The 57,671-nt window shown below is 53.6% G+C and carries 52 protein-coding genes, 1 tRNA gene and 2 pseudogenes (2 of these 55 only partly in view); 21 read left to right on the forward strand and 34 right to left on the reverse strand.

What is annotated here, in order from left to right; all coding sequences use genetic code 11:
- The 3 genes from uxaC to OGY04_RS03010 form a co-directional block, all read left to right on the forward strand.
- On the forward strand, nt 1-654 hold the final stretch of the coding sequence (uxaC, locus tag OGY04_RS03000; RefSeq protein ID WP_003024811.1) for a glucuronate isomerase. Its footprint begins 759 nt before the window's first position; the window shows 654 of its 1,413 coding nt (coding positions 760-1,413); its start codon lies off the left edge, out of view; it ends in the stop codon at nt 652-654.
- 15 nt (nt 655-669) lie between these two features.
- Nucleotides 670-2,157, forward strand: coding sequence for a UxaA family hydrolase (locus tag OGY04_RS03005; RefSeq protein WP_032945078.1), 1,488 nt, complete (start codon nt 670-672; stop codon nt 2,155-2,157).
- A gap of 138 nt (nt 2,158-2,295) precedes the next feature.
- The gene (locus OGY04_RS03010; protein ID WP_057067553.1) at nt 2,296-2,850 is read left to right on the forward strand and encodes a YgjV family protein; all 555 of its coding nucleotides are present in this window, start codon (nt 2,296-2,298) and stop codon (nt 2,848-2,850) included.
- Nucleotides 2,851-2,866: 16 nt separating this feature from the next.
- On the opposite strand, the gene sstT is transcribed toward OGY04_RS03010, so the two are convergent.
- The 4 genes from sstT to OGY04_RS03030 all read right to left on the reverse strand — a co-directional run bounded on the left by sstT (nt 2,867) and on the right by OGY04_RS03030 (nt 7,164).
- A complete protein-coding gene (gene sstT / locus OGY04_RS03015; RefSeq protein WP_048215489.1) occupies nt 2,867-4,111 on the reverse strand; it encodes a serine/threonine transporter SstT in 1,245 nt (414 codons plus the stop codon).
- Between the two features lie 242 nt (nt 4,112-4,353).
- Nucleotides 4,354-5,322 carry a TerC family protein gene (locus tag OGY04_RS03020; RefSeq protein ID WP_048216385.1) on the reverse strand — a complete coding sequence of 323 codons (969 nt, stop codon included), beginning with the start codon at nt 5,320-5,322 and terminating at the stop codon, nt 4,354-4,356.
- Between the two features lie 270 nt (nt 5,323-5,592).
- Nucleotides 5,593-6,591: a Gfo/Idh/MocA family protein gene (locus OGY04_RS03025; RefSeq protein WP_286584713.1), complete on the reverse strand. Its 999-nt coding sequence runs from the start codon at nt 6,589-6,591 to the stop codon at nt 5,593-5,595.
- A gap of 72 nt (nt 6,592-6,663) precedes the next feature.
- A complete protein-coding gene (locus tag OGY04_RS03030) occupies nt 6,664-7,164 on the reverse strand; it encodes a M48 metallopeptidase family protein (protein ID WP_286584716.1) in 501 nt (166 codons plus the stop codon).
- A gap of 82 nt (nt 7,165-7,246) precedes the next feature.
- On the opposite strand from OGY04_RS03030, the gene rlmG reads away from it, so the two are divergent.
- Nucleotides 7,247-8,383: a 23S rRNA (guanine(1835)-N(2))-methyltransferase RlmG gene (rlmG, locus tag OGY04_RS03035; RefSeq protein WP_008785866.1), complete on the forward strand. Its 1,137-nt coding sequence runs from the start codon at nt 7,247-7,249 to the stop codon at nt 8,381-8,383.
- Nucleotides 8,384-8,543: 160 nt separating this feature from the next.
- Here the strand turns inward: rlmG and OGY04_RS03040 are convergent, their stop codons facing one another.
- From OGY04_RS03040 to ebgR, 7 genes are all read right to left on the reverse strand, one after another.
- A complete protein-coding gene (locus OGY04_RS03040; protein ID WP_286584717.1) occupies nt 8,544-10,562 on the reverse strand; it encodes an NADPH-dependent 2,4-dienoyl-CoA reductase in 2,019 nt (672 codons plus the stop codon).
- A gap of 229 nt (nt 10,563-10,791) precedes the next feature.
- Complete coding sequence (ygjK, locus tag OGY04_RS03045) at nt 10,792-13,143, reverse strand: alpha-glucosidase (RefSeq protein ID WP_234692406.1); 2,352 nt, start codon at nt 13,141-13,143, stop codon at nt 10,792-10,794.
- A 16-nt stretch (nt 13,144-13,159) separates the two neighbouring features.
- Complete coding sequence (gene ygjJ / locus OGY04_RS03050; protein WP_032945071.1) at nt 13,160-14,221, reverse strand: protein YgjJ; 1,062 nt, start codon at nt 14,219-14,221, stop codon at nt 13,160-13,162.
- 207 nt (nt 14,222-14,428) lie between these two features.
- Complete coding sequence (locus OGY04_RS03055) at nt 14,429-15,862, reverse strand: amino acid permease (protein WP_057067542.1); 1,434 nt, start codon at nt 15,860-15,862, stop codon at nt 14,429-14,431.
- Between the two features lie 65 nt (nt 15,863-15,927).
- Complete coding sequence (locus tag OGY04_RS03060; RefSeq protein ID WP_153686680.1) at nt 15,928-16,377, reverse strand: beta-galactosidase subunit beta; 450 nt, start codon at nt 16,375-16,377, stop codon at nt 15,928-15,930.
- Nucleotides 16,374-19,466 (reverse strand): beta-galactosidase subunit alpha, encoded by a 3,093-nt coding sequence (ebgA, locus tag OGY04_RS03065; RefSeq protein ID WP_234692403.1) that lies wholly within the window; start codon nt 19,464-19,466, stop codon nt 16,374-16,376. The genes OGY04_RS03060 and ebgA overlap by 4 nt, the downstream gene beginning before the upstream one ends.
- Before the next feature lie 207 nt (nt 19,467-19,673).
- Nucleotides 19,674-20,657, reverse strand: coding sequence for a transcriptional regulator EbgR (gene ebgR / locus OGY04_RS03070; RefSeq protein ID WP_286584719.1), 984 nt, complete (start codon nt 20,655-20,657; stop codon nt 19,674-19,676).
- 209 nt (nt 20,658-20,866) lie between these two features.
- On the opposite strand from ebgR, the gene OGY04_RS03075 reads away from it, so the two are divergent.
- Nucleotides 20,867-21,199, forward strand: coding sequence for a tRNA-binding protein (locus OGY04_RS03075; protein WP_016157522.1), 333 nt, complete (start codon nt 20,867-20,869; stop codon nt 21,197-21,199).
- A gap of 77 nt (nt 21,200-21,276) precedes the next feature.
- Here OGY04_RS03075 and ygjG read toward each other — a convergent pair whose 3' ends face one another.
- Nucleotides 21,277-22,656 (reverse strand): putrescine aminotransferase, encoded by a 1,380-nt coding sequence (gene ygjG / locus OGY04_RS03080; RefSeq protein ID WP_167371260.1) that lies wholly within the window; start codon nt 22,654-22,656, stop codon nt 21,277-21,279.
- Nucleotides 22,657-23,086: 430 nt separating this feature from the next.
- Between ygjG and OGY04_RS03085 the strand changes: the two genes are divergently transcribed.
- On the forward strand, nt 23,087-24,607 hold the full coding sequence (locus tag OGY04_RS03085; RefSeq protein ID WP_100271883.1) for a methyl-accepting chemotaxis protein: 1,521 nt from the start codon (nt 23,087-23,089) through the stop codon (nt 24,605-24,607).
- Nucleotides 24,608-24,660: 53 nt separating this feature from the next.
- Here OGY04_RS03085 and OGY04_RS03090 read toward each other — a convergent pair whose 3' ends face one another.
- On the reverse strand, nt 24,661-25,344 hold the full coding sequence (locus tag OGY04_RS03090; protein WP_286584722.1) for a PadR family transcriptional regulator: 684 nt from the start codon (nt 25,342-25,344) through the stop codon (nt 24,661-24,663).
- A gap of 235 nt (nt 25,345-25,579) precedes the next feature.
- On the opposite strand from OGY04_RS03090, the gene OGY04_RS03095 reads away from it, so the two are divergent.
- Nucleotides 25,580-26,353 (forward strand): siderophore-interacting protein, encoded by a 774-nt coding sequence (locus OGY04_RS03095; RefSeq protein ID WP_267454749.1) that lies wholly within the window; start codon nt 25,580-25,582, stop codon nt 26,351-26,353.
- On the opposite strand, the gene OGY04_RS03100 is transcribed toward OGY04_RS03095, so the two are convergent.
- Nucleotides 26,354-27,202, reverse strand: a complete 849-nt coding sequence (locus OGY04_RS03100; protein ID WP_020996343.1) for a helix-turn-helix domain-containing protein — start codon at nt 27,200-27,202, stop codon at nt 26,354-26,356. It lies immediately after the preceding gene.
- Nucleotides 27,203-27,269: 67 nt separating this feature from the next.
- On the opposite strand from OGY04_RS03100, the gene cfa reads away from it, so the two are divergent.
- Nucleotides 27,270-28,424 carry a cyclopropane fatty acyl phospholipid synthase gene (gene cfa / locus OGY04_RS03105; protein WP_008785859.1) on the forward strand — a complete coding sequence of 385 codons (1,155 nt, stop codon included), beginning with the start codon at nt 27,270-27,272 and terminating at the stop codon, nt 28,422-28,424.
- Nucleotides 28,425-28,728: 304 nt separating this feature from the next.
- Here cfa and OGY04_RS03110 read toward each other — a convergent pair whose 3' ends face one another.
- A complete protein-coding gene (locus OGY04_RS03110; protein ID WP_286584724.1) occupies nt 28,729-30,387 on the reverse strand; it encodes a glycerone kinase in 1,659 nt (552 codons plus the stop codon).
- 563 nt (nt 30,388-30,950) lie between these two features.
- Between OGY04_RS03110 and OGY04_RS03115 the strand changes: the two genes are divergently transcribed.
- Both OGY04_RS03115 and dhaR read left to right on the forward strand, forming a co-directional pair.
- Nucleotides 30,951-32,048, forward strand: coding sequence for a glycerol dehydrogenase (locus tag OGY04_RS03115; RefSeq protein WP_079935257.1), 1,098 nt, complete (start codon nt 30,951-30,953; stop codon nt 32,046-32,048).
- A 91-nt stretch (nt 32,049-32,139) separates the two neighbouring features.
- Entirely contained in the window at nt 32,140-34,065 is a 1,926-nt protein-coding gene (gene dhaR, locus OGY04_RS03120; protein ID WP_003828512.1) for a dihydroxyacetone kinase operon transcriptional regulator DhaR, read from the forward strand.
- Here dhaR and OGY04_RS03125 read toward each other — a convergent pair.
- The 4 genes from OGY04_RS03125 to OGY04_RS03140 are packed head-to-tail and all read right to left on the reverse strand — an operon-like array spanning nt 34,043 to nt 36,558.
- A complete protein-coding gene (locus OGY04_RS03125) occupies nt 34,043-34,573 on the reverse strand; it encodes a cob(I)yrinic acid a,c-diamide adenosyltransferase (protein WP_100271886.1) in 531 nt (176 codons plus the stop codon). The two genes, dhaR and OGY04_RS03125, sit on opposite strands and share 23 nt — an antisense overlap.
- Nucleotides 34,574-34,927 (reverse strand): glycerol dehydratase reactivase beta/small subunit family protein, encoded by a 354-nt coding sequence (locus OGY04_RS03130; protein ID WP_079935255.1) that lies wholly within the window; start codon nt 34,925-34,927, stop codon nt 34,574-34,576.
- 16 nt (nt 34,928-34,943) lie between these two features.
- Complete coding sequence (dhaT, locus tag OGY04_RS03135) at nt 34,944-36,107, reverse strand: 1,3-propanediol dehydrogenase (protein ID WP_003024734.1); 1,164 nt, start codon at nt 36,105-36,107, stop codon at nt 34,944-34,946.
- 22 nt (nt 36,108-36,129) lie between these two features.
- Nucleotides 36,130-36,558: a GlcG/HbpS family heme-binding protein gene (locus OGY04_RS03140; protein ID WP_003828504.1), complete on the reverse strand. Its 429-nt coding sequence runs from the start codon at nt 36,556-36,558 to the stop codon at nt 36,130-36,132.
- 392 nt (nt 36,559-36,950) lie between these two features.
- On the opposite strand from OGY04_RS03140, the gene OGY04_RS03145 reads away from it, so the two are divergent.
- The 7 genes and pseudogenes from OGY04_RS03145 to OGY04_RS23120 all read left to right on the forward strand — a co-directional run.
- Nucleotides 36,951-38,618, forward strand: coding sequence for a propanediol/glycerol family dehydratase large subunit (locus OGY04_RS03145; RefSeq protein WP_048215504.1), 1,668 nt, complete (start codon nt 36,951-36,953; stop codon nt 38,616-38,618).
- An 11-nt stretch (nt 38,619-38,629) separates the two neighbouring features.
- Nucleotides 38,630-39,214 carry a propanediol/glycerol family dehydratase medium subunit gene (locus OGY04_RS03150; RefSeq protein ID WP_008785852.1) on the forward strand — a complete coding sequence of 195 codons (585 nt, stop codon included), beginning with the start codon at nt 38,630-38,632 and terminating at the stop codon, nt 39,212-39,214.
- Between the two features lie 2 nt (nt 39,215-39,216).
- On the forward strand, nt 39,217-39,645 hold the full coding sequence (locus OGY04_RS03155) for a diol dehydratase small subunit (RefSeq protein ID WP_048236800.1): 429 nt from the start codon (nt 39,217-39,219) through the stop codon (nt 39,643-39,645).
- Nucleotides 39,646-39,655: 10 nt separating this feature from the next.
- On the forward strand, nt 39,656-41,470 hold the full coding sequence (locus OGY04_RS03160) for a diol dehydratase reactivase subunit alpha (protein WP_048236799.1): 1,815 nt from the start codon (nt 39,656-39,658) through the stop codon (nt 41,468-41,470).
- A gap of 109 nt (nt 41,471-41,579) precedes the next feature.
- Nucleotides 41,580-41,903 (forward strand): DUF1889 family protein, encoded by a 324-nt coding sequence (locus OGY04_RS03165; RefSeq protein ID WP_001573898.1) that lies wholly within the window; start codon nt 41,580-41,582, stop codon nt 41,901-41,903.
- A 461-nt stretch (nt 41,904-42,364) separates the two neighbouring features.
- Nucleotides 42,365-42,739 carry an Arm DNA-binding domain-containing protein gene (locus OGY04_RS23115; RefSeq protein WP_353655327.1) on the forward strand — a complete coding sequence of 125 codons (375 nt, stop codon included), beginning with the start codon at nt 42,365-42,367 and terminating at the stop codon, nt 42,737-42,739.
- A pseudogene (locus tag OGY04_RS23120) lies at nt 42,633-43,043 on the forward strand (integrase); the annotation flags it as partial. The gene OGY04_RS23115 and the pseudogene OGY04_RS23120, both read left to right, overlap by 107 nt.
- A 65-nt stretch (nt 43,044-43,108) precedes the next feature.
- Here the strand turns inward: OGY04_RS23120 and OGY04_RS03175 are convergent.
- Together OGY04_RS03175 and OGY04_RS03180 are read right to left on the reverse strand one after the other, a co-directional pair.
- Entirely contained in the window at nt 43,109-43,612 is a 504-nt protein-coding gene (locus OGY04_RS03175; RefSeq protein ID WP_286584727.1) for a YqhG/Tai3 family protein, read from the reverse strand.
- A complete protein-coding gene (locus OGY04_RS03180) occupies nt 43,612-43,980 on the reverse strand; it encodes an NlpC/P60 family protein (protein ID WP_286584728.1) in 369 nt (122 codons plus the stop codon). The genes OGY04_RS03175 and OGY04_RS03180 overlap by 1 nt, the downstream gene beginning before the upstream one ends.
- 248 nt (nt 43,981-44,228) lie before the next feature.
- Here OGY04_RS03180 and yecR point away from each other — a divergent pair, with 248 nt between their 5' ends.
- Complete coding sequence (gene yecR, locus OGY04_RS03185; RefSeq protein WP_286584745.1) at nt 44,229-44,363, forward strand: YecR family lipoprotein; 135 nt, start codon at nt 44,229-44,231, stop codon at nt 44,361-44,363.
- Nucleotides 44,364-44,398: 35 nt separating this feature from the next.
- Here the strand turns inward: yecR and OGY04_RS23180 are convergent, their stop codons facing one another.
- Complete coding sequence (locus OGY04_RS23180; RefSeq protein ID WP_502872393.1) at nt 44,399-44,599, reverse strand: HVO_A0114 family putative DNA-binding protein; 201 nt, start codon at nt 44,597-44,599, stop codon at nt 44,399-44,401.
- Nucleotides 44,600-44,682: 83 nt separating this feature from the next.
- On the opposite strand from OGY04_RS23180, the pseudogene OGY04_RS03190 reads away from it, so the two are divergent.
- Nucleotides 44,683-45,249 (forward strand): annotated as a pseudogene (locus tag OGY04_RS03190) (phage tail protein); the annotation flags it as partial.
- Between the two features lie 183 nt (nt 45,250-45,432).
- On the opposite strand, the gene OGY04_RS03195 reads toward OGY04_RS03190, so the two are convergent.
- Nucleotides 45,433-45,508: transfer RNA gene (locus tag OGY04_RS03195), tRNA-Ile, on the reverse strand.
- 125 nt (nt 45,509-45,633) lie between these two features.
- Between OGY04_RS03195 and mug the strand changes: the two genes are divergently transcribed.
- Nucleotides 45,634-46,140, forward strand: a complete 507-nt coding sequence (gene mug, locus OGY04_RS03200; RefSeq protein ID WP_008785849.1) for a G/U mismatch-specific DNA glycosylase — start codon at nt 45,634-45,636, stop codon at nt 46,138-46,140.
- A gap of 45 nt (nt 46,141-46,185) precedes the next feature.
- Here mug and rpoD read toward each other — a convergent pair whose 3' ends face one another.
- The 3 genes from rpoD to rpsU all read right to left on the reverse strand — a co-directional run bounded on the left by rpoD (nt 46,186) and on the right by rpsU (nt 50,396).
- Nucleotides 46,186-48,033 (reverse strand): RNA polymerase sigma factor RpoD, encoded by a 1,848-nt coding sequence (gene rpoD / locus OGY04_RS03205; protein WP_003024699.1) that lies wholly within the window; start codon nt 48,031-48,033, stop codon nt 46,186-46,188.
- Nucleotides 48,034-48,197: 164 nt separating this feature from the next.
- Complete coding sequence (gene dnaG, locus OGY04_RS03210) at nt 48,198-49,943, reverse strand: DNA primase (RefSeq protein WP_003828467.1); 1,746 nt, start codon at nt 49,941-49,943, stop codon at nt 48,198-48,200.
- Nucleotides 49,944-50,180: 237 nt separating this feature from the next.
- Nucleotides 50,181-50,396, reverse strand: a complete 216-nt coding sequence (gene rpsU / locus OGY04_RS03215) for a 30S ribosomal protein S21 (RefSeq protein ID WP_001144069.1) — start codon at nt 50,394-50,396, stop codon at nt 50,181-50,183.
- A 236-nt stretch (nt 50,397-50,632) separates the two neighbouring features.
- Between rpsU and tsaD the strand changes: the two genes are divergently transcribed.
- Complete coding sequence (tsaD, locus tag OGY04_RS03220) at nt 50,633-51,646, forward strand: tRNA (adenosine(37)-N6)-threonylcarbamoyltransferase complex transferase subunit TsaD (RefSeq protein ID WP_003024694.1); 1,014 nt, start codon at nt 50,633-50,635, stop codon at nt 51,644-51,646.
- 87 nt (nt 51,647-51,733) lie between these two features.
- Here the strand turns inward: tsaD and ureG are convergent, their stop codons facing one another.
- The 8 genes from ureG to OGY04_RS03260 form a co-directional block, all read right to left on the reverse strand.
- Nucleotides 51,734-52,351 carry an urease accessory protein UreG gene (gene ureG, locus OGY04_RS03225; protein WP_286584730.1) on the reverse strand — a complete coding sequence of 206 codons (618 nt, stop codon included), beginning with the start codon at nt 52,349-52,351 and terminating at the stop codon, nt 51,734-51,736.
- A 9-nt stretch (nt 52,352-52,360) separates the two neighbouring features.
- Complete coding sequence (locus tag OGY04_RS03230; protein ID WP_195995256.1) at nt 52,361-53,032, reverse strand: urease accessory protein UreF; 672 nt, start codon at nt 53,030-53,032, stop codon at nt 52,361-52,363.
- Nucleotides 53,032-53,490, reverse strand: a complete 459-nt coding sequence (gene ureE / locus OGY04_RS03235) for an urease accessory protein UreE (RefSeq protein WP_286584732.1) — start codon at nt 53,488-53,490, stop codon at nt 53,032-53,034. Before ureE ends, OGY04_RS03230 begins: the two co-directional genes overlap by 1 nt.
- A gap of 9 nt (nt 53,491-53,499) precedes the next feature.
- The gene (gene ureC / locus OGY04_RS03240) at nt 53,500-55,203 is read right to left on the reverse strand and encodes an urease subunit alpha (protein WP_286584734.1); all 1,704 of its coding nucleotides are present in this window, start codon (nt 55,201-55,203) and stop codon (nt 53,500-53,502) included.
- Complete coding sequence (locus OGY04_RS03245; protein WP_071446135.1) at nt 55,196-55,516, reverse strand: urease subunit beta; 321 nt, start codon at nt 55,514-55,516, stop codon at nt 55,196-55,198. Before OGY04_RS03245 ends, ureC begins: the two co-directional genes overlap by 8 nt.
- A gap of 9 nt (nt 55,517-55,525) precedes the next feature.
- Complete coding sequence (locus tag OGY04_RS03250) at nt 55,526-55,828, reverse strand: urease subunit gamma (protein WP_003024678.1); 303 nt, start codon at nt 55,826-55,828, stop codon at nt 55,526-55,528.
- A gap of 10 nt (nt 55,829-55,838) precedes the next feature.
- Entirely contained in the window at nt 55,839-56,663 is an 825-nt protein-coding gene (locus tag OGY04_RS03255) for an urease accessory protein UreD (RefSeq protein ID WP_216650216.1), read from the reverse strand.
- 123 nt (nt 56,664-56,786) lie between these two features.
- A protein-coding gene (locus OGY04_RS03260) for an anion permease (protein ID WP_286584735.1) crosses the window boundary here: on the reverse strand, nt 56,787-57,671 show its 3' portion. The gene runs 579 nt beyond the window's last position; 885 of the gene's 1,464 nt are visible here — the last part of the coding sequence; its start codon lies off the right edge, out of view; its stop codon occupies nt 56,787-56,789.

The following is a 57,671-nucleotide window of genomic DNA, read 5'->3' on the forward strand; positions in this document are numbered from 1 at the left end:
CTGGATAGCATTCTGGCGCGTCGCCTGGCGGGTGAAACCCTGAGTGAGCATGAAGTTGCCCAGTTTAAAACTGCCGTGCTGGTGTTCCTTGGTGCGGAATATGCTCGTCGCGAATGGGTACAGCAGTACCACATCGGCGCGCTGCGTAATAACAACCTGCGCCAGTTCAAACTGTTGGGCGCGGATGTTGGCTTCGACTCCATCAATGACCGTCCGATGGCTGAAGAACTGTCCAAACTGCTGAGCAAGCAGAACGAACAGAACCTGCTGCCGAAAACCATTCTCTACTGCCTGAACCCGCGTGATAACGAAGTGCTGGGCACCATGATCGGCAACTTCCAGGGCGAAGGTATGCCGGGCAAGATGCAGTTCGGTTCCGGTTGGTGGTTCAACGATCAGAAAGACGGGATGGAACGTCAGATGACGCAGCTGGCCCAGCTCGGCCTGCTGAGCCGTTTCGTCGGCATGCTGACCGATAGCCGTAGCTTCCTGTCATACACGCGCCATGAATACTTCCGTCGCATTCTGTGCCAGATGATTGGCCGTTGGGTTGCTGCAGGTGAAGCACCGGCAGATATCCAGTTGCTGGGTGAAATGGTCAGAAATATTTGCTTTAACAATGCGCGTGATTACTTCGCCATTGAACTGAACTAAGGCCCGGGTGAAGGTATGCAATACATCAAGATCCATGCGCTGGATAACGTCGCGGTAGCGCTCGCTGATTTGGCTGAAGGAACCGAAGTCACCGTTGATGGGCAGGCGGTAACCCTGCGTCAGGCGGTCTCTCGTGGCCACAAATTCGCTTTACGTGATATTGCGAAAGGCGAAAACGTCATTAAATACGGTTTGCCAATTGGTCATACGCTGGTGGACGTTGCGGCGGGTGAGCATATTCATGCTCACAACACGCGCACTAATCTGAGCGACCTGGACACGTATAGCTACCACCCTGATTTTCAGGCGGAAGTTGCACAACCGGCGGATCGCGATGTGCAGATCTACCGTCGTGCCAACGGCGATGTTGGCGTGCGCAACGAACTGTGGATCCTACCGACGGTAGGCTGTGTTAACGCCATGGCGCGCCAGATGCAGAACCGTTTTCTGAAAGAGACTAACGACGCCGAAGGAATCGACGGCGTGCATCTCTTCAGCCACACCTACGGCTGTTCACAGCTCGGCGACGACCACATTAACACCCGCACTATGCTGCAAAACATGGTGCGTCACCCGAATGCGGGTGCGGTGCTGGTGGTTGGCCTTGGTTGTGAAAACAACCAGGTTGATGCCTTCCGCGAAACCTTAGGCGAGTACGATCCTGAGCGCGTTCACTTCATGGTCTGCCAACATCAGGAAGACGAAGTGGAAGCGGGGATTGAACATCTTCACCAGTTGTACAACGTGATGCGTAACGATAAGCGTGAGCCGGGTAAACTGGGTGAGCTGAAGTTTGGTCTGGAATGCGGCGGCTCTGACGGCCTGTCCGGTATTACCGCCAACCCGATGCTGGGGCGTTTTTCTGACTACGTGATTGCCAACGGCGGCACCACCGTACTGACCGAAGTACCGGAAATGTTCGGCGCCGAGCAACTGCTGATGGACCACTGCCGCGATGAAGAAACGTTCGGCAAGCTGGTCACCATGGTCAATGACTTCAAGCAGTACTTCATTGCTCACGACCAGCCGATCTACGAGAACCCATCGCCGGGCAACAAAGCGGGCGGTATCACCACGCTGGAAGATAAATCTCTCGGCTGCACGCAAAAAGCAGGCTCCAGCCAGGTGGTGGACGTATTGCGCTACGGCGAACGTCTGAAGACGCATGGTCTGAATCTACTGAGCGCACCGGGTAACGATGCGGTGGCGACCAGTGCCCTGGCGGGCGCGGGCTGTCATATGGTGCTGTTCAGTACCGGTCGCGGTACGCCGTACGGTGGTTTTGTGCCGACGGTGAAAATTGCTACCAACAGCGAGCTGGCGGCGAAGAAAAAGCACTGGATCGACTTTGACGCTGGACAGTTGATCCACGGCAAAGCGATGCCGCAGTTACTGGAAGAATTTGTCGATACCATCGTCGAGTTCGCCAACGGCAAGCAAACCTGCAACGAGCGGAATGATTTTAGAGAGTTAGCGATATTTAAAAGCGGCGTAACGTTGTAGTAAATACCTGATGGTACCTGCATGCAGGTCTGCGCAAACCGTAGGCCTGATAAGCGCAGCGCCATCAGGCACAAACCGTTGCCGGATGGCGGCGAACTCGCCTTATCCGGCCTACGAGATAGAATTGGGGTTGCTTGCATGACCGCGTATTGGCTGGCCCAGGGCGTAGGTGTCATCGCCTTTCTGATCGGTATTACCACCTTTTTCAATCGCGATGAGCGCCGGTTCCGGCTGCAACTCGCCGTCTATAGCGCCACCATCGGCGTGCATTTTTTCCTGATGGGTGCCTGGCCTGCGGGAATGAGCGCAGAACTCAACACCATCCGCACACTTGTCTCAATGCATACCCGCAAACTGTGGGTAATGACCGTTTTTATTGTCCTCACCCTGGTTCTCGGGCTGGCGAAATTACAGCATGCGATGGAGCTGTTGCCGATAATTGGCACGCTGGCCAGCACCTGGGCGCTGTTTCGCTGCAAAGGGTTAACCGTGCGCTGCGTCATGTGGTGCGCAACTGCCTGTTGGGTTATCCATAATTTCTGGCTGGGATCGATTGGTGGGACGATGATCGAAGGGAGTTTTCTGGTGATGAACGGCCTGAACATTATTCGCTTCCGGCGAATGCAAAAACGCGGAATTGATCCGTTCAAACTTGAAAAAAGCGTACAAGAAGAGAACCCCTCCGCCCGATGACGGAGGGGCGTAGGGATTAGCCGCGCAGGGCGTTATTTGCCAGACGCTCGTCTTCTGCCTGGCAGGCTGCAGCGGTAAACAGGACGTCTGTAGAAGAGTTCAGCGCCGTTTCACAGGAATCCTGCAATACGCCGATGATAAAGCCAACGGCAACAACCTGCATGGCGATGTCATTCGGGATACCGAACATGTTGCACGCCAGCGGGATCAGCAGCAGAGAACCGCCCGCCACGCCCGATGCACCACAGGCACACAGCGAAGCCACCACGCTCAGTAACAGCGCAGTCGGTAAATCAACCGGAACACCCAGCGTATTCACCGCCGCCAGCGTCAGTACGGTAATGGTGATCGCCGCGCCAGCCATATTGATGGTGGCGCCCAGCGGAATAGACACCGAATAGGTATCACGATCCAGATTCAGTTTCTCACACAGTGCCATGTTCACCGGAATATTTGCCGCCGAACTGCGGGTAAAGAAGGCATACACGCCGCTTTCACGCAGACAGGCCAGCACCAGAGGGTACGGGTTACGGCGAATTTTCCAGAAGACCAGCAGTGGGTTAACCACAAATGCCACCAGCAGCATACAGCCTACCAGTACGGTCAGCAGTTGGGCGTAGCCCCAAAGCGTGGCGAAACCGGTGGTTGCCAGCGTGGAGGAGACCAGACCAAAGATACCGATTGGCGCGAAACGAATCACCAGCTTCACCATAAAGGTGACGGCGTTGGACATATCATTGACCAGATTTTTGGTCGTTTCATTGCCGTGGCGCAGTGCAAAGCCCAGGCCGACAGCCCATACCAGAATACCAATATAGTTGGCGTTCAGCAGAGCATCAATTGGGTTAGAAACCATGCTCATCAGCAGGCTACGCATCACTTCCACAATCCCGGATGGCGGTACGATATCCCCCGCGCTGCTGGAAAGATGCAGTGTTGATGGGAAAGCAAAGCTGAAGACAACGGCGGTTAATGCCGCTGAAAATGTTCCGAGCAGGTAGAGGAACAGAATGGGGCGGATATTGGTTTTTTGCCCGTGCTGGTGGTTGGCGATAGAAGCCATCACCAGCATCAGAACCAGAATTGGCGCGACGGCTTTTAATGCGCCGACGAACAGCGTACCCAGCAAACCAACGGCTTCAGCCGCAGGTTTTGACACCAGTGCCAGTAAAATCCCCAGTACCAAACCGATCAAAATTTGTTTAACCAAGCTCCCTTGCGCCAAACGCGAGAGTAGCCCCGATGAACGTTGCGTAGTCATGTAGTAATCCTTTCATTGTGTTGTTGCCTTACCTTTGTGCGTTCTGTTGACGCATCTTTCAGGATCGGGCAAATGTTTGCATGGCTGAGTATAAGGAAAGAACGCGGTTCGGGAAGCGAAATATCCTGGATTCCGCGTTGAGATCATATTTTATAACTTTAACTTAACATTATTTTGACATGATAAACAAAAAGCCCGACGCACGCAGTGTGCTGTCGGGCTTTTCAGCTAGCAGATGAAACTTACTGTATTTGCTGCTTTTTATCGTGCTGGTGGTTGACCCACGCGTTAACAACCAGCGTCACAAACAGAATGCCAAATACCACGCCTAACGAGATAGCGATCGGGATATGGTAAAAATCGACGATCAGCATCTTAATACCGATAAACACCAGAATGACCGACAAGCCGTACTTCAGCATGGAGAAACGCTCCGCCACGCCCGCCAGCAGGAAGTACATCGCACGCAGACCCAAAATAGCAAACAGGTTCGAGGTCAGCACGATGAACGGGTCGGTGGTCACGGCAAAGATAGCCGGAATACTGTCGACGGCAAAAATCACATCGCTCAGCTCAACCAGAATCAACACCAGCATCAGCGGCGTAACAAACAGCAGGCCGTTTTTACGCACGAAGAATTTTTCATCTTCGATAGTATCGGTCATGCGCAAATGACCGCGCAGCCAGCGTACTAACGGTCTGTCGCCAATACCGGAGGCATCTTCTTTCGCCAGCGCCATCTTCACGCCGGTAAACAACAGGAACGCGCCGAACACGTATAACAGCCACTCAAACTGGGTGATAAGCCAGCTGCCCGCGAAGATCATGATCGTACGCAGCACAATCGCACCCAGCACGCCATACACCAGTACCCGACGCTGCAACGCAGGCGGCACGGAGAAGTAGCTGAAGAGCATCAACCAGACAAAGACGTTATCTACTGCCAGTGATTTTTCGATCAAATAGCCGGTAAGGAACGCCAGCGCCTGTGGGTCGGCAACGGCGCGCCCCTGGGTTTCCGCCAGGTACCACCAGAAGGCGGCGTTAAACAGTAACGACAGCGTTACCCAGACGATAGACCAGGCTGCAGCCTGCTTCATTGACATCGTATGCGCGCCACGACGCCCCTGCAACAGCAGGTCGATGGCCAGCATAATTACCACTACGACAGCGAAGCCACCCCATAACAACGGTGTGCCGACAGTATTCATTGTATTTCCCCATGCATAAAAAAACGGCCAACGCCGAATGACGTTAGCCGCTGCTTTTTATGCATAGACCTTGCCATTCGGCAAGGTCTCACTTACAACAACAAAGGAATACGGTGGCGTATTCCTTTGTTATCGCCCGGTGACCGGATGTGGTTTTTCACACATCGTAATGACGATCAACCGACAACGAAGTTACTCCCCTTTGCGGGTTACAAAATATTACAGGCCATGCTTTCAGTCAATGGCCTGCAACATTCGTTTTACACACCTTTACGCAGTCAGCGATGTTTCCGCTTCGTCTGCCGGGAAAACCACGCCGGTCTGGCGGCGAATCTCCGTTTGCAGTTTGGCGGTAATACGGCTGATGGCCAGTGCCGGGTGATCCACTTCGCCGGATTCAACCAAATGGGCAAAAGCCTCTGCCTCATACAGCATAGTATTGATGTGCTGAGGCGTCGTCAGATCCTGCGTTTTCCCCCCGCGTGGCACGAAGCACACCTTTTGGCATTCGGAGATATGCTCGATGACCAGCGATCCCGACTCGCCCTGAATTTCACTGGCTAATACCGAGTCGCTTACTTTTGAGTGCTGGAGCGTAACGCTGAAATCACCGTAATTCAGCACCACCACGCCGTGGGCATCCACGCCACTTTCCAGCAGGCTGGCGCTGGCCTGAACGCTCTGCGGTTCGCCCCACAGCGCAACCGCCGAGGCCAGACAGTAAAAACCGATATCCATAATCGAGCCATTGGAGAACGCCGGATTAAACGTGTTCGGATTTTCACCGTCCAGATAGCGCTGGTAACGCGAGGAGTACTGGCAGTAATTGATAAACGCTTTCCTGATTTTTCCTACTCTGGGTAGTGATTGCTGTAACAGCAGGAAATTAGGCAGGTAGGCGGTTTTAAACGCTTCAAACAGCACGACCTGATTCTCACGCGCGCAGGCGATAGCGGCTTCGGCTTGCGCCAGATTGGAGGCTAGCGGCTTTTCGCAAATAACATGCTTTTTGTGCCGCAAAAACAGCTCGGTCTGCGGGAAATGCAAAGAGTTTGGACTGGCGATGTAGACGGCGTCGATCGCCTCGCTTTGCGCCATCGCTTCCAGCGAGGTAAACAGATGTTCGACAGGGTAATCGTTGGCGAAGGTCTGCGCCTGCTCAAGGCTACGAGAATAGACTGCGGTTAACTTATATTTGCCGGTTTCATGGGCGGCATCGACAAACTGGCGGGTGATCCAGTTTGTGCCAATTACTGCGAAACGTATCATAAAGGCCTTCAGGCTGCGAAAAGGGATTCTTTCGTCAATTTAGCATGCCCTGAAGACAAAGCCAGTGCGCGACTACGCAGTTTGCTTTAACGATTGTTGCGTTAACCACAGGCGGGTATCGAACTCCAGTTGATGATACTGAGGCTCCATATGACAGCAAAGCTGGTAAAACGCTTTGTCGTGCTCTTTTTCCTTCAGATGCGCCAGTTCATGAACGACGATCATGCGTAAAAAGGGTTCTGGGGCGCTGCGAAACACGGTGGCGACGCGGATCTCCGCTTTGGCTTTGAGCTTACCGCCCTGCACGCGAGAGACGGCGGTATGCAGCCCCAACGCATTCTTCAGAACGTGGATCTTGCTGTCATACATGACTTTATTCAGCGGCGGGGCGTTACGCAGAAACTGATTTTTCAGATCCTGGGTATATTGCCAGAGCGCTTTGTCGGTCGCGAAGTCATGCTTACCCGGATAGCGCTTCTCCAGCACTGCGCCCAGGCGCTGCTCAGCAATCAGCGTTCTCACTTGAGAAAGCAAATGTTCCGGGTAGCCCTGGAGGTAAGTTAGTTGGTTCATTCATGTCCACGCAAATCATAAAAGTGTATACTCACGCACCCTTTTCAGGGATACGCCGAAATTTTACCATTCAGGAGGGCCGATGAGCCACATAGACAACGGTTTCCGTTCGCTGTCACTTAAACGTTTCCCGGAAACGGATGACGTTAACCCGCTGCTGGCGTGGGAAGCTGCAGATGAATATCTGCTGCAACAGCTGGACGATACCGAGATTAGCGGCCCGGTGCTGATCCTGAATGATACCTTCGGCGCGCTGGGCTGTGCGCTGGCGGAACATACGCCGTACAGCATCGGCGATTCCTATCTCAGCGAGCTTGCCACGCGCGAGAACCTGCGTCACAACGATATTGCCGAGTCGAGCGTCAAGTTCCTCGACAGTACCGCTGACTATCCGCAGGCGCCGGGCGTGGTGCTGATTAAGCTGCCAAAAACCATGGCGCTGCTGGAGCAGCAACTGCGTGCGCTGCGCGAAGTGGTAACGCCAGAAACGCGCATCATCGCCGGGGCAAAAGCGCGTGATGTACATACCTCGACGCTGGAACTGTTTGAAAAAGTGTTGGGTCCAACCACCACTACGCTGGCGTGGAAAAAAGCCCGATTGATCAACTGTACGTTCAGCAAACCGGAGCTGGCCGCTGCCTCGCAAACGCTAAGCTGGAAGCTGGAAGGCACCGACTGGACTATCCATAACCACGCCAACGTCTTCTCCCGTACCGGGCTGGATATCGGCGCGCGCTTTTTTATCGAGCATCTGCCGGAAAACCTCGAAGGGGAGATTGTTGACCTTGGCTGCGGTAACGGTGTTATCGGTATGACGCTGCTGGCGAAAAACCCAGAAGCCAGTGTGGTATTTGTTGATGAATCGCCAATGGCGGTGGCTTCAAGCCGCCTGAACGTGGAAAGTAACATGCCTGAAGCGCTGGATCGCTGCGAGTTTATGATTAACAACGCGCTGTCTGGCGTCGAACCGTTCCGCTTTAACGCCGTGCTGTGCAACCCACCGTTCCATCAGAAGCATGCGCTGACGGATAACATTGCCTGGGAGATGTTCCACCACGCCCGTCGCTGCCTGAAAATCAACGGTGAGCTGTATATTGTGGCTAACCGTCACCTCGACTACTTCCACAAGCTGAAGAAGATTTTCGGCAACTGCGTAACCATCGCCACCAATAATAAATTCGTGGTGCTGAAAGCGGTCAAAACCGGTCGCCGTCGGTAATAGCGGGTGCCGGATGCGGCTAACGCCTTATCCGGCCTACAACAAATATTCTGCCTGATTCTGTAGGCCTGAAAGCTGCGCGCCATCAGGCAAATAGATACATGCACATATTGCCGGATGGCGGCGTGAACGCCTTATCCGGCCTACGAAATACATCCTGTTAAATTTCCAGTGCCAGCCTGGTGCCTTGCGCAATAGCGCGTCGGGCATCCAGTTCCATCGCCACATCGCAGCCGCCGATCAGATGCACCGTTTTACCTGCCGCGTGCAGCGGATCGACCAGTTCACGGCGCGGCTCTTGTCCGGCGCAAATCACCACGTTATCCACGTTAAAGATCACCGGTTCACCGTTCAACACAACGTGTAACCCATCATCATCAATCTTCTGATAGCTGACTGCCGGGATCATTTTCACGCCGCGTGAGAGTAGGGTGGCGCGATGGATCCAGCCCGTCGTTTTACCTAAACCTTGCCCCGGTTTGCTGGCTTTTCGCTGTAACATCACTATCTGGCGAGGGCTGCGGGATAGGTGCGGACCTTCCGGGCGTAAGCCGCCAGGCTGTTGCAGGCTGGTGTCGATCCCCCATTCCACGCAGAACTCCGCAATGTTCTGGCTGGTGGGTTCACCGGGCTGACTCAGATACATTGCAGTATCAAAACCGATCCCGCCGCAGCCCACGATCGCCACGCGTTTACCCACTGGCGTCTTATCGCGCAGAACGTCGAGATAGCTCAGCACTTTAGGATGATCGATCCCCTCGATCGGCGGCATGCGTGGCTCGATCCCACTGGCAAGGATCACTTCGTCGAAGGTGTGCAGATCGTGTGCGCTGACAAAGTGATTCAGCTTCAGCGTCACGCCAGTCACGTCGATCATCCGACGGTAGTAGCGCAGGGTTTCATAGAATTCTTCTTTGCCGGGGATCTGTTTGGCGATATTAAACTGCCCGCCAATCTCGCTATGTGCGTCAAACAGCGTCACGTGATGCCCGCGCGCTGCGGCATTAATGGCGAAGGCGAGGCCCGCAGGCCCCGCACCGACAACCGCCAGATTTTTCGGCACAGCTGCCGCAACGATCGGCATTTTGGTTTCATGGCAGGCGCGCGGATTGACCAGGCAAGAGGTGACTTTGCCGACGAAGATCTGATCCAGACAGGCCTGGTTACAGCCGATACAGGTGTTGATCTCATCTGCGCGTCCGGTTTGCGCTTTTGACAGCAGCTCGGCATCGGCGAGGAACGGACGGGCCATCGACACCATATCGGCATCGCCTTGGGCCAGAATGTCATCGGCGACCTGGGGATCGTTAATGCGGTTGGTGGTGACCAGTGGGATTGTCACATGCCCTTTTAGCTTACGCGTCACCCAACTAAACGCGCCGCGCGGTACCGGGGTAGCGATAGTGGGAATACGCGCCTCATGCCAGCCAATACCGGTGTTAATAATGGTGGCCCCCGCGGCTTCTATAGCCTGCGCCAGCTGAACGGTTTCGTCGAAGGTTCCGCCGTTTTCCACCAGATCGAGCATCGACAGGCGGAAGATAATAATAAAGTCATTCCCGGCACGCTGACGTACCGCTCGCACTACCTCAACGGCAAACCGCATGCGGTTGGCATACTCACCGCCCCATTGGTCATCGCGCTGGTTGGTACGCAGTGTCAGGAATTCGTTGATTAGATACCCTTCCGACCCCATAACTTCCACGCCATCGTAGCCCGCTTCCCGCGCCAGCTGTGCGCAGTGGGCAAAATCTTCAATCAACTGCAGCACTTCATCGTGCGTTAATTCATGTGGCGTAAAGCGGTTAATGGGTGCCTGAATAGCAGAAGGCGCCACCAGATGCGGCTGGTAGCTGTAACGTCCGGTATGCAGGATTTGCAGGGCGATTTTGCCGCCTTCATCATGCACAGCATCGGTAATGACGCGATGGTGAGCAAGCTGGCTGGTGTCGTTCAGCATCGCACCGCCTTCCATCCCCACGCCGGAAAGCGCAGGCGCAATACCTCCGCTCACAATTAACGCTACGCCGTGACGGGCGCGCTCGGCGTAGAACGCGGCCAGCCGTTCTGCACCATCGGGATACTCTTCCAGCCCGGTATGCATTGAACCCATCAGCACGCGGTTTTTAAGCGTGGTGAAGCCTAAATCGAGCGGGGCGAACAGCGACGGATAGCTCATAAAGGTGTCCAGTATGTAAAATTATTGTTATGTGGTCGGATGAGTTAATAATTTAGCCGTCGCCGCGTAAAAGGGAAAAGGGGAATGCCGTGATTGTGATGGGATTCAAAAAAGGAGTGGAGCCAGAGGACGAATATGCCGGATATCGGTGCAAGCACCTAATCCGGCCTGTGAAAATGTGTCTTTGTAGGCCGGATAAGCGAAGCGCCATCCGGCGTTATGTCACAGATTACTGTTTTTTAAGAAAATCGTTATACAGCATATAGAGATGCGCCGCGCTCCAGGAGAAGTTCGGTGCGCCCTGCTGTGCGCCGGTCAGCGGGTTATAGTTTTCCTGAATCGGACCGTCAGCGGTGAGGCCTTTGGCGTGGCTGAAGAAGGTATCCGCCAGTTTTAACGCGTCATCGCGATAGCCGTAACGCTCCATCCCTTTTAGCCCGAACCAGAACTGATCCACCCAGACGCGCCCGCGCCAGTAGATATCCGCACCAAAAGCCGGGTTGGTCAGCGCCGCTGTGCCAAGTGGGACAAAGGTGTTGAACTCTTTGGGGTCGAGCATCACCTTAACCACCGCGTCCGCATGGGGCTGCGTTGCTGCGCCGTTAAACAGCGGTGACCAGCCTTCCGGCCCTTTGCCACGTTCGACGATCGGTTTACCCGCGCAGCCGTTTGCCAGCGGTTGCTCCTCAATACGAACGTCGTAAAAGAATTTTGTTGCCGGATCGAACATGCAGGTGTTGATGTAATCTGCGAGGTTTTGCGCCAGTTGGCGATAGCGCTGCGCCTCTTGGTGTTTGCCGAGCAGGGTCGCCATCTGCGCCAGATAATGGTTGTCGCTGTACATGTAGCTGGCCTGATCGACTGACTCCTGCAACAGCGAGTAACCCAGCAAATTACCGTCTTTACTGCGATTTTCGGCAAATTTCACCACCCAGTCGCTGCGTTTTCCACCACCCGCGACGTATTTATCCAGTTGATCTTTATCGATAAAACCGAATACAGCCGCATCGTCACGACCGGACTCCCACGAGGCGGCAACCTGCGCTGGGATCTCCAGGCTGTCATACTGACCCATATCGATCACGGTGGCGTAGTTGTTAAGCCCGGAGAGCGTTTCTTCCTTGTCGCCTTTTTTCACCGTAAACAACATTTCGCCGCGGTCAGTATTGTGGGCTTTATCGCGGGTAGCGCCGTATTCCGGCACGCCGTTGCCGTTATGATCGCGGTTACGCAGCCACCAGTCGTGATACGCAACCAGCTTTGGATACATCTCTTCGAGCCAGGCCTTGTCTTTGGTGACGTTGTAGACCTCCATCACCGACCAGGCCGCCAGGCTGGGCTTGGTGTTGCGCTCGTTCCAGTTACCGCCGTCGCCGCCGCGTTCCGGGCTGAGATTCCAGGCAATCAGGTCGGGAATGAATCCGGCATCCTGCGGGCGAACCGGATCACCGGGTTTAATCTGCCATGAAAAGACGGCGCGAATATTCTCTTTGGCGATCTCCGGGTTAAAGTGCGCCATAGCGAAGGCCTGCTTCCAGGTGTCCCACGGCCAGGTTTGGTTGCCGGAGAACCAGCGGCCGGTGACCGATGGCGTCACGGTATTGTGTTTTACCGCACCGCCTGGCGAGCGCCAGTTGCCGTTTAGCGTTTCAATAGCTTTTACCGCGACCCGGGTTTGTTCCGTTGTGGCATCCGGGTTGGTTAAGCCTTTTTGCAGATAATCTGCCCAGCGCTTTTGTGATGCAGCAAGATACCAGGCCGGGCGCGCCAGAATATCGCGGATCTGCGGCTGCTCTTTCGCTACATCCTCGGCGGTAAGCAGATGAGACCAGGTGGTGTAAATAGTTGTCGAACCGCTGATATGGGCCTTCCCCGTAAAGCGATGACCGTTAACCGTGGTTTTCATAGCGACAGATTTGTGCACCTGATACTCCGACTCACCGGAGGTGAGCAGATCCCAGGTTGAGCGCACTTTGCCGAAGGTGACTTTCAGACCGTCGTGCGTGGCGGTGATTTTGCGCTGATAGCCAGGGAATTCGCTATCAATGGTTTTATCCGACAGCGCTTTTCCCTCTTTGGCTTCCAGTTTCTCCAGCAGCTCGCCGTCCCACACCAGATCCAGCGGCGTGTTGCTGGTGATTTTGGTTTCCAGCAGCGAGGTGCGCGGGCTGGCAAAACGCAGTGTCATCTCTATTTGCACATGCTTAGATGACAGCTTTTGCACCAGCGCGCCGGGAATGCTGTAGGCCTCAAGCGCAAAATCGACCTTTTTACCGTGCTGGTACACCGTCAGACGGTCAAAATTATTGGCCATAAAATTGATGTATTCTTCGGTCAGCAACGCCACGCCTGGAAAGCCGCCCATCGTTGCAGGGCCGTCCGGGAGCAAATGACCGTGCCAGGCGCCAAGATCGAAAAATGGATTAAAGCGCTGGTGGTCGTCGTGATCGTAGTCATGCATGTAGCCCGGCGCACCGGTGCGATTAATGATGTTTTTAAAGTCGTTAGCACTGGTGGCATGTGCGGAGAAGTTCATCAGCAGGATACAGGCCAGCGGCGTAAGAATAGGTTTCATGTTCATGGTATTCCGGTCCTTGTTACCAATAGAAATATTGCATCAGGAAGATTTGGTCGCTCGGGTCGCCGGATGCATTCTGCATATAGAACCGACTGTCGAAGGCGGTAGCGAAACGGCCGCCGCCGTATTCATACCAGATACCGAACTGCATAAAGGAAGTGGTTTCGTCCTCGGCGCGATCCGGTCGGTGTTTGGCGTAGCTATAAGCAGTGGAGAGGTAAACGCCTTTTAGCGCTTCATACATCGCGCTGACCATGTAGCCGGTTTCGGTGCCGGACACATCCAGCCCGTCGGCGCGGCCCGTGTGGTGCCAGGCGCGGGCGGCGAAGTTGGGCGAAAGGATGCCGGTCAGGAACAGCTGTCCGGTACCATCTGTTATCTCCAGGCCGTTCATCCAGGTTACGCCTTCAGTCAGGTCGTACTGGATGTAGCCGTTCATCATGGCCGGATAGGTATATTTATCGTCGTAGCGATCGTATTTACCAAAGTGCAGCCAGGCTTTGCTCTCGTCGTGGTGTCCGGCGGGTGTTGCTGTCACGCTGTAGCGCAAAGGACCGGTCAGGTTTTGCACCTTAATGGCAGTCATGATGTCACGGGTGTTGGGAATAACGTAGCCCAGGTCTGGAGTGAAATCCCCCCACCATTGCAGGTCATCCAGCGAAGAGTCCTGGCGCAGGCTGAGCATCAGCTCCGTTCCGTCATTGGTACGATAACCGCCGTAAAAGCGGTTGATCCCGCCCTCGAATCCGCCCCAGCTATGGTCAGGAACCCAGGCATTGCCCTGATGGTCGGCCTGCACGGTCCAGCCCTCGCCGTAGATCAGACCAAACCAAGAGCCGTGTTTTATCTCCAGGCCACCTTCTATATAGGTACCATCACTGTATTTATGTTTGTCTTGTCCTTCTAAATCCATATATCCTCCCATGCCCAATTCGCCATAAAAGCGAAATGAGGGGGAAGATATTTCTGGCGTTTTCGTGTCGTCGTGTTCTGCAGGGCGAACTTCTTCTGCACCCAGAGAGGAGACGCAGAAAAAGGGCAGGGCAATAATTGCCCTGCAACAATGGCTAATGTTTTTCATGCTTCGATCCTAAGCAAATAAAATTTAATTTTTATTGTTATATACCCGTCATACTTCAAGCTGCATGTGCGTTAGCTACGTTCGTTCACCTCAGTCACATAGTTATCTATGCTCCTGGGAATTCACTCACTTGCCGCCTTCATGCAACTCGAATTATTTTGGTTATAGCCTTGGCGAGTATTATTTATTGTTATTATGTTTTAGTCATTAATTGATATCTGAAGCAGGGGCCGCCTCAACAGCTTTTTCTTCTTTGGTTAGCCCTTTGATATATTTACTGTATTTCCACCAGGCAAAACCGAGGAAAATAACAATCCCACCGACGTTATAGAAAATAATGGTTATGATATTGCCGCCGGTTGGGAAGGTAGAGGCAATAAATCCGATGGTGAAAAGAACGATCAGCATCGACACCACAACAATGCCGGTTTTTTGCGAACCCATACGGAAGTCGCGCGGTAAGTGGTCCAGTTTTGCACGCAGATTCAGGTAAGCCAGCATAATAAACAGCGGCGGCAGCATCGAGGCGGCGGCGGTCATGTTGATGATAGTGTTCATTAAATCCTGCACGGTATTGGAGCCGAGCGTCGGGATAATCATCAGCGGGATAACGATCAGGAACTGGATCCATGCTGCACGGGCCGGGACGCCGTTTTCATTCAGTTCGACGGTTTTTTTACCGAAAATACCCGCCGGAATTTCAGAGAAGAAGATCTTCACCGGCGTTGCGGTCCACATCAGCAGGGAGCCGAACATTGCGGTAAAGGAGACCAGGCCGACAAAGCGGTTCACGACCAGTTCCGGCAGGCCGAAATATGCCGCCAGGCCGTGGAATACCTGCACCGAACCACCGGTAAACTTCAGCTCTTTGCTGCTGACGAAGACGTTAATCAGCACCGAGGAGATGGAATAGAGCACGCCGATAAAAATTCCGGCAATGATAATGACCTTCACGAACGATTTGGAGCCGCCCTTGACGTCGTTGACGTACACCGCCACCGACTCCGCGCCGCCTGCCGCCATAAAGATCCAGGTGGTGATACCGAGGAATGCCCAGTTAAAATTCGGGATCATTGCGTCTACGGTGATAGGGTCAGCAGGCTGTACGCCACCAACCAGCGCCGTACCTGCCAGTAAAATATAGGACAGCGTCAGCAGCAGCATCAACGTGGAGGTGACCGAGGTAATCGGCCCTAACATTTTTGCACCATTGGTCGAAACCCAGGTGGAGAAGGCAAACAGCACCATACTTAACACGGTGGTTGCGAACGGCGTCAGAATGTATTCGTAGCCTAAAAAAGCATATGAGGCGTAGGCAATAACGCGGGGCAAAAGCGAGGTAAAAAAGAACAGGTTAACGAACCAGTAGGTGTAGGCAGTAATAAATGCCCAACGTCCACCCAGCGAACTTTTTACCCATGCGTAGACACCGGCTTCGGAGTTTTTATTCAGCGAAACAAATTCGGCGATGATTAAGCAAAACGGAATAAAGTAGAAAATCGTCGCGAGGAAAAACATCGGTGCGGATGCCAGACCAAGCTCAATATTATTGTTGATTACGTTATTAAAACTATAAACCGCGGCAAAGGTGAGTGAAAGTAAGCCGAACTTGCCGATGGTATTACGTTTGGTATCAGACATAGCACATCTCCGATTCCTGATTATTATAGGGTACTGGCGGCGCAACGTCGGCGCCGCCTGTGTTTTTATTTATTATGAAAATAACCATCTTCGATGGTGACTTTGAGTACGACTTTTTTCACTGCGTTATTACAAATAAAACGATAGGCTTCATGGTTGTCACAAATAACCATTTGTCCTTCGTGCACTTCGATGGTTTTTCCACAACCTTTCAGATATTCGCGATCGGTTTCATCGCGATAATATTCAACCACCTGGAGATCCTCTTTGGCGGCATACTCTATTTTTTGCTGCCCTTGCAGGTAGTAATGGATCTCAAAATAACGACGATGACCGGTAAACAGCGCATCGGTCGCGGAGTCTGTCTCCACGCGGTAGCTCAGGGAATCACCGATAGAGTGGGCGACGCCTGGCTGAATATTGTCAATATTTTCAATAGCCTCGACGCAGCGTTGCCATTTCCGACCTGAAGCATAGCGTTGCTGGAACTGCTCTAAGTTGTCGATGATCCTCATTTTGTATTCTCGCTGTGCATATTCGTGGAAAAGAACCCGGTGCCAAAGGCGCGGTTGGCGGTGGTTTGAGCGCCAGATTCGCTGCCGGAAACCGGCAACAACGTGAAGCCGTAGCTGAATGACGTAAACCAGACGCGCCAGGAATCGAGTACTTCACTTCCCCACGAGTTGGAACCTAAGCCCAGTAACTGGTGATCCAGATTCAGGGTGATGTCATCGCTACGCTGTAGCGCGTTGCAGTGTTGTGCGGCAAAGATATTTTCCGGCGTATAGCGCCAGGCGCTCAGGTTGACAGGGCGCTGCGGGACCACCAGCAGGCCGTTGCCGTGGCGGTTGGTTAGCGTTGCCCAACGCACGTCCTGACGATTGCCGTTGTTTTGCGGGAAAGGATAATTTTCGAACATCTCATCCACGCTGCTGCGCCAGATGTCGATGATGTTGGCCTGCTGGCTATCGGCATAGTTTTCACCGGGACCACGTCCGTAATACGCCACCTGGCCCAAATCACCGTTGATGCCCATCGTGAAACCGATGCACGGAATAATGTCCCGGTACTCGCCGTAAGGCTGGCCAGAAAGTTCCACATTCAGCTGACCGTCCGCGGCAATGCGCCAGCGATAGGTGCAGCGTATACCGAAATCGAATACCGGCGGGGCGATAATGGTCTGGCTGGTTATCAGCAGCGCATCATCGGTTTGCTCAAGGGTAAATTCGCGCAGATGCTCCTGCATAATCTGTAAATGATTCGGCTGCCAGAGGCCTTCGAACTCTTGCTTGTGGTTATCAATGGTCGGTTTGAAGAAATTAATCTTCGGCTCGCGGGTAATCAGCTCTTCGCCATTGACGTTCCAGGCGATCGGTTTACCGGTCAGCTTTGAGAAGGTCAGATGGAAGTTATAACCGCGAACGGTGCAGCTCTGGCGGCTGTCTTCCAGCGTCAGAGGGTTGGCGTTTTGCAGGCTAAACGGTACGGCAGCCGCCGTTCTGGCCTTCAGCGGGAACTGATAAGTCGCGATGTGATGCCCGGCTTCACTGTATGACGTGCGGGAATCTTTCGTCACGGTGACGTTAAGGAACGCTTCGCGCGCATCCAGCTCCGGCAGTTCGCATTGCAGCAGCGCGTCGCTGTTGGGAGGAACGTCGCGCAGTTTTATCTGCTGAACAGAGAGCGTATCTCCTTCGGCGCGAACCTCAATATGCAAGGTGTAGTCGTCAAGCGTGGTGAACCAGAGTTTGTTTTCTACCCGTAGCTCGCCGCGGGCCAGATCCTGTGCGCGCACTTTCACCGGCGCAATTACCTGCTTGTACTCTTTCAGTCCCGGTCCTGGGGTTTGATCGGAATAAATCAGGCCATCAAGGCAGAAGTTGTAGTTGTTCGGATAGTCGCCGTAGTCGCCGCCATATTTGTACCAGACGTTGCCGTCGTCATCTTTAGCCTGAATCCCGTGATCGCACCACTCCCAGACATAGTGCCCCTGAATGCAATCATGCTGATAGAAGACGTTCTGATATTCCGTTAGCCCGCCGGGACCGTTGCCCATGGCGTGAGCATATTCACAGATGATGCGCGGTTTAGGATGCGGATATTCACCAAACTCATTCATCAGCGGCACGCGGGTGTACATGGTGGAGATGATATCCACCACTTCAGCGTCACGATCTTCTTCGTAATGGATCAGACGCGTGTCATCCAGCGCTTTCGCAGCGTGATACATGGCGCGGATGTTACAGCCGTATCCGGATTCGTTACCGAGCGACCAGATGATGATCGAAGGGTGATTTTTCTGCGCATGGACGTGGCGCACGATGCGCTCAACGTAGACATTTTCCCACAGTGGATCGTCGGTGATCCGACTGATATCGCCGATATTGGCGAAGCCGTGAGATTCAACGTCTGTTTCGGCCATCACGAACAGGCCGTAGATATCGCACAATTCATAGAAACGCGGATCGTTCGGGTAATGGGCGGTGCGTACGGAGTTGATGTTGTGCTGCTTCATTAACAGCAGATCTTTTTCAACGCGATCCATACCGACCGCGCGGCCCTTAAGATGATCGTTATCGTGGCGGTTAACGCCATGCAGCATCACGTAGCGGTTATTGATGTAAAACAGACCGTCGCGAACTTTAATATCGCGGAATCCAACGCGCTGTGGCACGACCTCAAGGATGTTGCCGCTGGCATCTTTCAGCGTCATCACCAGATGGTAGAGATACGGCGATTCCGCAGACCACTGCTGCGGCGCGCTAACCTTGAAATGAAAAGCGGTCTGCGTTTGTTTATCCACTTTCAGGGCGTTAATCACACCGCTATGCAGTGCCTTCTCACCGTCAAACAAGGTGTATTCCAGCGACGCTATCGCTGGCGTGGAGGCCAGGTTTTCCAGCGCAATGTCGCAGGAGAGGGTGGCGTCGCGATAGTCATCATCGAACTCGGTGCGAACGGTAAAATCCTGAATGTGGGTCGCCTGTTTGCCGACCAGATAGACGTCGCGGAAAATTCCCGCCGACCACCACATATCCTGGTCTTCAACGTAGGTGGAATCAGCCCATTGCATTACGCGAACGCACAGCAGGTTATCACCGGTCTTCACCACCGCGCTGATATCAAATTCGGCCGTCAGGCGACTGCCTTTGCTGAAGCCAACGTACTGACCATTCACGTAAACTTCGAAGTAGGTTTCTACGCCATCAAACTTAATCAGCGTCTGTTTGCCCTGCCAGCCTTCGCTGAGGGTGAAAATACGCTGATAGGCCCCGGTGGGGTTATTGGTCGGAACGTAGGGGACATCAATCGGGAAAGGAAAACCTTCGTCGGTATACTGCAGCTTGCCGTGTCCTTCCATCTGCCACATGCCGGGGACGGTGATGCTGCCCCAGTCACTCATAAACTGCGACGTAAAGGCTTCCGGCACCTGCAGCGGATGCTCAAAGAACTGAAAATTCCACTGACCGCTTAGCAGCTGAAAGAGACTGCTGGTTTCGCGGGCAAACGAGCGAGCCTGCGCAACGGAGTCGTAAGAGAAAAAATATGCGCGTGGCGCCAGTCGATTTTCGTGGGTGAGCTGAATGTTTTCCCAGCGATTCATAAGGCCTCCCGGTGGAGAAAAATCGGAACCATTCATTGTAATGGTGGGTAAGTGTAATTGATGGTGATTTTAGTAAAAGTTTTACTAAAATATAGCGGGTGAGGTGATTTACTTTAACTGGATCACGAAAATAATTCGGACGCGGAAAAGAATGCATGACAATGCGCGCCCGGCATCAGAAGAAACCGGGCGGGTTAACGGGGGATTTCAGCGGGTGGTGCCGCGCAGTTTTAGCTTGCTGGGAACAAAAACCAGCAGGGGAAGCGCACGCCCGTCACGGGCTTTTTCGAACAGCAGGTTGACGCCCTGACTGCCCATCATTTCCGAATGAATGCGAATGGTGGAAAGCGGAGGAAAGGTGAAACGCGCCGTTGGGATATCATTAACGCTAATCAGCGAAATATCCTGCGGAATATTCAGACCACGCTCGTGGATGGCGCGCAGAACGCCAATGGCAATCGAGTCTGAAGCCACAAACAGGGCGCTGGGATAGTCGGGTTTCGCCAGCATTTCTTTAGCCAGTTCATAGCCTGATGAACTGGAGAAACCGCCGCGATAGATATCCTGTTCAGAAACGACCTGCTGTAGACGACCGTATTCGACAAACGCGGCTTCGCGGATATCGGCCTTGCCTGGCTGGTCTTCGCCACCGATGAAACCAATGCGGGTGACGCCCTGGGCAATGAAGAAGTCGATGCTCTCTTTGCTGATGCGGGCCAGATCGATATCGACGGCGTCATATTCGCTGCCGGATTCATGGAAATCGATAAAGCAGATGTTGTCGGTAAGCGCTGTTGCCGCCTCGCGCAGAGCGGGAGAAGGCTTGCCGACAATAAGAATGCCGGTAATGTGTTTGCCCTCCGGCAGACCACTGTGCTCATAGCAGTTGGTCAGTTCGATCCCGAGTTTCTCACACTGGGTTTCAATCCCATGGCGGATCGCGAGGTAGTAAGGATCGTTGATTTCCAAATCTTGCTGATAGCTGTAGAGCGCCAGAATATGCTGGGGGCCGAGCGCGCTGGTCTGGTTCTTTCGGGCGCTGCTGGTTTTGTACTCCAGCTTTTCCGCGATCTCCAGAATGCGATGCTTAGTCTCTTCTTTTACATTCAGCGTGGGGTCATCGTTTAAAACCCGGGACACTGTCGCCAGGGACACGCCAGCTTCGATTGCGATGTCTTTAAGTGTTGCCATGTTTGCCTTTTCCCTGAGTTACCTGCGCATTGTAAATGAAGTGCTTATCTATTCATCTGTTTTCAGTAAAAAAAGCATGATTAATTGACATGCTCGGGGTAAAACTGGGCTTTCAGAGTGTGATGAGTACGTCATTTCCCCGCTTTTGAGAACAATGCCCGGAAAATATTTTGCTAGTATTTAGTAAAATTTTACCAAAGGAGAAAACAATGGATACCGTCGCATTTGCTGATTTTGCCCGAATGGAAATACGTGTTGGAAAAATCGCACAGGTAAAGCGCCATGACAATGCCGATAAGCTGTATATCGTACAGGTAGATGTGGGAGAGCGTACGCTGCAAACCGTAACCAGCCTGGTGCCTTACTACAGTGAAGAGGAGTTGATGGGCAAAACGGTGGTGGTGCTGTGTAATCTGCAAAAGGCCAAAATGCGCGGTGAGACATCAGAGTGCATGCTGCTGTGTGCGGAAACCGACGACGGTAGTGAAAGCGTACTGTTGACGCCAGAACGCCTTATGCCTGCTGGTGTGCGGATTGTTTAAGTTAGGCTAATTGCCGGATGGCGGCTGCGCCTTATCCGGCCTACAAAAGAGTGTCTTTTATAGGCCGGGTAAGGTTGTTACATTTGCTCCACGCTCACCCGTAATGCTGCCAGGGCTTTGCGTGTCGATCGCAATACCAGATCGCATTGCTCGATCGTTAACGTCAACGGCGGTTCGATGCGGATCGTCTTTGCATTGTTAAGCGTGCCGGCAACCAACACCCGCTGGCGGAACATCTCACTGGCAAAGTTGTAGCCGATTTCATTATCGACAAACTCAATCGCCATCAGCATGCCCTTACCGCGTACATCATGCACCAGGTCCGGGTATTCCCGCGCAAGCTGGCGGAAACCATCCAGCAACATATCGCCTTTCTGCTCCGCCTGAGCCGGTAAATTTTGCTCCAGCAGGACGTTAATGGTGGCCAGCGCAGCTGCACAAGCGAGCGGGTTGCCGCCAAACGTGGTGGTATGCAGGAAAGGATTGTCGAACAGGACGGAGAACACCTCTTCGGTGGCAATGGTCGCGCCAATTGGCATCACACCGCCGCCCAACGCTTTGGCCAGGCACATAATGTCGGGTTGCACGTTTTCGTGTTCGCAGGCGAACATCTTGCCGGTACGCCCCATGCCGGTTTGCACTTCGTCAAGGATCATCAGCGCGCCAAACTCATCGCAAAGTTTACGAACGGCGGTCAAATAACCTTGCGGCGGCAGGATCACCCCTCCTTCACCCTGGATCGGTTCGAGGATCACAGCTGCGACATCGTCACCGGTCTTTTTACACTCGCTGAGCATGGTGCGCATTGCGTTAATATCGCCAAACGGCACATGACGGAAGCCCGGCAGCAGCGGCATAAAAGGTTTACGGAAGGTGGATTTAGCCGTAGCGGACAGCGCGCCCAGTGATTTACCGTGGAATGCGCCGCTGGTGGCAATAAACGTAAATTTACCGCGCGGCGATTGATATGCTTTCGCCAGCTTCAGGGCGGCTTCAACCGACTCGGTCCCGCTGTTACAGAAAAAACTGTATTTCAGTTTACCGGGCGCCAGTGCGGCGAGGGTTTTTGCCAGCATGGCCCGCAGAGGGTCAAGTAACTCCTGGCTGTGCAGAGGTTGTTTCGCGAGTTGATTCTGTACGGCGGAAACCACGACTGGATTACGGTGCCCCACGTTGAAAATTCCAAAACCACCCAGGCAATCGACGAACTCCTGCCCCTGGGTGTCGACAAGCGTATTCAGGCTTCCCGCTTGCCACTCTACGGCTCCGTAATCCCCGCCTGCAGTTACAGATTTTCGATACTCTAAGAACCCCGGATTGACATGCTCCTTGAAGTACTCAATCACCTCTCGGTTTAACGATTTCATTTCCTCATGATCAAGCGTGCGCTTTTCGATGAGATTCAGTGCGTGTGCGCTGCAGGCCAGGGCCGATGCGCTGGAAGGTAACCTGTTCAAAATATGCTCCCGGAGCTCGCGTATCACATGATACTGAATTAAGTATTGCAGGGATTGCGCCATTCCGGCGCGCTTAGCAAAAATCGGGATAAACACCAGGAAATATCTCATTTATGCAACATTTAATGCCGTGCTTTAACATTTGCTGGCATTTTGCCCAAGTAAGGAGCCTGAAAACAGATCGAATAAACGCAAATTTGCGCTAAAAATGGGCAATATTTGCACTGTGACGGTGCGCTGGTAGAAGTGACGTTGAATAGTTACTAGATGAAAGTATTTTAAATCAATGGATTAGAATGCGTACAGATTTTGAGGTTTAATCGCAAATTGCGATCTAAATCAAATTTAACAACTAAAGATAAAAAAATTATCGCCGAAATAACATAAGCCGAAAGAGTTAACAACCAGATAACCTGCACAGGACGCAATCATGTCTTCTCATCCCTACGTTAGTCAGCAAAATACACCGCTGGATGATGATATCACCCTCATGTCTACCACCGATTTACAAAGCTATATCACCCATGCGAACGATACATTTGTCCAGGTCAGTGGCTATCAGCTAAATGAATTGCTCGATAAGCCGCACAATCAGGTTCGTCATCCGGACATGCCAAAAGCGGCGTTTGCGGATATGTGGTACACCCTGAAGCAGGGCGAGCCATGGAGCGGGATTGTGAAAAACCGGCGTAAGAATGGCGATCACTACTGGGTGAGGGCCAATGCGGTGCCGATGGTGCGGGAAGGACGCGTGACCGGGTATATGTCGATTCGTACCCGGGCTACTGACGAGGAAATTGCGGCGGTAGAGCCTTTATATAAAGCGCTGAACGAAGGACGTTGCAACCGGCGTATTCATAAAGGGCTGGTGGTACGCAAAGGCTGGCTGGGTAAACTGCCGGCGATGCCGATTCGCTGGCGGGTGCGCAGCGTGATGGCATTCATGTTTGTCCTGCTAGCGGTCGCATTGCAGCAAATGGGCGCCGAATGGCCGTTACAGCTGATGAGTGCATTGGTGATGCTTTTTGGAACGGCTATTTTCGAATGGCAAATTGTGCGTCCTATTGAGAATGTCACCCGTCAGGCGCTGAAAGTGGCGACCGGTGAGCGGAACAGCGTGTCGCATCTTAACCGTAGTGATGAACTGGGCCTGATGCTACGAGCAGTGGGCCAACTTGGATTAATGTGTCGCTGGCTCATTCACGACGTCTCCAGCCAGGTGAGTTGCGTGCGCAGCGACAGCGAAACGCTGGCGAAAGGCAGCGATGATTTAAACAAGCATACGCAGCAGACTGTCGAGAACGTGCAGGAAACGGTGACCACCATGAATCAGATGGCGGCATCGGTGAAACAAAACTCAGAGACCGCCGCCGCGGCCGATAAGCTCTCTATTGCCGCCAGTAGCGCGGCAACGCACGGCGGTGAGGCGATGGATACCGTCATCAAAACCATGGACGATATCGCCAACAGCACCCAGCGGATCGGCACCATTACGACGCTGATTAACGATATTGCCTTCCAGACCAACATTCTGGCTTTGAATGCCGCTGTTGAAGCCGCGCGGGCGGGCGAGCAAGGGAAAGGGTTCGCCGTGGTGGCGGGAGAAGTACGTCATCTTGCTAGCCGTAGCGCCAGTGCAGCCAATGATATCCGCAAGTTGATTGATGCCAGCGCTGACAAGGTGCAGTCCGGATCTGACCAGGTTCACGCCGCAGGACGCACGATGGACGATATTGTGGCGCAGGTGCAAAACGTCACTCAGCTGATCGCCCAAATCAGCCACTCCACGCTGGAACAGTCAGATGGTCTTTCCAGCCTGACCCGCGCGGTGAATGAGCTGAGCAACATTACACAGAAAAACGCCGAACTGGTTGAAGAGAGTGCGCAGATTTCCGCGATGGTGAAACATCGCGCTGGTCGTCTGGAAGATGCGGTTACGGTGCTGCATTAATACTAAAAATACAGGCGGAACGTTGGGCATACGGGTTCCGCCTGCTGTGCAGATTAATCCAGCTGAGTAATATCCAGCGCAGCGCGATCGATAATACCGATGATTTTTTTGATCTGCGCATCGCTGGTATCACCATGATTGACGCGTAGATCCAGCACGGCTTTGAAGTTTTCCAGCGCGCGTTTCATCTGTGGATTTTTGCGTAATTCAAAACCTACGCAGCGGGCTTTAATCCGTTCGTGGATATGTTCCAGATGTTCACGGTTCTCATCCAGCCACTGCTGGCCCTGAGTCGTGATCGCAATCTGTTTACGCCCACCTTCCTCGTCGCTGACGGTGATCAGTGCCTGATCCTGCAAGATATCCAGCGTTGGATAGATAACGCCCGGGCTTGGGGTGTAATTACCCTGGGTCAGGGTTTCAATCGCTTTAATCAGCTCATAGCCGTGGCTGGCGTCGCGGGTCAAGATATCCAGAATCACCAGGCGTAATTCGCCGTGGCCGAAGAACCGCTGACGACGACCCCCTCCGCCGCCGCCACGACCGTGGCGATGTCCGCAACCCTGCTCGTGGTGATGTTCTTTGTTACAGCCTTCATGGCGATGTTCTTCACCTTTGCAGCAACCTGCATGGTGCTCGTTGTGGCGGCCTTCATGGTGATGTCCTTCACCCTTGCAGCAGCCTTCGTGTTGGTGCTCTGAGTGCTTACAGCAACCTTCATGATGGTTTTGCATCATCGTCTCCTGATGTTGTTTAGATATATCTAATTTATATCTAAAAATTATCAGTTTGCAAGTCTACAAATAAAATGTTGCATAACATTATGATTATTATCTATTTTTATGTGTCTGTGATAACTGGGTAATCATAAGTTAACTATATCAAAAAGTGCTTGCAATATTTTTGATTAGCAATCATTATCATTTAAAAAATCAATTTAGATATATCGTATTATCTTCACAAGGCGAAAAAATGACAAAAAACATCTCACGCTACCCACAGCGCGTTCGCAATGAACTGCGTTTTCGAGAACTTACTGTCCTGCGCGTAGAGCGTATTAGCGCGGGCTTTCAGCGTATTGTACTGGGCGGTGACGCTCTGGACGGTTTTAGCTCACACGGCTTTGACGACCATACCAAGGTCTTTTTCCCTGAACCGGGCAGCAACTTTGTACCCCCTGTCGTCACCGATGAAGGCATTGTCTGGGCTGACGGTGTACGTCCGTTATCCCGTGACTACACGCCGTTGTATGACGAAGCGCGCCATGAGCTGGCACTGGATTTCTATATTCATGACGGCGGCGTGGCAAGTACGTGGGCGATGAATGCCCGTGAGGGTGACAAGCTGACGATCGGCGGGCCGCGCGGTTCTTTGGTGGTACCAGAGGACTATGCGTATCAGGTTTACGTGTGTGATGAGTCGGGAATGCCCGCGTTGCGCCGACGCCTGGAGTCGCTCAGCCGTTTGGCGGTACGTCCGCACGTCACGGCGCTGGTTAGCGTGCAGGATGCAGCCTACCAGGACTATTTTGCCCATCTCGACGGATTTACTCTTCAGTGGTTTATCGGCCATGACGAGCAGGCGGTGAATGAACACTTATCGCGGCTAAGCGTGCCCGCAGACGATTATTTCATCTGGATCACCGGCGAAGGCAAGGTGGTTAAAAACCTGAGTGCTCGTTTTGAAACCGAGGCGTTCGATCAGCAACGGGTTCGTGCAGCGGCTTACTGGCATCAACGCCGTTAATCAGTAATTAGAGGGCGGAACGCCAAACGCCTGGCGGAATGCGTAGCTAAATGCCGCGGTGCTTGAATACCCAACGTCGAGTGCCACGGCGGTTACGCTTTTATTTTTCTTCAGCATTAATACAGATTCAAGTATTCGCATTTTTTGCTTCCAGACGCTGAAAGGCAATCCGGTTTCTTTTTTGAAATGGCGTGAAAAGGTACGGGCAGACATACCCAGATGCTGCGCCCAGTATTCAACCGAATGCTCCAGTGCGGGGGATTCTTGTATTGTTCGGCAGACTTTGGTTAATTCGCGATCCTGCGGCCAGGGTAATACAAAAGCGACTTCCGGGAGTTGCAGAATAATATCGACCAGCACACTAACCAGCTTGCCCTCTTTTGACTGACTATCATAATGGCCTGAAATTGAATTCGTGGCGTAATGAATAAACTCTCTGGCGAAATCACTGATAGCCACTACTTTGCATTCATTGATGCTCTCTTCAAGAAAACCCGGTTTAATATCCAGATTTTCTAAATATACATCATCTAATGCCCAAACCGCATGCTCCGTATTATTTGGGATCCAGATGCCGTAATGCGCCGGGATTATCCAGCACTTACCGGCAACATCAATGCGCATGCTGCCTTTGCGGGCGAAATGAAACTGCATAAAAGAGTGTGAATGCTGCGGTACATGGTGGTTGGCTTCCAGGACATAAGAGCGAAAGAATACGTCCTGCGGCAGTTCGGTCATGGAGTTATCCGGGAAGGAGTTCCACTGTTTTTGCGCGAGAGTTTCCATAAATGAATCGTCAATGCTCCCGATGGTGTGTCCGCTGTTCGATAGATCTTGTCCGCGGATCATAATACATACACTCTTTTTTCCATAATAATCTTGCGTAATAATTTTTAGCCCACTTTTGGTAAATACCATGAACTCGCTTTGTTCAGATGCTGTCATCGTCAATGAAACAAATGATAACTGGACCCGAATGGGAAAAGAGCTGCTTTCGCAAGCGGATATCAGAATTAATGGCTCGCGCGCCTGGGACATTCAACTTCATCATACCGGTTTCTTTAAACGGGTATTGCAACAAGGCTCATTAGGGCTTGGCGAAAGCTATATGGAAGGCTGGTGGGACTGCGAACGGCTCGATATTCTGTTCTGCAAAATCCTGAAAGCAAAACTCGACCAGCAGATGCCAGGTAATCTGAAAGATATTTTACGCATTGCCAGCGCACGCCTGTTTAATTTGCAGTCACGGAGCCGGGCATGGATCGTCGGTAAAGAACATTATGATATTGGTAACGATCTCTTTGCGCTGATGCTTGATCCGCATATGCAATATTCCTGCGGTTACTGGAAAGACGCGACCACCTTAGACGATGCGCAAAATGCCAAATTAAAAATGATCTGCGAGAAGCTGCAGCTTAAGCCGGGTATGCGTTTACTCGATATCGGTTGTGGATGGGGCGGGTTGGCAGAATATGCGGCGCGTCATTATGGCGTGGCGGTAGAAGGCGTTACCATTTCTAAAGAGCAGCAGAAAATGGCGCAGCAGCGCTGTGAAGGGCTGGACGTTAACATTCTGCTGCAGGATTATCGCGATCTTGATAAACACTACGATCGCATTGTGTCTGTGGGGATGTTTGAACACGTCGGGCCGAAAAACTACGACACCTATTTCAGCATCGCCGACCGTTGTTTAAAACCGGACGGACTGTTCCTGCTGCATACTATTGGCAGCAATAAAAAAGGGATGAGCGTCGATCCGTGGATCAATAAATACATTTTCCCGAACGGCTGCTTGCCGGCAATTTCCCATATTGCCGAGGCCAGCGAATCACGGTTTGTGATGGAGGACTGGCATAACTTCGGCAGCGATTATGATAAAACGCTGATGGCCTGGCATGAGCGCTTTAATCAGGCCTGGCCGGAGCTGTCTTCACGTTACTCCGCCACCTTCAGAAGAATGTTTAATTACTATTTATGCGCTTGCGCCGGGGCTTTCCGCGCCAGAGATATTGAGCTTTGGCAGGTGCTGTTTAGCCGCGGCGTAGAGGGCGGGATCCGCGTTTATCGTTAACGCACTGCCGGATGGCGGCGTAAACGCCTTATCCGGCCTACATAGGTTTGTACTCGTAGGCCTGATAAGCGCAGCGCATCAGGCATTTCTTCGCCGGATGGCGGCGCAAACGCCTTATCCGGCCTACATAGGTTTGCACTCGTAGGCCTGATAAGCGCAGCGCATCAGGCTCTTCTTCGCCGGATGGCGGCGTAAACGCCTTATCCGGCCTACAAAGGTTTGTACTCGTAGGCCTGATAAGCGCAGCGCATCAGGCGTATCTTCGCCGGATGGCGGCGCAAGTGCCTTATCAGGCATTTATGGCTTAACCCAATTCACTCTCTGCCAGCGCTTTAAATACCATCGCGACGGCGTGCGCGCCGGGGTCCATATTTCCGAGCAGGCTTTCACTGCTCAGATACGATGCGCGACCCGCATTGGCTTTGCTCGACAAACAGGTTCGTTCGGCTCCCGCTTGCGCGGCGTCGAAGGCGGCCTGCAGATTTTGCGGCTGCGTGAGCAGCGAAGTCAGAGCCGGTTGCAGTGCATCAATCATGGTGCGATCGCCTTCGTCTGCGCCGCCGTAGAACTTCATCTGCGCCAGTCCCGTATTCAGGGCTTCGGCAACGTTAGCTCCCTGTTCCAGTTTCTGCCCCGCAGCGGTAAAGAAAATAGACATCAGCACACCGCTGGAACCGCCCATCACCACGGTCAGACGTTCGCCAATCAGCGCAAACAGCGTGGCAAGGTTATCCAGCGGCAACTGCTGACGATGCAGCAGGCTGGCAATTTCCCGCGCGCCTGCGGCAAAGGTTGAACCGGTATCGCCATCGCCGACTTTGGCATCAAGCGCATTAAGATGGGTCTCCAGATCGGAAAGGGTTGTGGTGACAAGCTCCACAATCCCGGCCACCAGGGCATTTGCCGAAGGCTTGAATTCCACGCGTGCGCTACGCTGAGATGACGGTACACAGCTGATTTCACGCGGTGGGACCGGCGTCGGCCAGTTACTGGTTTCCACCTCTGTGAGCAGCGCTTTTTCGATGCTCTCTTCCAGCACGATGGCCGTTAGTGAAAAACCTTTCATATCCAGCGCGGTAACCAGCGAGGCCGGGCCAATCAGCCAGTCGATACGCGGATACAGCGGGCTGCTGGCCAGTTCGCGGGTAATGATGGCCATTTCGGCAACAGAAACGCCGCCAAGATTGTTAATCATCACCGCCAGACGGCCGGTTTCAGGCAGGGCAGCCAGCAGTTTATCCACCATCAGGTTCACCACCTGCGCACTGTTCTGGGTGTCGATGACCGAGGCGCCTGGTTCGCCGTGAATGCCCATACCCAGCTCCGCGTGGCCCGGATGATGACGCGGGGCGGCGTCGGTTTCTTGCGGCAGATGACAGCTGGAAAGCGCAACGCCCAGACTGAAGGTGTTATTGGCCGCGTATTGCGCTTCACGCAGGGCGGTGGCGAGGTTGTAGCCGCGTTCGGCAAAATAGCCCGCGATTTTATGCACCAGGATGGTTCCCGCAATGCCGCGCGGGTGTTTGTTATCCGGCAGGGAGATGTCATCGCCGACAATCAGCATTTCAACGTTGTAACCAAGGCGACGGGCTTTCTCGGCGGCAAGACCGAAATTAAGACGGTCACCGGTGTAATTTTTCACGATCAACAAACAGCCCGCCTCACCGGTTACCGCCTGAATGGCGGTCAGTACCGCATCTACGCTCGGGGAAGCGAACACGTCGCCACAGACCGCGGCCGTTAGCATACCTTTACCGATAAACCCAACGTGCGCGGGTTCGTGCCCTGAACCGCCGCCGGAAATGACCGCCACGTTATTTTTGTTAAGGTCACGTCGGACCACGATGCGAATAGCCGGATCGCTTTCCAGACGCGCCAGGTTATTCCACGGGCTGGTGATAATCGTACCGTCGATGACGTCGCTCACGAGATGGGTGCGTTGATTAAAAAAGAATTGAGACATAACGGCTCCTTGAGGTTGAGTGTAAGACAAACCCCCGGAAGCATGGTCATGGTGCGGAGGCGATAGAGAGATTCTGGCGAAGTCAGCGTGGAAAAAAACAACGTTAAAATGAGTTTCATTACGGAACGTTGTTATTGTTTTTTGTTCCGAAATGAAACCTAAAAGAACGGTGAACGACCACAATGCGAGCTCGCTCGACTTTTTCCTCTCGCGATGAATGCAGGTCACACGGTACTGTCAGCTTTTTTTTTTACCGGTATTTTGGCAAGTGAGTGGGTAAAAGAGAAAGTGAGATTCGTCTGTGCCAGAGATTTGGTGGCAAATGAACGGATCGGGATCGCAAACCTTATATTTTTTATGGTTAAGCGTTCCAATATGAAACATGTGTTGTTTTTATCTGTTTCATATCAGAACAAAAAGACGAAAGATTTTTTTGTGCACGCCTCGCCATACAGTTATTGCATCGCTCCGGTACCTCCCGTTTTCGCCGTCAGCATCAGGCCAAACAGGTTAACGCCAGGGCTCACCATGTAAAAACATGTACTTATTTGAGGATGAAAGGAATGCTAAAAGTTATTCAATCTCCAGCCAAATATCTCCAGGGTCCTGACGCTTCCACCTTGTTTGGTCAATACGCTAAAAATCTGGCGGACAGCTTTTTCGTGATTGCGGATGACTTCGTGATGAAACTGGCGGGAGAGAAAGTACTCAACGGCCTGCACAGCCACGACATTAGCTGCCATGCGGAACGCTTTAACGGTGAATGTAGCCATGTTGAAATTAATCGCCTGATTACCATTCTGAAACAGCACGGTTGCCGCGGTGTGGTTGGGATTGGCGGTGGGAAAACGCTGGATACCGCCAAAGCGATTGGCTACTACCAGAAGTTGCCGGTGGTAGTGATCCCGACTATCGCGTCTACCGATGCGCCAACCAGCGCGCTGTCCGTTATCTATACCGAAGCCGGTGAGTTTGAAGAGTATCTGATCTACCCGAAAAACCCGGATATGGTGGTAATGGACACTGCAATCATTGCCAAAGCGCCGGTACGTCTGCTGGTGGCCGGGATGGGCGATGCGCTCTCGACCTGGTTTGAAGCGAAAGCCTGTTATGACGCCAGAGCGACCAGCATGGCGGGCGGACAGTCCACCGTGGCGGCGCTGAGCCTGGCGCGATTGTGCTATGATACCCTGCTGGCGGAAGGCGAGAAGGCACGCTTTGCCGCGCAGGCCGGCGTGGTGACCGATGCGCTGGAGCGTATTGTCGAAGCTAACACATACCTCAGCGGCATCGGTTTTGAAAGCAGCGGTCTGGCAGGGGCGCATGCGATCCACAACGGCTTTACGATTCTGGAAGAGTGCCACCATTTGTACCACGGTGAAAAAGTCGCCTTTGGTACGCTGGCGCAACTGGTGCTGCAAAACAGCCCGATGGAAGAGATCGAAACCGTGCTGAATTTCTGTCAGAAAGTAGGCCTGCCGGTAACGTTAGCGGAAATGGGCGTGAAAGAAGACGTTGACGGCAAGATCATGGCGGTGGCAAAAGCGACCTGTGCAGAAGGTGAAACCATCCACAATATGCCGTTCCCGGTAACGCCTGAAAGCGTACATGCCGCTATTCTGACGGCAGACCTGCTGGGACAGCAGTGGCTGGCGCGTTAATCAATCGTCGGTAGGTTTTTATCCGGCATTTTCTCCCCCTCTGACAGTCTCTGCCGGAGGGGTTGTCTATGGTTAAACAGCGGAAAGGGATATGACGGCGCACACGCATAGCATCGGGAAGGAAGTCTCTTCAGTCATTGCCCAGTCATGGCATCGTTGCAGCAAGTTTATGCAGCGGGAAACCTGGCAGGCGCCGCATCAGGCGCAAGGGCTGACCTTTGAGTCGATTTGTCGTCGCAAGACGGCGTTGCTGACGATTGCTCAGGCTGCGCTGGAAGATGCCTGGGAGTTTATGGACGGCCGCCCGTGCGCGCTGCTGATTCTGGATGAATCAGCCTGTATCCTCAGCCGTTGCGGCGATCCACAGACGGTGGAACAGTTGGCGGAGCTTGGGTTTCGCGACGGCAGCTACTGTGCGGAAAGCATCATTGGCAGTTGTGCCCTGTCGCTGGCGACGATGCCGGGCCAGCCGACAAAAACCTCTGGCGATCAGCATTTTAAACAGGCTCTGCATCCGTGGTCGTTCTGCTCGACGCCGGTCTTCGATAACCATGGTCGACTGTTCGGCTCCATCTCGCTGTGTTGTCTGGTGGAGCATGAGTGCGTTTCTGATTTATCCCTGACGCTGGCGATTGCCAGAGAAGTCGGCAACTCTTTGCTGACCGACAGCCTGCTGGCTGAATCCAACCGCCATCTGAACCAGATGTACGGGCTGCTGGAGAGTATGGATGATGGTGTGATGGCCTGGAACGAACAGGGCGTATTGCAGTTCCTCAATGCGCGTGCGGCGCTGCTTTTGCATCTCGATGCGCAGGCCAGTCAGGGAAAAAACATTCACGATCTGCTTAATCTCCCCATGCTGCTGCGCCGGGCGATCAAACATGCCCGCGGCCTGAATCACGTCGAAGTTACCTTTGAAAGCCAGCATCAGTTTGTTGATGCCGTCATCACCCTGAAACCGATTGTTGAGGAGCAGGGCAACAGCTTTATCCTGCTACTGCATCCGGTGGAGCAAATGCGCCAGCTGATGACCAGCCAGCTCGGCAAGGTGAGCCACACCTTTGAGCAGATGTCGACTGACGATCCGGAAACCCGCCGCTTGATCCATTTTGGTCGCCAGGCAGCGAGGGGGAGTTTCCCGATCCTACTGTGCGGGGAAGAGGGCGTTGGTAAGGAGCTGCTGAGCCAGGCCATTCACAACGAAAGCGAGCGCGCCAGCGGGCCGTATATCGCCGTGAACTGTCAGCTGTATGCCAACAGCGTGCTGGGGCAGGATTTTATGGGCAGTGCGCCCACCGACGATGAAAATGGCCGGCTGAGCCGTCTTGAACTGGCGAACGGCGGCACGCTGTTTTTGGAAAAAATTGAATATCTGGCGCCGGAGCTGCAATCCGCGCTGTTACAGGTGATCAAGCAGGGGGTATTAACCCGCCTGGATGCCCGTCGGTTGATTCCGGTAGATGTCAAAGTGATCGCCACCACCACGGTTGATCTCGCCAATCTGGTGGAGCAAAACCGCTTTAGCCGTCAGCTGTATTACGCGCTGCACTCTTTTGAGATAGTGATCCCCCCGCTGCGGGCGCGGCGTAACAGTATTCCCTCGCTGATTTATACGCGGCTGAATAGCCTGAAAAAACGCTTTTCATCCAGTTTGAAGATCGACGACGACGCGCTGGCACAGCTGGTGGCCTATTCGTGGCCGGGCAATGACTTTGAACTGAACAGCATTATCGAAAACATCGCCATCAGCAGTGATAACGGCCATATTCGGCTGAGCAATCTACCGGATTATCTGTTTGCCGAACGTCCTGGTCTGGAGACGGCGTCTTCACTGCTGCCAGCCAGTCTGACCTTTACCGCTATCGAAAAAGAGGCGATTATCCATGCTGCTCGCGTCACCAGCGGACGCGTACAGGAGATGTCGCAACTGCTGAACATTGGTCGCACTACCTTGTGGCGCAAGATGAAGCAATACGACATTGATGCCAGCCAGTTTAAGCGCAAGCATCTGGACTAGTTTCTTCAATTCTTGCCATCGAGAACAGCGCGTCCGACAGTCGGTTGATGTAACGCCTGGGTTCATCGCGTAACGTCAGCGTTCTGCTCATTGCGATAAGGATCCGCTCCAGTCGGCGGGTCAGAGTTCGCGCAACGTGTAGCTGTGCCGATGGCAGATTTTTCCCCGGAATAACAAACTCTTTGAGCGGGCCGCTTTGCGCCATATTGCGGTCAATAAGCTGCTCCAGCGCCTGAATATCCTCATCGCCAATAAGCTGTTGTAAGCGAGCGAGTCCTGTCTCATCGCTGGCGAGTTCCGCACCCAGTACAAACAGCATCTTCTGTATGGCGTGCAGATCCTGGCGTAGCCCGGCCTGACGCGTGCTGGCATAGCAGACGCCAAGCTGGGAAATCAGTTCATCCACCGTGCCATAGGCCTCAACGCGGATGTCGTCTTTGTCGATACGGCTGCCGCCAAACAGCGCGGTCGTGCCTTTATCGCCGGTTCGGGTGTAGATGCGGTACATTTATTTTATCTCGCTGAAGGGAAGTACTTTAACCAGTTGACCGGCATTGGCGCCAAGCGTTCGGATCTGCGCAATTCCGGCGCGGATATGCCCACGGATCAGCGCCCGATCTTCGGGCAACTGGGCGTGGGTTAAAGCAATATCACCCGTGGCGTTAAGACCCAGACCGACACGTAGCGTTGAGCTTTTGGCCGCAAGTTTGCTCAATGCCAGCGCGCAGTCATGCTCGTCGCAACAGATTGCCCGGCAAGGGACGCCTTGCTCTTCCAGTCCCCAGCACAGCTCATCAAGCACGCGAGTATCCTGCCAGCGTGAGTGATAAAACAGATGTACGCCCGGTGATGAAAGTGACATTGCGCCCCCTGCGTTATCAGAATGCCTGGCGGAAGATCTCGGCAATTTCTTTCTCGTTCCCTTTGCGCGGGTTAGAGAAGGCGTTGCCGTCCTTCAGCGCCATTTCCGCCATGTACGGGAAATCGGCTTCTTTGACGCCCAGATCGCGCAGATGCTGCGGAATGCCGATGTCAGCGGAGAGACGGGCAATGGCGTGAATGGCCAGTTCGGCGGCATCCATGGTGGAGAGTCCGTCAGTGTTTTCGCCCATAAATTCTGCGATATCGGCAAATTTCTCCGGGTTAGCGATCAGGTTATAGCGCGCCACGTGCGGGAGCAGAACGGCATTCGCCACGCCGTGTGGCATGTCGTACAGACCGCCAAGCTGATGCGCCATTGCGTGAACGTAGCCGAGGTTGGCGTTGTTGAAGGCCATGCCCGCCAGCAGAGAGGCGTAGGCCATGTTCTCGCGAGCTTTCAGGTTGCTGCCCAGCGCTACGGCCTGACGCAAGTTGCGTGCGATCAGGCGAATAGCCTGAATAGCGGCGGCGTCGGTGACCGGGTTGGCATCTTTGGAAATATAGGCTTCTACGGCGTGGGTCAGGGCGTCCATACCGGTCGCGGCGGTCAGCGGGGCGGGTTTGCCGAGCATCAGCAGCGGATCGTTAATGGAGACCGACGGCAGGTTACGCCAACTGACAATCACAAACTTCACTTTGGTTTTGGTATTGGTCAGCACGCAGTGGCGGGTGACTTCGCTGGCGGTACCGGCAGTGGTATTCACCGCAACGATAGGCGGCAGCGGGTTGGTCAGGGTTTCAATCCCGGCATAGCTGTAGAGATCGCCTTCGTGAGTTGCCGCGATACCGATGCCTTTACCGCAGTCATGCGGGCTACCGCCGCCAACGGTAACGATGATATCGCAATGCTCTTTGCGAAAGACCTCCAGACCATCGCGCACGTTGGTGTCTTTGGGATTTGGCTCAACGCCGTCAAAAACCACCACGTCAATGCCCGCTTCACGTAAATGGGCGAGGGTTTTATCTACCGCACCGTCTTTAATAGCCCGCAGACCTTTATCTGTAACCAGCAGCGCTTTTTTACCGCCTAACAGTTTGCAGCGTTCGCCGACAACGGAAATAGCATTGGGGCCAAAGAAGTTCACATTTGGCACCAGGTAATCAAACATACGATAGCTCATAATATACCTTCTTAGATTTAAATTATAATTCAGAGAAACAATTCAGTGCGGTTTCTGCTAATAATCTGTCTTGTTCGACAGTGCCGCCGCTAACGCCAACGGCACCAATTAACTTACCGTTTAATATGACAGGTAAGCCGCCGCCGAAAATAACAATGCGCTGTTGGTTAGTAAGCTGCAAACCATATAGCGAAGCGCCAGGTTGTACCGCGTCGGTAATTTCATGGGTACCCTGGCGCAGGCAGCAGGCGGTATACGCTTTATTAAGAGAGATATCACAGCTGGTGACAAACGCATCGTCCATGCGTTGCATTAGCAGCGTATTCCCGCCGTGATCCACCACGGAAAAGACCACCGGAACGTTGATCTCAAGCGCTTTAGCCTCAACGGCCTGCGCCATTTTTTTTGCAGCCGCCAGCGTAATGGTGGCAATTTGTTGGCTCTTATTCACAGTCTCTCCTGAAAATATTGTAGGGCTGAGGTCACGAAACATATCGCGCAACAGATATTTTTTTCATTGGCTTTACCTTATTTTCTCGCCGCACGTTATTAAGTCAATAGGGTGGATTTTTCATAAATATTGAATTCATTTCCCTGACTTTGCGTTTATTGATAATGATCATTTAACCTCGTCACAATTCACGATGGATATTCCTGAATTGCGTTTCAATATGGAACGATGCGTTTTTATTAGGTGCCAAATTGGAACGAAATTAATTTTATTTTTTTATTGCCTGGCTCATTTAGAGTTCGGCCATTGCTGATGAAAGGCGAATGCCGGGTGTTGTGTCCCCGGCAATGCGGCCCGGCGTCCCTATTTTTTACCTTTTGAGTCAATAAATCATGAGAAGATCAAAACGATTCGAAGTGCTTGCGAAGCGGCCTGTAAATCAGGATGGGCTGATTGGCGAATGGCCTGAAGAGGGGCTGATCGCCATGGAAAGCCCCTACGATCCGACGTCGTCGGTGAAGGTGGAAAATGGTCGTATTGTTGAGCTGGACGGTAAGAGCCGAGCCGAGTTCGACATGATCGACCGTTTCATTGCCGACTATGCGATTAACGTGGCCGAAGCTGAGCGCGCCATGCAGCTCGACGCGCTGGAGATCGCCAGAATGCTGGTGGATATCCACGTCAGTCGGGAAGAGATTATTGCCATTACCACCGCCATCACCCCGGCGAAAGCGGTGGAAGTGATGGCGCAAATGAACGTGGTGGAGATGATGATGGCGCTACAAAAAATGCGCGCCAGACGCACTCCCTCCAACCAGTGCCACGTGACTAACCTGAAAGATAACCCGGTACAGATTGCCGCCGACGCTGCTGAAGCGGGGATCCGCGGCTTTTCCGAGCAGGAAACGACGGTCGGGATCGCCCGCTACGCGCCGTTTAACGCCCTGGCACTGCTGGTGGGTTCCCAGTGCGGTCGCCCCGGTGTGCTGACGCAATGTTCCGTTGAAGAGGCCACGGAGCTGGAGTTGGGCATGCGAGGGCTAACCAGTTATGCCGAAACGGTGTCGGTGTATGGCACAGAATCGGTGTTTACCGACGGTGATGACACGCCGTGGTCCAAAGCGTTTCTCGCCTCGGCTTATGCGTCGCGTGGTCTGAAGATGCGCTACACCTCCGGCACCGGCTCGGAAGCGCTGATGGGCTATTCCGAAAGTAAATCGATGCTTTATCTGGAGTCGCGCTGCATTTTTATCACTAAAGGCGCGGGCGTACAGGGGCTGCAAAACGGTGCGGTCAGCTGTATCGGCATGACCGGCGCTGTGCCGTCAGGGATCCGCGCGGTGCTGGCGGAAAACCTGATTGCCTCAATGCTCGACCTTGAAGTGGCCTCCGCCAATGACCAGACCTTTTCCCACTCCGATATTCGCCGTACTGCCCGCACCCTGATGCAGATGCTGCCGGGTACCGACTTTATTTTCTCCGGTTATAGCGCGGTACCCAACTACGACAACATGTTTGCCGGGTCGAACTTCGACGCTGAAGATTTCGATGATTACAACATTCTGCAACGCGATCTGATGGTTGACGGCGGTCTGCGTCCGGTCACGGAAGAGGAAACCATCGCCATTCGCAATAAGGCCGCACGCGCCATTCAGGCAGTGTTCCGCGAACTGGGCCTGCCGCTGATTAGCGATGAAGAAGTCGAAGCTGCTACTTATGCTCACGGCAGCAAAGATATGCCTGCGCGTAATGTAGTTGAGGATTTGGCTGCCGTGGAAGAGATGATGAAGCGCAATATCACCGGGCTGGATATCGTCGGCGCGTTGAGTTGCAGCGGATTTGAAGATATCGCCAGCAATATCCTCAACATGCTGAGACAGCGTGTTACTGGTGATTACCTGCAAACGTCGGCCATTCTGGATCGCCAGTTCGACGTCGTCAGCGCCGTCAACGACATCAATGATTATCAGGGACCTGGTACCGGCTATCGCATCAGTGCCGAACGCTGGGCGGAAATTAAAAATATTGCGGGCGTGGTTCAGCCCGGCTCGATCGAATAAGGCGGTACACAGTGGAATGCACAACTGAACGTAAGCCGGTTTTCACCTTACAGGTGAGCGAAGGCGAGGCGGCTAACGCGGATGAACGCGTGGATGAGGTGGTGATTGGCGTCGGCCCGGCCTTTGATAAGTATCAGCATAAAACCTTGATTGATATGCCGCACAACGCGATTTTGAAAGAGCTGGTTGCTGGCATCGAAGAAGAGGGACTGCATGCGCGAGTAGTGAGGATCCTGCGCACCTCGGATGTTTCTTTTATGGCATGGGATGCGGCAAATCTCAGCGGCTCAGGCATTGGGATTGGTATCCAGTCGAAAGGAACCACGGTGATTCATCAGCGCGATCTGCTGCCGCTAAGTAACCTGGAACTGTTTTCTCAGGCTCCGCTGCTGACGCTGGAAACCTATCGTCAGATTGGTAAAAACGCCGCGCGATATGCACGCAAAGAGTCGCCTTCGCCGGTGCCAGTGGTCAATGACCAGATGGTGCGCCCTAAATTTATGGCCAAGGCCGCGCTGTTTCATATCAAAGAAACCAAACACGTGGTGCAGGATGCTGCGCCTGTCACGTTGCATATTGCACTGGTAAGGGAATGACCATGAACGACAACACCATGACCGCGCAGGATTACCCATTAGCCACCCGCTGCCCGGAGAAAATCCAGACGCCTGGCGGCAAGCCGCTAACCGACATTACCCTTGAGAATGTGCTGGCGGGCCACGTAGGACCGCAGGATGTGCGCATTTCTCAGCAAACGCTGGAGTACCAGGCGCAGATTGCCGAGCAGATGCAGCGTCATGCCGTGGCGCGCAATTTTCGTCGTGCGGCAGAACTGATTGCGATCCCGGATGCCCGCATTCTGGAGATCTACAACGCGCTACGGCCGTTTCGTTCTTCGTTCGCCGAGTTGCAGGCCATTGCCGATGAACTGGAACACACCTGGCACGCCACGGTGAACGCCGGGTTTGTCCGCGAATCGGCAGAGGTATACCAGCAGAGAAATAAGCTGCGTAAAGGCAGTCAGTGACGGAGGCAGCATGCCGTTAATTGCAGGGATCGATATCGGCAACGCCACCACCGAAGTGGCGTTGGCGCAGGATGGCCGGTTTATCGGCAGCGGGATTGTCGCCACGACCGGGATGAAAGGCACGCGGGAAAATATCGCCGGGGTAGTCGCGTCCCTGCAGCAGGCGCTGGATAAAACGCCGTGGTCGCTGCAGGATGTGGCAAAAATCTGCATCAACGAGGCCGCGCCGGTGATTGGCGATGTGGCGATGGAAACCATCACTGAAACCATCATTACCGAATCAACGATGATTGGCCATAACCCGCAAACGCCCGGCGGCGTTGGCGTGGGCATGGGAACCACCATCGCCGTGGAGAAGTTGGCGGCGTTGAGCGAGGATCGATTTGCCCAGGGCTGGATACCGTTGGTGGGTGAGGAGATGGATTTCCTTGAGGCGGTTTGGTTTATCAATGAAGCGCTGGAACGCGGCGTCAACGTGGTGGCGGCCATCCTGAAAAAAGATGATGGCGTGCTGGTGAATAATCGCCTGCATCGGCCAATACCGGTGGTTGATGAAGTCACTCTGCTGGAGAAGGTGCCGGAAGGCGTGCTGGCGGCGGTGGAAGTGGCGGCCCCGGGACAGGTGGTGCGGGTGCTGTCGAATCCTTACGGTATCGCGACCTTCTTTGCCCTGACCCCTGAGGAAACGCAAACTATTGTCCCCATCGCCAGATCGCTGATTGGCAACCGTTCCGCCGTGGTGCTGAAAACCCCGCAGGGAGATGTGCGATCAAGAGTGATCCCGGCGGGTAAGATCTTTATCCGTGGTGAAAAGCGTGGCGGTGAAGCCGACGTAGCGCAAGGCGCGCAGGCCATTATGCAGGCGATGAGCGCCTGCGCGCCCGTGTGTGATATTCGTGGTGAAGCAGGCACGCACGCAGGCGGCATGCTGGAGCGGGTGCGAAAGGTGATGGCCTCGCTGACCGGCCATGACATGAACACGGTGCATATTCAGGATCTATTGGCGGTCGATACATTTATTCCGCGCAAGGTGCTGGGCGGCATCGCCGGAGAGTGTTCAATGGAGAACGCCGTTGGCATTGCGGCGATGGTGAAATCCGATCGCTTACAGATGCAGGCTATCGCCAGCGAGCTAAGCGCCCGGTTAAATACCCCAGTTGAAGTCGGTGGTGTGGAAGCCAACATGGCCGTGGCGGGCGCGTTAACTACGCCCGGATGCGCCGCACCACTGGCGATCCTCGACTTAGGCGCAGGATCTACCGATGCCGCCGTCATCAATAGCGACGGTGTAGTGAAAGCAGTTCATCTGGCCGGCGCGGGGAATATGGTCAGCCTGTTGATTCAAACTGAGCTGGGCTTAAGCGATGCATTTCTGGCGGAGGAAATAAAGAAATACCCGCTGGCAAAAGTGGAGAGCCTGTTCAGCATTCGCCACGAGAACGGCGCGGTGGAGTTTTTTCGTGAACCGCTCAGCCCGTCAGTATTTGCCAAAGTGGTGTATCTGAAAGAGGGCGAGCTGATCCCGGTCGATAACCAGACCTCGCTGGAAAAAATCCGTCTGGTGCGTCGACAGGCTAAAGAGAAGGTTTTTGTGACCAACTGCCTGCGCGCGTTACGTCAGGTGTCACCCGGTGGCTCTATTCGCGATATGACTTTTGTGGTGCTGGTAGGTGGTTCTTCGCTGGATTTTGAAATCCCGCAGATGATCACCGATGCGCTGGCGCATTACGGCGTTGTCGCCGGGCAGGGTAATATTCGAGGTACCGAAGGGCCGCGTAATGCGGTGGCAACTGGGCTGGTTTTAGCCGGAGAAGCAAAAAAATAGCGCAGAAAACAGCCGCGCAAGCGTTTAGCTGCGGGGTAAGTCAAATAAAGGCGATGTTCTCTTTGATATCCCGGCGGAGTTGGGTACATAGTATAAATGTGTCTCTCACGTGGTTAATTTTAAGGATAAGAGCATGCCAACAGCAATTGAGAAAGCATTGGATTTTATTGGTGGTATGAACACTTCGGCGTCAGTACCACATTCAATGGATGAAAGTACCGCTAAGGGAATCTTAAAGTATTTGCATGACTTAGGTGTGCCAGCGAGTCCGGAAGTTGTGATGGCACGGGGTGAGCAAGAGGGATGGAATCCCGAGTTCACGAAAAAAGTGGCCGGATGGGCAGAAAAAGTCGCCTCCGGTAACCGCATCCTTATCAAGAACCCAGAGTATTTTTCAACCTATATGCAGGAGCAGCTCAAAGAGCTAGTGTGAGCTGACTATCGAATTAAACTCTAACGGACGTTTCCATCCCAGGATGGCGGCGTCCAGATGGGGTTGCCATTAACATGCTGTTTTCTGAACAGGTGTATCGTGTAAATAGCTTTAGTCCCCGCCAGCCATTTTCTTCCGTGTACTCATTCAACATATTAATGCAAGCAAGTATTGATTTTTCCAGGACAAACTCTTTTTTGCTACATACCAATTTCTACGGAATACCCATAAAAAAAGGACCTGCGATTTCTCGCAAGTCCTTAAGATTTGGTGGCCCCTGCTGGACTTGAACCAGCGACCAAGCGATTTTGAGTTTTGGGTAAAACAATGACTTATAGTTACTTGTCTTGGAAAAACAAGCATTTAATGTAAAGTAACCTGACCAATAAATAACCATAACCCCCCGAAAATACCCCTCTACGGTATCCCCGAAGGGCCGTTAGTCGTTTCGGGCGGACGTTATGCTTATATTTAAATTTACCAAATCAGTCATTCAGGATCTTCCCATCCCAGAAGGGGACGGGCGGGTGGAATACGCAGATAGTATCGTTACAGGATTGCGTATTCGCATCACCTCAAACGGCAGTAAAAGTTTTTACGTTGTGCGAAAAAGAGGCGGGAAATTTTTCCGCGTAACACTCGGAAAATTTCCCGATCTCACAGTAGACCAGGCGCGCGAGCAGGCAGCCATAACGCTGGGTGAGGTTGCTGTTACCCGTCGCAACCCGAATAACTCCAGGCGGGAAAATTTACGAGCCTCGCGACATAATCGACAAAATAAGCGAGGAAACGACGCAGGGCGGGACTATGCCGCCGATCCGGTTTACGTGCCATGACGCCCGCCGCACGTTCGGCAGCGTGGCGGAGCTTGCTGGAGTGGGCTCTTATATCCTTAAGCGCCTGCTGAATCATAAAACATTCCGTAGCGCTGACGTGACACAGGGCTATCTCCACTTCTCCGCTGACGAGCTAATGGAGCCAGCGCAAAAGGTTGAGCGGGCCATGCTGGAGCATGCAGGGCTGGTGGAGAAAAAGGGCCAGCTTGATGCGCAGCTGGTGGCGCTAATGGGGACCATGAGTGATAACGATAAACGGCGCATGTTGTTTGCGCTGTTGAATCCTCCGGAGGATGAAAGATAAGCACAGTGACGGTTAAGGACGGCCGCAAATTGGGAGTAATTTAGCGGCCGTCATAATCTCCCTATTTAATTTATGGTTGCGGCGTGTTGCTTCGCTTTTTCTATGGCGTGCGTGTCAAATATATACTGCTCGTAATTATCGGTTATATCTTTCACTCTGTATATTTTCCAGCGGCCATCCTCTTTTCTCAGGTATACACCGATTTGGTAATTTTTATTGTTTTCACAACCTAACCAGACGTTAACATACTTTCCGCCAAAATAATCCTTAGCATCACCCACCCTTAAGCGCGGTATCCAGTCAGCGGCATAATCTTGTGCGTATGTGTAATAATCAGAACCAACGATTTCCTGCTCATAAATATATGAAATGACGCTCAATTGATTTAGTGCCTCTTGAGCAACGTAATCTTTCATCTTTTCGGGATCTGGTTTTATTTTCCCTGTGCTATTAGCATAAACATTTAAATAATACGAGTAAAAATCAAATACCCGTTTCTGTGCCTGTTCAGGATGCGAACTGCATGCTGAAAGTAGAGAGATAAATAAAATCGCAATGAAAGTGCGCATTAGTTCATCCTGTACATTTGGTACGACGGCTTTGATGAGCGATAACCAGGCCCGCCCCAAAAATCCCTCTGTTTAAAGTCAGAATACCAGTCCTGCCCGTCGTAAATCGCCATATGTCCCGAAGCGCTCCCTCCTGCGTAGGGCTGTATCACAACCACGTCACCTGCCATGGGGGATTGCGTTGAAGATATTTTTCTAAACCCCGCCGCCTCCAACATCGGGCCGTAGTCTTTTGCATGGTGTGTATTTATGACATTTATCCCGCCAGCATGAATTGCCTGTCGCACGTATGCGGCGCAGTTGCTTGTTGGGCCTGGCTCGGCTTGAGCTTTCGCGTAGTTGCCTGCGCTTCTTGGATCCCATCCCATGATTATTATCCATTCCAGTTAAAAGGAGTTGCTAATAGATACCCAATTAATTAGGGAGGTTAATCATTTAGTGCCGCAGAAAGCGTAACGTGCTGTGTGAGGCTAGTGCGCTTGATGCTGAGAGCAGGCGGAATCAATCGCGAGGAGATAGCCTAAACGAATTCCGAAAATAAAAGGGCGCGGGTATGTTTCCGCACATGCCGGGTGCATCATGAAAAAACCTATAAGGAAAGGCCCAAAAATGCAGGATATGGGGATATGATGGTGCCAAGGCGTTCGGCGGCCAGACGTCACAATGTACGGATCCTAGCCCAATGGGATGCAGGCAAATGGATGTTTACGTAGAGTATCAGTGCGCGGGCGGGAAAGCGTCACAGAATTAAAGCAATAAGTCAGCCGGTCAAATGACCGGCTTTTTTTATTCCGCAGCTCTGATGGTGAAATCGAAGTGGATCGCATCATACGGAAACAGTGTGCCACTATCCCCGCGTTCAAGTAATCCGCCATTCAGTAGCGCAGTAACGTCAGTATGTATGCCCTTTACATCACGCCTGACAAGCGCCGCAATTTCGCGGATCGTTAATTCCCCGCGCCCGGTCATCGCCTGCAAAATTGCCATGCGGTTTGGGGCACAAAACTTTGTGCATCACGGTCCAGGAAGGAAACGAGATCACCCCATCGCCCTTGCCACGCTCGTTGTCGTACTGCGCCCTTGAGCACAACGTGGATATTTATTTTTTATTTGAGCAGCTCGGGCGCGTAACCGGTTTTGATAACTACGCAGCCAAAGCCACTGCGCTGGCCACTGATATCGTCTCAAAATCTTGGATTGAGAGTGAGGGGCGATTTCGCCAGGGTGTGCACGAGGACGGCCCCGACGATGCCGCCGCGCTGGACCAATCAAGCTGGGGCGGTTTATTTGCCGTTAAAGCAGCGCCAGAACTTGCGGGAAAATGTCACCGATACATGGAAAGATTTCGGTTCGGCACGCTGGAGAGTGCAGGGTATACGGCGTATCACCCGGACTACGGCTATACAGGCCATAGCCGTGGAGTGTGGACCGAGGGAATAGCCGGGGCGGCATTGTTTGAACGGGCGTTAGGAAATGAGCAGCGGGCCACGGAACTGATTGCAGGGCTAAAACCACTGCGTAACGAGTACGGATATCGAGATTCATGCGATGACAAAACCTACGATACCTTACCCGATTGGCCGTCTACTACTAACCCAGGATGGGTTATTCTGGTGTGTAAGCTGGGGGGATTTTGATGTGTTGATGAGCCAGTCTTAGATGTCGGGATCGCCAGATACTAGCGAGGCATGTCGGCATATGACGTTGATATTTTCTGCGGCGTTACTGCAAACAGGCAGGGCGCGCATTTTTCTGCGGTATCCCCGAAGTATCCCCGGAAAAACAAAAGGACCTGCGATTTCTCGCAAGTCCTTGAGATTTGGTGGCCCCTGCTGGACTTGAACCAGCGACCAAGCGATTATGAGTCGCCTGCTCTAACCACTGAGCTAAGGGGCCGTGGCGGTGGATTATAAAGTAACTCCGCGTTGCAATCCAGACATAAGCGTACGGATGCTGTTTTTATAAACAATGTATTTTCAGTCCGTTATACTGGTTCCTCTGATGTATTGTTCGGAGTAATTATGGTTAAGGACATACTGGCACCGGAGCTGCGGGTGGTGTTTTGCGGTATCAATCCGGGGCTTTCTTCCGCAGGTACAGGATTCCCCTTTGCGCACCCCGCTAATCGCTTCTGGAAGGTTATCCATCAGGCGGGATTTACCGATCGCCAGCTTAAACCTGAAGAGGCACAGCATCTGCTGGACTTTCGCTGCGGCGTGACTAAGTTTGTCGACAGACCAACGGTACAAGCCAATGAAGTGAAGCTACAAGAGATGCGTAGCGGCGGTCGTCTGCTTATTGAGAAAATAGAAGAGTATCAGCCAGCCGCGCTCGCTATCCTTGGGAAACAGGCATTTGAGCAGGGGCTTAGCCAGCGTGGGGCGCAGTGGGGAAAACAGACGCTGACCATTGGCGCGACGCAGATTTGGGTATTGCCGAATCCCAGCGGATTGAGCCGGATTACACTGGATAAGCTGGTGGAGGCGTATCGCGAGTTGGATGATGCGCTGGTCATGCGCGGGATGTAAAGAAAAACGCCACCTTGCGGTGGCGTTTGAACTTATACGGCGAGATTAATCGTCGAGGAAGCTACGCAACACTTCAGAGCGGCTCGGGTGGCGCAGTTTACGCAGTGCCTTCGCTTCGATCTGACGGATACGTTCGCGGGTAACGTCGAACTGTTTACCCACTTCTTCCAGCGTGTGGTCGGTGTTCATATCGATACCGAAACGCATACGCAGAACTTTCGCTTCACGGGCGGTCAGGCCAGCCAGAACGTCGTGCGTTGCGGCACGCAGGCTCTCGGTGGTCGCAGAGTCCAGCGGCAGCTCGAGGGTGGTATCCTCAATGAAATCACCCAGATGCGAATCTTCATCGTCGCCGATCGGCGTTTCCATGGAGATAGGTTCTTTAGCGATCTTCAGCACTTTACGGATCTTGTCTTCCGGCATCAGCATGCGCTCAGCCAGTTCTTCTGGCGTCGGCTCGCGGCCCATCTCTTGCAGCATCTGACGGGAGATACGGTTGAGCTTGTTGATAGTCTCAATCATATGTACCGGGATACGGATGGTACGCGCCTGATCCGCGATCGAACGGGTGATCGCCTGACGGATCCACCAGGTTGCATAGGTGGAGAACTTGTAACCACGACGGTATTCAAACTTATCAACCGCTTTCATCAGACCGATGTTACCTTCCTGAATCAGATCCAGGAACTGCAGGCCACGGTTGGTGTATTTTTTAGCGATAGAGATAACCAGACGTAAGTTCGCTTCAACCATCTCTTTTTTCGCACGGCGGGCTTTCGCTTCACCGATGGACATGCGACGGTTGATATCTTTAACCTGCTCGATGGTCAGGCCGGTTTCTTCTTCAATCTGCTGCAGTTTCTGCAGGCCGCGGTGAACGTCATCTGCAACATCGTGCAGTTTTTCAGACCACGGTTTGTTCATCGCGATTGCCGCGTTGAACCAGGTTTCGCTGGTTTCGTTGCCAGTGAACAGGGTGATGAAGTTTTTCTTCGGCATTTTGCACTGCTCAACGCAGAGCTTCATGATCAGACGTTCCTGAGTACGCACGCGGTCCATCATGACGCGCATGCTGTTTACCAGGTAGTCGAACTGCTTCGGCACCAGGCGGAACTGTTTGAACACTTCGGACAGCTTCTGAATTTCTTCCTGCGCGGCAGCATGGCTGCGGCCTTTCGCTTTGATGGTGTCGCGAGTGATTTCGTACTGAGTACGCAGTTCACCGAATTTTTCACGCGCTAACTCAGGGTCGATGCTGTTGTCATCATCGCTGCTGTCGTCGTCGCCATCTTCTTCATCTTCATCTTCATCGTCATCCATCTCTTCCTGAGAGAGTTCAGAACCGACGTGGGTCGCCGTTGGCGCCATGTCTTCTTCCGCATTTGGATCGACAAAGCCAGTGATCAGATCGGAAAGACGTGCTTCTTCAGCTTCTACGCGATCGTACTGCTCAAGCAGGTAGGTGATAGCTTCCGGGTATTCGGCAACGGAGCATTGAACCTGGTTAATCCCGTCTTCGATGCGTTTAGCGATGTCGATTTCGCCTTCGCGGGTTAACAGTTCAACGGTACCCATTTCACGCATGTACATGCGGACCGGGTCAGTCGTACGACCGATTTCGGACTCAACGCTGGACAGAACCTGGGCAGCCGCTTCTTCCGCGTCTTCATCGGTGCTGTTGGAGGTTTCAGCAAGCAGCAGATCATCGGCATCAGGTGCTTCTTCCATCACCTGAATACCCATGTCATTGATCATTTGGATGATGTCTTCGATTTGATCTGAATCGACGATATCTTCCGGCAGATGGTCATTGACCTCGGCATAGGTCAGATAGCCTTGCTCCTTACCACGTTGGACAAGAAGCTTCAGCTGTGACTGCGGGTTTTGCTCCATAAGACGGTATCCACACTTAATTCGTTTGATTGGTGTTGGGCGGTAAAACCGCCAACGGCAAAACGAGGGCATACTTATATTTTGCCGCTGCCTCTCCGTGCGGCTGTCGGGGGCTTCCCGATCGATATTCGGCAGTTAAGCCGTTAAATACTTTTGTCTTTCTGTTATTTCTTGGCCAGTTCCTGGTTCAGTGTCCAGAGTTCCCGGCGTTCTTCGCTGCTTAAACCGTGTGTGCGCTCACGAGCTATCAACTCTTCCTGGCGCAGTTCAAGCATCGAATCAAACATATGGTTGAGTGAGTCGGTGAAGGTTTTTTCCGCGATATCTTTATCTGCTATATCGTCCCACATCGACAGTTTTTCAAGGGTCGCAGCATCATTTGTGCCACGATAGTGTTCTAAAAGTTGCCCGGTGGTCAGACCTGGCTGAGCCAGACAAGTGTTGACCAGTTCTCTGAATAAGCCAAGTCCAGGCAGCTTATTGCTATCCAGTGCGCCTAACGGTGGAACCAGCGGGGCGAGGCCCGGGTTCTGTACCAGCAGCCCTATAAGTATACGCATGGTCGTACGTTTTAGCTGTGGAACAGGGCGGGAAGCCCCATTTTCTGCCAGTTTAGGCATTAAACGTTCAAGCTGGCTGTCATCCAGAATGCCGAGCTTGTTTCCCAACTCCTGTCGCAGGTAAATGCGCAACGTTTCGCCTGGTACCTGAGTAATCAGCGGTAATGCCAGCGTACTGAGCTGTGCGCGTCCGTCCGGGGTACTCAAATCCACCTGCGGCAGCAGGCTGTTAAATAAAAACGCGGAGAGCGGCAGCGCCTGCTCCATCCGGGCTTCAAAGGCCTCTTTCCCTTCTTTACGCACCAGCGTATCGGGGTCTTCGCCGTCAGGTAAAAACATGAAGCGTAGCTGGCGTCCGTCTGTCATATAGGGCAGAGCGGTTTCCAGCGCGCGCCATGCTGCGTCGCGTCCGGCACGGTCGCCGTCGTAACAGCAAATTACGTTGTTCGTCGCGCGGAACAACAGTTGGATGTGATCGGCAGTAGTTGACGTCCCTAGGGATGCAACGGCGTAGTTAATGCCGTATTGCGCCAGCGCCACCACATCCATATAGCCTTCTACCACTAACAGGCGCTGTGGATCGGCGTTATCCTGCTGGGCTTCATAAAGGCCATACAGCTGGCGACCTTTATGGAAAATATCGGTTTCCGGGGAGTTCAGATATTTCGGCAGGGCATCGCCCAGCACGCGTCCACCAAAACCAATGACCCGACCACGTTTGTCGCGAATGGGGAACATCACCCGTTCGCGGAAGCGATCGTAACTGCGTCCCTGATCGTTGGTGACCAACATCCCCGCATCGACCAGCGATTTTCGATTCTCAGCATTGCCGCCAAACCGTTTCAGGACGTTGTCCCAGCCGGGGGGCGCAAAACCAATAGCAAAACGGGTGATAACGTCGCTACTTAATCCTCGCTTTTCCAGGTATTGGCGCGCAGGGGTAGCGGCGGGCTGCATCAAAGACTGTTGATAAAAAGTGTTCAGGCCGTCCATCAATTGATAAAGGCTTTGCCGTTGATGGCGCTCTATCTGACTGGGGCCACTGCCTGCTTCATAGGGCACTTCAAGGTTGTGCATTGCGGCCAGTTCTTCGACGGTTTCCACAAACTCGAGCTTGTCGTAGTTCATGAGAAAGTCGACGGCGTTGCCATGCGCGCCACACCCAAAGCAGTGATAAAACTGTTTTTCACCGTTTACGGTGAAAGAGGGGGTTTTTTCGTTATGGAACGGACAGCACGCGTGATAATTTTTGCCCTGCTTTTTCAGCTTTACCCGCGCGTCGATGAGATCGACGATGTCGGTTCTTGCCAGCAGGTCATTGATAAAAACGCGAGGAATTCGTCCAGCCATAAGCCCCTGTTTTTTGATGACTCATATACACAAAATCATTCAGGATGCATCAAGGCGGCAAGGAAGCGAATCCTCAGGAGCGTACAGCAGTACGTGACTGGGGTGAGCGACTGCAGCCAACACTGAGGCAGCTTGAATGATGACGTGTATAAACGAAAATAAGCCGCGCATTCCTTCCGGAAGCACGGCCTTACAACTACAACTCAGTCTGAATTGAGAGCTTTGGCTCTCAATGGATTAGTACAGACGAGTACGGCGTGCGTTTTCGCGAGCCAGTTTCTTCGCGTGACGTTTCACAGCAGAAGCTTTAGCGCGCTTACGTTCGGTAGTCGGTTTTTCATAGAACTCACGACGACGAACTTCCGCCAGAACACCTGCTTTTTCGCATGAACGCTTGAAGCGACGCAGTGCTACGTCGAACGGCTCGTTTTCACGTACTTTAATTACCGGCATGTAACTCTCACCTTTAATAAATTCGGTTTGCCGCTGGCATCAACGCCAGCTTATTTCAAAATGGTGCGGAATTTTACTGCAATTGCTGCTGCTTTGTAAAGCACCGACGCGATTTTGAAAGGGACTTTTATAAGGACAAGGAGTATACACGAGCGAAACTCCTGGGGCGAACAAAGTTTTACATCAACCCGCATTGGTCCTACACTGCGCGGTAATAGAGCGAGGTAAAACAAGTCATGCGTGTACTGGGTATTGAAACATCCTGCGATGAAACCGGCATCGCCATTTACGACGATGAAAAAGGTCTTTTAGCCAACCAATTGTATAGTCAGGTGAAATTACATGCTGACTACGGCGGCGTAGTGCCTGAACTGGCCTCGCGCGATCACGTACGTAAAACCGTACCGTTGATCCAGGCCGCGCTGAAAGAAGCGGGACTGACGGCAAAAGAGATCGATGCGGTGGCGTATACCGCAGGTCCTGGTCTGGTTGGTGCGCTGCTGGTTGGCGCAACCGTAGGACGTTCGCTGGCGTTCGCCTGGGGCGTACCGGCAATTCCTGTGCACCACATGGAAGGGCATCTGCTGGCGCCAATGCTGGAAGATAATCCCCCTGCATTCCCGTTCGTCGCGCTGCTGGTTTCCGGCGGCCACACGCAGCTGATCAGCGTCACCGGTATCGGTCAGTATGAATTGCTGGGCGAATCGATTGATGATGCTGCCGGTGAAGCGTTCGACAAAACCGCCAAGCTGCTGGGATTGGATTATCCTGGTGGCCCAATGCTGTCAAAGCTGGCATCACAAGGCGTTGAAAAACGTTTTGTCTTCCCGCGTCCGATGACTGACCGTCCGGGGCTGGATTTCAGCTTCTCAGGTTTGAAAACCTTCGCTGCGAATACCATTCGTAATAACGAAAATGACGATCAGACCCGCGCTGATATCGCCCGAGCGTTTGAAGATGCGGTGGTTGATACGCTGATGATCAAGTGCAAACGCGCGCTGGATCAAACCGGTTTTAAACGTCTGGTGATGGCGGGAGGCGTGAGTGCGAACCGTACGCTGCGCGCAAAGCTGGCTGAGATGATGCAAAAACGTCGTGGCGAAGTGTTTTACGCGCGTCCGGAATTTTGTACCGATAACGGGGCGATGATCGCCTACGCGGGCATGGTGCGCTTTAAAGCGGGTGCAACGGCGGATCTTGGCGTGACCGTGCGTCCACGCTGGCCGCTGGCGGAATTACCGGCAGCATAAGTTTTTTTGCCCGGTGGCGCTGCGTTTACCGGGCTTACAAAACCGTAGGCCGGGTCAGGCGAATCCGCCGCCCGGCGATAGCTCTCACTACATCCGCAACATTCCTTTCTCTTCCAGAAACGCGATAATTTTGTCCAGGCCTTCTCCAGATTTTAAATTACTAAACGTCCATGGACGCTCGCCGCGCATGCGCAAGGTATCGCGCTCCATCACCTCCAGCGATGCGCCGACGTAAGGGGCAAGATCGGTTTTATTGATCACCAGAAAATCGGATTTGGTGATCCCCGGACCGCCTTTACGCGGGATCTTCTCGCCTTCGGCAACATCGATCACATAGATCGTCAGATCCGCGAGTTCCGGGCTGAAGGTGGCGCTCAGGTTATCGCCGCCGCTTTCCACAAAAATCAGATCCAGATTGCCGAATTTCTCGCTCAGCGCTTCTACGGCGGCCAGATTCATCGACGCATCTTCGCGGATGGCGGTATGCGGGCAGCCACCGGTTTCCACGCCGACGATCCTCTCTGGCTCCAGTGCGCCCGCCTCGGTGAGAATGCGCTGATCTTCTTTGGTGTAGATATCGTTGGTCACCACCGCCAACTGATAGCTGCTGCGCATGGCTTTGCATAACGCTTCCAGCAGCGCCGTTTTGCCCGAGCCAACCGGGCCGCCAACGCCCACACGCAGGGGATGCTTGCAGTTACTCATTTTTTCTCCTCAGGAGCGGAATAATCGGGAATATTGGGTTTCATGCCGGGCAGACGCGATAGCGGCCAACGGCGTTGCGGAGCCGAGGCTGGTGTCAGGACACGTCAGCGCCTGTGCCAAACCCTGCGCATAGCGATCGCAGAGCGCAATAATCAAACGCTGGGCCGCCTGTTGTCCAAAAGGAACCAGCTTGACGCCAGCCATGACAGCGCTTTCAATCCAGCTGTAGCCGAGGCTTAACGCCAGCTCCGTCAGCGGAATTTTCCAGCGCACGCCCAGCCAGGCCATGCCGCAGAGTTGGCTGTCGACAAAGAGGGTGCGCCATTCTCGCGAGCAATCCGACTCCCAGTCGGTGACCAGCCGCGTAAACGCCGCACCCCGACTGCGTTCTTCATCCCGCAGTTCGCGGGTTTCGCGACAGGCCAGCAGGTAAGCGCTCCAGCGGCGTGCTGCGTCGAGATCGTCCAGCTCGCAGGCGCGATACAGTCTCGCCAGCAGCGGTAGGTCAACGGTAAAAAAGTTTTGCTCCATCTGCTGGATTTGCCAGGCAGAGAAGTCATCGACGCTTTTCACCCAGCCGATCTCTACCGCCCATTCCAGCCCCTGAGACCAGGTAAACGATCCTACCGGGAGACTGCTGCTGGCGAGCTGCATCAGGCGCAGCTGTTGGGTGCTATGCATCAGTGCGCATGACCATGGTGATGCCCGTGTGACTCGCTCGCATAGGCACCCGCTTCCGGCTCAAACGGCAACTGGGCGAATGTCACCTCAAGGTTGAACTGGCTCAGCATGTCGTCCAGCACATGATCGTGATGGTAACGCAGTTCATCCGGCAGGATTTGCAGCGGAACGTGGCGATTACCGAGGTGATAACAGGCTTTGGCGAGCAGGAAAGGATCGGTGCAGCGCACCACGGAAACCGACTCCGGTGCGGCGATCACTTCGATCACTTCGCTGCCATCTTCGGTACTTAGCAGATCGCCACCGCGCAGCAGCAAACCACGCGGTAGCATTAGCCCGGCTTCGCGACCGTCGTTCAGTGCTACCCTGGCGCGACTTTTTACCCGGACATCAATGGGCAGCGTGACGCTTGCAGTAACGCGGTGAGCGTGGTCAAGGCGTTGGGTCAGATAGATCATCGTCACTCCTCAAAACAGAAAATAGCGTTGCGCCATCGGCAAAATATCTGCCGGTTCGCTGGTGATAAGTTCGCCATCAATACGCACCTCGTAAGTCTGAGCATCGACGGTGATATTGGGTTGCAGGCCGTTGTGGATCATGTCGACCTTTTTCACCGTCCGGCAGCCTTTGACGACGGCGATAGCGCTTTGCAGATTGAGCTGCTGCGGGATGTTTTGCGCGTCAGCGGCCTGCGAAATAAAGGTCAGCCGGGTGTGGTGCCGCGCCGCGCCAAGCGCGCCGAACATCATGCGGTAATGCACCGGCTGCGGGGTGGGGATCGAGGCGTTGATATCGCCCATCGGCGCGCAGGCGATCATCCCGCCCTTGACGATCGTCGCCGGTTTTACGCCAAAAAAGGCGGGTGACCACAGCACCAGATCGGCCAGTTTGCCTGGCTCAACGGAACCGACTTCATGGGCGATACCGTGGGTTAATGCCGGGTTGATGGTGTATTTGGCGACGTAGCGTTTAACGCGCAGGTTGTCGTTGTCACCGGTTTCTTCTGCCAACGGGCCACGCTGAACCTTCATGCGGTGCGCCACCTGCCAGGTACGCAGGATCACTTCGCCCACGCGCCCCATCGCCTGTGAATCGGACGAGGTCAGGGAAAACGCGCCAATGTCATGCAGCACATCTTCGGCAGCGATCGTTTCCCGGCGAATGCGGGATTCGGCAAAGGCCACGTCTTCGGCGATATCCGGATCGAGGTGGTGGCAAACCATCAGCATGTCGAGATGCTCGTCGATGGTGTTGACGGTATAGGGCAGCGTCGGGTTAGTGGAGGAGGGCAGAATATTCGGATGCGCGCAGGCGGTGATGATATCCGGTGCATGGCCGCCACCCGCGCCTTCGGTGTGAAAGGTATGAATGGTGCGATCACCAATTGCCGCCAGCGTATCTTCAACGAAACCGGACTCATTGAGCGTATCGCTATGCAGCGCGACCTGGATGTCCATCTCGTCGGCCACAGTCAGCGCGCAGTCGATAGCGGCAGGCGTGGCGCCCCAGTCTTCATGGATTTTCAGGCCAATTGCGCCCGCGCTGATTTGCTCGCGCAAGGCGTCTGGGTTTGAGCCATTACCTTTGCCCAGTAAACCGATGTTAACCGGCAACGCATCTGCCGCCTGCAGCATGCGCGCGATGTACCAGGGGCCCGGTGTGCAGGTGGTGGCGTTGGTTCCTGCGGCCGGACCGGTGCCGCCGCCGATCATCGTCGTCACCCCGGAAACCAGCGCCTCCTGCGCCTGCTGTGGGCAGATCCAGTGAATATGCGTATCCACGCCGCCCGCGGTGACGATCTTGCCTTCCCCGGCAATGACTTCAGTTCCCACGCCTATCGGGATCGTGACGTTGGGTTGAATATCGGGATTACCTGCTTTGCCGATAGCGAAGATCCTGCCGTTTTTGATGCCGATATCCGCTTTCACGATCCCCCAGTGATCGACGATCAGCGCGTTGGTGATCACCAGATCCACGCATGCATCGGCGCGCATTTGTCCCTGGCCCATGCCGTCGCGGATCACTTTTCCGCCGCCGAATTTGACCTCTTCGCCGTAGGTGGTGAAGTCTTGTTCCACCTCGATCCACAGGTCGGTATCCGCCAGGCGCACTTTATCGCCGGTGGTTGGGCCAAACATGTCGGCGTACGCCTGCCGGGAAATATCACTCATTATCTGCCTCCAGCGCGCCCATCACTTCGCTGCGAAAACCCACGATCCTTTGTGCGCCAGCAACGCGCACCAGTTCGACTTCGCGTTTTTGTCCCGGCTCAAAACGCACTGCCGTGCCCGCAGCAATGTTCAGACGAAAGCCGCGTGCGGCCAGCCTGTCAAAGCGCAGCGCCGGGTTCACTTCGTAAAAGTGGTAGTGCGATCCCACCTGGATGGGTCTGTCGCCATGATTTTCCACCACGATCGTGCAGATCTCTCGCCCCTGATTAAGTGCGATACTGCCTTTTGCGATCTGATATTCACCAGGGATCATTGCCGCTCCTTAGACGATCGGATTGTGGACGGTGACCAGCTTCGATCCGTCCGGAAATGTGGCTTCAACCTGAATATCCGGGATCATCTCCGGTACGCCTTCCATCACCTGATCGCGGCGCAGGACGTGACGCCCGTCTTCCATCAGCGCGGCCACGGTTTGCCCGTCCCGCGCCCCTTCCATGATGAAAGCGCTAATTAGCGCCACCGATTCCGGGTAGTTCAGCTTCAGCCCGCGGGCCAGGCGACGTTCCGCCACCAGCGCGGCGGTAAATAGCAACAGCTTGTCTTTTTCTCTGGGAGTCAGTTCCATAAGGGTTCTCTTAGGTTTGCCAGATTCGCGGGAGTACGGGCGCTTTGTGTGTCAGCAGCGGGCGCAGAAATTGCCAGATGTCGCGCATAACGCGCTGGACAACCAGGTTGTCGCTAGCAAGAAAACGGATTGTCAGCAGCGAATCGTTAAGCGTTGCCCCGGCGTAATCGCCAAGCGCCGTAAGCCGCTCCCGCGTGCCCTCGAGCATATGTTCGCTGGCCGGATAACACAGCAACGTGCCGACCCAGGGATGATGTGCGACGCCGCTCAGATTCCCCTCCTGCAACTGCAAGCGTTCTATCAGCAGTGGCTGCCCATCTCGCCATACTTCCTGGCGGTTTTGCAGCGTGCCGTAACTGAAGGTCTCCTGCATAACCGGTCGGCCAAGACACAGCAGATCCCAGGCCAGCAGGCGGCTTGCGGATGTCAGATGAAAGACGGTCTGAATAGCGGCGTTGGCGCCGGGAAAGAGGATCGTATCCTGCGGCAGCCACTCCAGCGTCGCGTGAGGAGTGAGGGTAAAATGCTGGCGCAGTAATGCCTGCGGTCCACGGCTGCGGTAAAACTTTCCCGCGCCAGGCTGGGTGATTAACGCGTGGCTGTTTTCGTCGAGCGTTACGGCGATATGGAGCTCATCCCCGCCGACGATCCCCGCCGGTGGATGAAGCAAATAGAGATGGCAAACGTCCTCTTCCGGGTAAAACGGGCGTTGAACCGTCAATGGACCATGATGACGCGCCGAGGCGAGCACCGTTTTGTGCCCGGTGCAGGTAAAATGCAGATCCAGTTCGGCCTGCCAGCCCCGTGTGAGTGTCTCGTGCGCAACCGTGTCCAGAGCGTTTCCCCTATCAGCATGAGGGTGTTTGCATACAAAAAAGTATGCCTCAGCGCGTCGGGAAATCGATCATATGAGAAGCTTATGGATAAAGGGGCGACAATACGCCGCCCCACCAGGGTTTTACAGTAAAACGAGGGGCATCCAGACCAGACCGGTAATCACCAGCAGCACGAGGAAAATCAGGCCAAAAATAGCACCGAGTCGCCAGTAATCCACCGTTGGTAAATAGCCGCTGCCGTAGTAGATAGGGCTAGGGCCGGTAGCGTACGGGGTCAGAATGCTGCCCAGACCAATGGCGGCGCCGACCATCAGGCAGAAGACCGGTAGCGGGATTTCCGGCATTGCCAGCGCGGCGGCAATCATCATCGGTGCGAGGGCGGAGGTATAGGCTGTGGCGCTGGCAAAGAAGTAACGCAGCAGATAGAACACCACGATCAGCGCTACCATCACCATCATCGGCGAATAACCGCTCAGCCCGTTTGCCAGCAGCTTGCCGAACCAGGTAATAAAACCGGTGTTATTGAGCCCGGTGGCCAGCGTGATCAGCGAGGCCAGCCAGAAAAAGACGTTCCATGCGGCTTTATTGCTGACGATGTCATCCCAGCTAATGATGCGCAGTACCAGCATCAACGCCACCACGCTGTATCCGACCATCGCGGCGTCAATATAATCGCCGCCGAAGATCCACAGCACCAGCGCGCCGACCATCAGCACCAGCATCTTTTTCTCGCGAGCGCAGAGCGGTCCCATCGCTTTTAGTTCAGTATCCGCCCAGCGTGGAACCTGATCGCCGGATTTCAGCACCGGTGGATATAACACGTACGCCAGCCACGGCACGATCAGCACCAGTAAAATGCTCAGCGGCAGCATGCCTAAGAACCAGTCACCCCAGCTCAGCGCGGTGTGGGACGCGCCTTTCATCAGGCCGATCAACAGCAGGTTCGGCGCCATCGCCGTTAAGAAAATAGCGCTGGTGACGCAGTCGGCGACAATGCCCATCCACAT

The organism is Citrobacter sp. Cpo091, from assembly GCF_030332645.1.
In the GTDB taxonomy this organism is placed as follows: Bacteria; Pseudomonadota; Gammaproteobacteria; order Enterobacterales; family Enterobacteriaceae; genus Citrobacter; species Citrobacter portucalensis.

Bases quoted from the DNA above. Each gene is read 5' to 3' on its own strand.
- OGY04_RS03005 (WP_032945078.1), top strand. From the start codon at position 670: ATGCAATACATCAAGATCCATGCGCTGGATAACGTCGCGGTAGCGCTC.
- OGY04_RS03010 (WP_057067553.1), top strand. From the start codon at position 2,296: ATGACCGCGTATTGGCTGGCCCAGGGCGTAGGTGTCATCGCCTTTCTG.
- sstT (WP_048215489.1), bottom strand. From the start codon at position 4,111: ATGACTACGCAACGTTCATCGGGGCTACTCTCGCGTTTGGCGCAAGGG.
- OGY04_RS03020 (WP_048216385.1), bottom strand. From the start codon at position 5,322: ATGAATACTGTCGGCACACCGTTGTTATGGGGTGGCTTCGCTGTCGTA.
- OGY04_RS03025 (WP_286584713.1), bottom strand. From the start codon at position 6,591: ATGATACGTTTCGCAGTAATTGGCACAAACTGGATCACCCGCCAGTTT.
- OGY04_RS03030 (WP_286584716.1), bottom strand. From the start codon at position 7,164: ATGAACCAACTAACTTACCTCCAGGGCTACCCGGAACATTTGCTTTCT.
- rlmG (WP_008785866.1), top strand. From the start codon at position 7,247: ATGAGCCACATAGACAACGGTTTCCGTTCGCTGTCACTTAAACGTTTC.
- OGY04_RS03040 (WP_286584717.1), bottom strand. From the start codon at position 10,562: ATGAGCTATCCGTCGCTGTTCGCCCCGCTCGATTTAGGCTTCACCACG.
- ygjK (WP_234692406.1), bottom strand. From the start codon at position 13,143: ATGAACATGAAACCTATTCTTACGCCGCTGGCCTGTATCCTGCTGATG.
- ygjJ (WP_032945071.1), bottom strand. From the start codon at position 14,221: ATGAAAAACATTAGCCATTGTTGCAGGGCAATTATTGCCCTGCCCTTT.
- OGY04_RS03055 (WP_057067542.1), bottom strand. From the start codon at position 15,862: ATGTCTGATACCAAACGTAATACCATCGGCAAGTTCGGCTTACTTTCA.
- OGY04_RS03060 (WP_153686680.1), bottom strand. From the start codon at position 16,377: ATGAGGATCATCGACAACTTAGAGCAGTTCCAGCAACGCTATGCTTCA.
- ebgA (WP_234692403.1), bottom strand. From the start codon at position 19,466: ATGAATCGCTGGGAAAACATTCAGCTCACCCACGAAAATCGACTGGCG.
- ebgR (WP_286584719.1), bottom strand. From the start codon at position 20,657: ATGGCAACACTTAAAGACATCGCAATCGAAGCTGGCGTGTCCCTGGCG.
- OGY04_RS03075 (WP_016157522.1), top strand. From the start codon at position 20,867: ATGGATACCGTCGCATTTGCTGATTTTGCCCGAATGGAAATACGTGTT.
- OGY04_RS03085 (WP_100271883.1), top strand. From the start codon at position 23,087: ATGTCTTCTCATCCCTACGTTAGTCAGCAAAATACACCGCTGGATGAT.
- OGY04_RS03090 (WP_286584722.1), bottom strand. From the start codon at position 25,344: ATGATGCAAAACCATCATGAAGGTTGCTGTAAGCACTCAGAGCACCAA.
- OGY04_RS03095 (WP_267454749.1), top strand. From the start codon at position 25,580: ATGACAAAAAACATCTCACGCTACCCACAGCGCGTTCGCAATGAACTG.
- OGY04_RS03100 (WP_020996343.1), bottom strand. From the start codon at position 27,202: ATGATCCGCGGACAAGATCTATCGAACAGCGGACACACCATCGGGAGC.
- cfa (WP_008785859.1), top strand. From the start codon at position 27,270: ATGAACTCGCTTTGTTCAGATGCTGTCATCGTCAATGAAACAAATGAT.
- OGY04_RS03110 (WP_286584724.1), bottom strand. From the start codon at position 30,387: ATGTCTCAATTCTTTTTTAATCAACGCACCCATCTCGTGAGCGACGTC.
- OGY04_RS03115 (WP_079935257.1), top strand. From the start codon at position 30,951: ATGCTAAAAGTTATTCAATCTCCAGCCAAATATCTCCAGGGTCCTGAC.
- dhaR (WP_003828512.1), top strand. From the start codon at position 32,140: ATGACGGCGCACACGCATAGCATCGGGAAGGAAGTCTCTTCAGTCATT.
- OGY04_RS03125 (WP_100271886.1), bottom strand. From the start codon at position 34,573: ATGTACCGCATCTACACCCGAACCGGCGATAAAGGCACGACCGCGCTG.
- OGY04_RS03130 (WP_079935255.1), bottom strand. From the start codon at position 34,927: ATGTCACTTTCATCACCGGGCGTACATCTGTTTTATCACTCACGCTGG.
- dhaT (WP_003024734.1), bottom strand. From the start codon at position 36,107: ATGAGCTATCGTATGTTTGATTACCTGGTGCCAAATGTGAACTTCTTT.
- OGY04_RS03145 (WP_048215504.1), top strand. From the start codon at position 36,951: ATGAGAAGATCAAAACGATTCGAAGTGCTTGCGAAGCGGCCTGTAAAT.
- OGY04_RS03155 (WP_048236800.1), top strand. From the start codon at position 39,217: ATGAACGACAACACCATGACCGCGCAGGATTACCCATTAGCCACCCGC.
- OGY04_RS03160 (WP_048236799.1), top strand. From the start codon at position 39,656: ATGCCGTTAATTGCAGGGATCGATATCGGCAACGCCACCACCGAAGTG.
- OGY04_RS23115 (WP_353655327.1), top strand. From the start codon at position 42,365: ATGCTTATATTTAAATTTACCAAATCAGTCATTCAGGATCTTCCCATC.
- OGY04_RS03175 (WP_286584727.1), bottom strand. From the start codon at position 43,612: ATGCGCACTTTCATTGCGATTTTATTTATCTCTCTACTTTCAGCATGC.
- OGY04_RS03180 (WP_286584728.1), bottom strand. From the start codon at position 43,980: ATGGGATGGGATCCAAGAAGCGCAGGCAACTACGCGAAAGCTCAAGCC.
- OGY04_RS23180 (WP_502872393.1), bottom strand. From the start codon at position 44,599: ATGGCAATTTTGCAGGCGATGACCGGGCGCGGGGAATTAACGATCCGC.
- mug (WP_008785849.1), top strand. From the start codon at position 45,634: ATGGTTAAGGACATACTGGCACCGGAGCTGCGGGTGGTGTTTTGCGGT.
- rpoD (WP_003024699.1), bottom strand. From the start codon at position 48,033: ATGGAGCAAAACCCGCAGTCACAGCTGAAGCTTCTTGTCCAACGTGGT.
- dnaG (WP_003828467.1), bottom strand. From the start codon at position 49,943: ATGGCTGGACGAATTCCTCGCGTTTTTATCAATGACCTGCTGGCAAGA.
- rpsU (WP_001144069.1), bottom strand. From the start codon at position 50,396: ATGCCGGTAATTAAAGTACGTGAAAACGAGCCGTTCGACGTAGCACTG.
- tsaD (WP_003024694.1), top strand. From the start codon at position 50,633: ATGCGTGTACTGGGTATTGAAACATCCTGCGATGAAACCGGCATCGCC.
- ureG (WP_286584730.1), bottom strand. From the start codon at position 52,351: ATGAGTAACTGCAAGCATCCCCTGCGTGTGGGCGTTGGCGGCCCGGTT.
- OGY04_RS03230 (WP_195995256.1), bottom strand. From the start codon at position 53,032: ATGCATAGCACCCAACAGCTGCGCCTGATGCAGCTCGCCAGCAGCAGT.
- ureE (WP_286584732.1), bottom strand. From the start codon at position 53,490: ATGATCTATCTGACCCAACGCCTTGACCACGCTCACCGCGTTACTGCA.
- ureC (WP_286584734.1), bottom strand. From the start codon at position 55,203: ATGAGTGATATTTCCCGGCAGGCGTACGCCGACATGTTTGGCCCAACC.
- OGY04_RS03245 (WP_071446135.1), bottom strand. From the start codon at position 55,516: ATGATCCCTGGTGAATATCAGATCGCAAAAGGCAGTATCGCACTTAAT.
- OGY04_RS03250 (WP_003024678.1), bottom strand. From the start codon at position 55,828: ATGGAACTGACTCCCAGAGAAAAAGACAAGCTGTTGCTATTTACCGCC.